This is a genomic window from Leptospira venezuelensis (assembly GCF_002150035.1).
GTDB classification, from domain to species: domain Bacteria; phylum Spirochaetota; class Leptospiria; order Leptospirales; family Leptospiraceae; genus Leptospira_B; species Leptospira_B venezuelensis.
Window position 1 is genome coordinate 230,521 of sequence record NZ_NETS01000006.1, and the last position, 57,671, is coordinate 288,191.

The following is a 57,671-nucleotide window of genomic DNA, read 5'->3' on the forward strand; positions in this document are numbered from 1 at the left end:
TCCAAGGCCAAAAATAATATTAAAGATCCTTTAACTTAGGATTGTTCTTATGACGATCCTTGTCTCTGGTGTTGTTTTTTTCTAAGGTTGCCTGGAAAGCATCTTCCATGGAAATTCCCATTTGATTTGCTAAACAGGTTAGAACAAAAAGTATATCCCCTAACTCTTTTGATAGGCCGTCTGGATCTTCTCCCTTTTTGAAAGATTGGTCTCCATACTTTCTTGCTACAAGTCGGGAGAATTCTCCTACTTCTTCCATTAAGATGGCTAGGTTTGTAAGTTCTGAAAAATATTTAACCCCGATGGTTTTGATCCAATCATCTACCGTCTTTTGGGCTTCGTCGAAGTTCATTTTACTTTAGGAAGATTTCCGTTCTCTTGCAAGAATTCCACCAGGAATCTAGTAGGTTCTGCATAACATCCACCGCTGAGATGGTGTGGATCTATAAATTTTTGGCATTTCATTCTGGTACGGTATTCTTCCATATCTAATACCAAAGTTTCCGGATATTCTTGGATAAGTTTATTACGCAGATCTATCCATTCCTGAAAAAATGGAGCGGATCTAACTTTGTCGGAGAACGTAGAATATAATAAAGGTGTCCATAAGACTACTCTAATATGATTCTCTCTCGCGGTTTTTAGGAAATTTCTAAGGAAGTATTCTTGTACTTTCGAACTTCTGAAATTCTTATAGGATTCGTTAAAAATTCTCTCAGACTCAGAACCTAATTTATCTTCCGGAGTATTCGCCAGAAGTCCATTAGGGATGCCGCCTTTAAACTTGTCTGATTCGTTGATCAGAATGTCCCTAACATATGTAAGTTGTAGGACTTCCAACGGATTTCTGATCCTAGAATATGCTTCTTTAAATCTTGGGGGGAATACGGAAGTTCGGAATACTCTCGCTTTTAAAAAACTATCCCATTCATTTGTGGAGAATATATTCCAGTATTTTAAGAAGAAAGGGAAATCATAAGAATAACGTAATGGATATCTGTTTGCGAAATCCGTTCCTGAATCAGGATAATATTCTAAGATCGCATAGTCCAAAGGAATGTTTTTAGAAAGAAGTTTTTCCAATGTAAAATTATGGAAAGAATAAGGGGCAGAAGGACCGGAAAGATTGTATACGATCAAACCTGGACTTTCCTTTTCAAATTCTACTAAAGAGAATTCTCCCATATGAGAGGTTCCAAAAAAAGTCAGGACTTTTTGGTCTTCTTTTTTGGAATCGGTTTCTTTCTTCATGGTAGAAAGAACCTGATCCTTCATATTATAAAAATAATATTCTGCACCTGTTTCTGTATAAGGTCTGATCTTCTCAGAAGAAAGTATCCTGTCCCATACAAGGAGTAGCAGAGCTATTCCGAGAGGGATCCAAAGAATTTTGCGATGTAACAAAGGAATTCTTTTCATAATCTAAAATGCAAAGTAAATAAAGTCTTGTCCCTTGCCCGCGTAATTCCCAAAAATTAAGGCTCCGATCAAAAGGAAGGCAAGTAAAAGTTTGGTCCTATTTCTTTGGAACCAAAGCGGATAATGTTTAGGCGCCTCTGCCGCGTGGAAAATAATCCCACCGATAATATATGGAATTACTAAATTGAAAGAAAGAGTAGTAACTTGTTCCGGGCGAATATGAAAAAACCAACTTTCGAAGAAGTAAAAAGAATCCCCTATGCTGAATGAACGGAAGAACACTGCAGCGAGTGTGAATAGAATATAGGTCCAAAGGATACGAATTCCTGTGAAAAACTTTCCGACTTCAGGTAATATCTTGATTCCCTTTCTTTCAAAAGTTCTTTCTACGAATAAGAATAGTCCATGGGAAAGTCCCCAGGCTAGAAAAGTCCAGTTTGCTCCATGCCATAAACCACCGAGAGCGAATGTGATCGTTTGGTTGATATTCGTTCTTGCTTCTGAACCTCTACTTCCACCTAAAGGAATATAGATATAATCTTTGAGCCATGTACCCAAAGTGATATGCCATTTTCTCCATAGTTCGTGGATATTCTTACTAAAGAAAGGAGCGTTGAAGTTTCTTGGAATATTAAAACCGAATAATAAAGCACAACCTTTAGCGACATCCGTATATCCTGAAAAGTCAGAATACACCTGCCAAGTGAATCCAATTGTGGCTAAAAGTAAAGATCCGCTTCCATATTCTTTTGGTCGTAAGAATACAGGATCAATCAAACTACCTAAGTTGTCGGCGATCAGTATTTTCTTACATGCTCCGAGTCCGATCAAAAACAGTCCTGTAAAGATCGCAGTTTTATGAATTCTTAAATGTTCCAGCCTCGGGAAAAAATCTTTTGCCCTCATAATCGGTCCTGCAACCAACTGAGGAAAGAATAATAAGAATAAAGTAAAATGGAAGAAGTTCGGAAGTTCCTCTACTTTTCCACGATACACATCTATCACGAATGCCATTACTTGGAATGTATAAAAACTGATCGCTAATGGAAGAATGATCCTAAAAGAGAACGTGCTGGTATTGAATAGGGACAAGTTTGTTACATAGAAAAGATTGTCCGATACGAAATAAAAATATTTGAATATTCCTAAATTGATAAGGTCGATCAGAACAATGATTGTAAGAAGTTTTTTACTTTTTGTTTTGGCGATCGGCTTTAGAAAAAGATAATTTAAGAATACGATCCCCAACAGATGCAAAAGAAAAGGTGGATTCCAAGAAGCGTAGAATACTAAAGACGCGATTAAGAGAATCCATTCTCTATACTTACGGCTATCCCAAGACCAGTAGAGAACATAAACGATCAGGAAAAATACGAAAAATAAAGTGGAGGTAAAGATCATCTTTAATTTTTCCGAGTCAATCCTAGGATAGAAGGCAAGTCGGCGGAGAATATAGCTGAAAATTTTTCCATTCCGGCTTTATTCAAGTGGATCAGGTCGTAATAGTAATCCCCATTATTTTGCCCATCTAAACTCGCTTGGTAATCGAGTAGGCGAGTCGTTCGATCAATTTTTTGGATCTCTTCTTCCCAGATCTTGTTCCTTTCAGGGCTCCGCCAATTTTTAATGATCTCACTATATGGTGCGATTACTGCAATGATCTTGATCTTCTGTCCGTTCTCCAGACCTACTTGGCGAATATCATTATGCAGGATTTTTAATCTATGGAAGTAGTTGTTTACCTGTTTGGTTCTTTCGATTTTAACAGGAATTCTTTCTCCTAAGCCGCAGGTATCCCAAATCGCTTTTTTATGGAATTGATCAGAACCTTCAGGAGCGGGATTACCATTTCCGGGATTAGTGATCTTCAAGCAGGATTTGATATCTTTCACATCCGGGAACATGCTGATACTTGGAAGATTTGTATTCTCATGAGGCCAAGGAGTGAGTTTGGCTTCTTTTTTTCTTCTGCTAATATCTTTTAGGCGTTTGGAAGGATCCAAGATGAAATCGCGGATATCTCTTCTATAAGCGATACTCTTAAACGCTAAAAATCCTAGATCATCATAACGCACATTATAATTGAATTCGTAAATTAAAGGAAATGCCAGACTTCTATCCAACTCTCCAAGCATTGCAAGAGTGTGGATTTGTAGGTCTTCTTGGTCGACCCATGGGGTAGAGATCTCTAATATATGTAAGACTGTATGAACCTTAGGAAATTTAGGAAGAATATTACGTACAAGTGCGTCCTGCACTACTAACTCGGTTCCTTCCATCGCGATGGACTGGATTTTTTCTCCATAAGGTTCCAGAGTTTCATTCAAAGTTTTAAGAGAAAGTCCTTGGTGGGCGACTGAGGTCCCAAGTAGAAGTATTGTAGGTTCGAATTCCGCTTTTTTCTCTAAAACATAGTCAGTGTTTCGGATAACGTTTGCGGCAAAAGATCCTTTCTTAAGATAAGGCCTATAAACTCCTGTTTGCAGACATAGATCAAATAGAGCCAATACTAAGATTGGTATCCAAAAACTTCTCTGACGTATCAAACTGATATACGGATTCACTTTCACCTCAGAAATCGAAATACAGGAAGTTTTGGCCTCCTGCTCCGAAGAACAGAATGATAAATAGATTAGCAGTAACGAATACCCCGAATTTTTTCTTATTTTCCACGATTGTTTCGATCGAGTTCCGGGAGAAATAATAAGAAAGAACAAAACAGATCACAAGTAGTATTCCATAATCGTAATTTACGAATGTTTTAACGGAATAAATCCCGTCTGGCACCGCAAATACAAGCGACTTCATCATTGCCCAAGCTGCTTTCATAGTTTTTGCACGAAACATGATGAATCCAAAGGAAAGGCAGAACATTGTGAATACTCGAGCGCCTATATCGTAACTCAAGCCGCCTTTTTCATTCAGCCAAATAGCAACCTTGGTTTTAGAATATTCTCTATGGATACCGAGCATAATCCCTTGCCAAAGTCCCCAGCTTACAAAGTGATACGCGGCTCCGTGCCAGATACCTGCAAATAACCAGGTGATAAAAAGGTTTCTGTATCCTTTTAAAACTCCAACTCTGGAACCGCCGAGTGGAATATAAATATAATCTCTGATCCAAGTGGAGAATGAAATATGCCAACGAGACCAATGGTCGGCGATGTTCCGAGCAACCATCGGGAAATTGAAGTTTGGATCGAATTTATAGCCGAAAAGCCTTGCAGTTCCGATGGCAATATCTGTATAACCTGCGAAATCGAAATAGATCTGCCAGCCGAAAGCCAACGCACCGACCCAGATTTCGGCAGGATTTAGAATTTTATAATTACTGAATGTAAAGTCTACTACCTTTGCTAAGTTATCCGCAAATACAATCTTTCTAGTGAATCCCATTAGGATCTGTGCAAATGCAATTTGCACATCTTCCGCAGTAACCTTAGGGGTATCATCTAAGTCCCTAAAGAAAGTGTGAGCACGAACAATAGGTCCAGCAACTAATTGAGGGAAGAAGGAAACGTATAATGCAAAGTCTAAGAAGGACTTACGAGCTTCCAAGTTCCTGCGGAATACATCTATTGTATAACTCATAGACTGGAATGTATAAAAGGAAATACCAACAGGCAAAATGATCTTTAGATGTTCAATTTTAAGAGGTTCGCCTGTGGAGATTTGATTAAATAGATCTGCAAAAACTTCTAAAAGGAAGTTTGTATATTTGAAATAAGCTAAAATCCCAAGATTCGTAACAAGAGATGCAACTAAACAGAGCTTTCTGAACTTTTCAGAAACTCCTTCTCCGCTCATCAATCTTCCTGCAACGTAGTCCACGATCATGGAAACGATCAAGATGATGATGTATAAGTTAATATTAAAATTACAGAAGGATAGATCGATCCAATTCTCGTACCAAGTAGAAGTCCTGATATCGTTGCAAGCTATGGAAGCAGGGTGCCAAGCGTTATAAAAGTAGAGGCTGGCAAGAAGAAGGAAAGCCCTTTGGTATGTACCTTTTAGGATTTTCGCTAGGATCAAAACGATCGGCAAAAATACGAGAAAATGGGCTGAATTGAACAGCATTCGTTCGTTTGTCCTCGACTCCTGTGCAGTTTTTTGGACTAAGAGAAACTCACAAGCACTTATTTATTCGTTTCTGTACACCGGTTCAGGAGTGATATACTCATATTTATCTTCAATTCCTTCTATAAAACTTTTATGGGATCTTTCAGATCTAGGAAGTGTAGAATAAGTAAAATTGACTAGAAAAAGTAAACTAACATACGAGAAAAAAATAATATGAGAGATGGATCTTATTCCAAATCTGAAGTTCTCGAATTCTAAAGAACGAAATACTAAGGCCGCAAAGATCAAAAGTCCTATCACAGAAGATACCCAGAACTCAAAAAAATACCCTTCCCACCAAGTATAGAATACAAAAGAAGGAATGAGCCAGAAGAATAAAAGAATGAGTTCTGTTTTGTAGGACTTCCAAAGGCGGATCCAATTTAAGAAAGCTAAAAATAAGATCCCGATCCAAAACCCTAGATTCAAATTATAGGGAAAACTTTTGAGAGATGTAAGATCATTTGCATTAATCCTGAGTCCATTCTTTACACCTTCAAAATTTAAGAACGCGTCCCCAATCCCTCTGTAAAAATTCATGATATAATTTTTAGGTCCCGGAGCGGCCCCCCATTTTTCCTGAGAAGCATATAAGAATAACCAATTCGCAAAATTCTTTTCACTTTCGACGGGAGCAGTTAAATTTCTTTCTAAAAGAATAAATCCTACATAAAGATAAGAAAGTGTGAGAATGAGTATTACTGAGAATAAATATATGAAGATGAATTTTAGTTTATAAGAATATTCGAAACTTCTTCCTCTCCATTTATTCGCGAGAAGAACTGAAACCGGCACGAATGTTAAGAAAATTGTGTCTGATTGGTGATAATAAACATTCCAAACTTGCAAAAATCCTGCAATGTACAACTTTCCGGGAGACCAACCGTTCTTAGAATTCCAAACGCACAGTAAAAATAGCGCGGCAGTAAAACAAGAATGGATGAGTGGAGTGTCATTATGCTGAGCATAAAACCAAAATCCTTGGGAACAATGAACAGCGAGTCCCAAAAGAACAGCTCCTACTAAATCTTTATACAATCTCCAATAGGATAACATAAGAATAAAAATGAAGAAGGATGCAACTATTAGGACTCTAAGTCTTAACCCAAACATAGCAGAGTCAGGTCCATGAAACCAATACCAAAACTTTAAGTATAATAGTCCTGTACTTTCGAAACCGATATGGTGAGGATTAAAGAATACTTTCCAATATTTATTGGTAACTATATTGTGAGTGTATACGATAGAATCCCAATCGTAATGTCTTGATAAAAATCTAAGATCGAATAAGAATAAGATCACCGTGAAACAAACTAAAAAAAGAAAGCCTGCCCAGATCGAAGGGGATCGAAATATATTATCTACTTTTTTTAAGAACTCCAGGCTTTCTATAGAACGTTTGAACATTAAACGGATCTAAAAACGGAAGACAAAAATTCAGAATTATTTTTTGAGAAGAAGTAAGGAGATTCCGCGAGAACTGAATTTTCCGCTTCGTTGATATGAATTCTAAAAGAAAGTTTTTCGAAACCTAAAAGTGAACGGAACCATCCAGATTTATGATGGATCTGTAAACCTGTTTGGTCCGGATTCCAACGAATTGTTTCTTTTCCTAAAAATCCCCATTTGGTAACTGCGAGTCTATTTTCTTCCGTAATAAAAGTTTGGAATAGATTCTTTCTTAAGAATCGGACTAGATCCAAAAAGAACGCGAATGCGATATAAGAGATCACAAAAAGAGCAGTGTAATCGTAGAGTCTTTTATCAAGTAAAAGAGAAAGTTTTAGTACTTTGGTGATTTGCAGTAATTCTACAAATTTGAAAATCCAAGTAGAGACTAAGGTTCTTAAAGGGAATAAATAGAATAAAAATACTCCGTAAACCAAGATGGCAAAGGAAGGAGGTATATAATTGATCTTTAATTTACTTTTTTTGATCTTTGCAGATCTAATTTCCGTATCGGAATTCTCCCAATTCCACCATACGGATTTGGATATATCGGATTTCTTCATACTTGAGGGCCTAGGAGTTTTTCTTTCTTGATTTCCAAAGTTCTACGAGAGAGTTTTCGACCTGCTTTGCGGTGGAATCCCAGGACCAATCGTTTCTACTCGGCTTTCTGCCATAGATCCCTTTTTTAGCGGTCAGGGAAAGTGCGTTTTTCCAAGCCTCTAGATTCTTAGGAGAAACGAATGAATCGGTAAATTCATCCAAAACCTCGTGGAAAACAGGAATATCGGAAACAATGCATGGTTTGTTTTCTCGGATTGCCTCTAATAAAGGCAAACCAAAACCTTCATGCAAAGAAGGGAAGATAAAATAAGAACAATTTTTGTAGAGCCAACCTAGCTTAGAATCATCCGGATTTTCTATAAAATAGATCCCGTCCTTCTCCAAGCCACCTTCTTTCAAAATGGAGGTCAGCCCTTCTGATTTCCAGCCAAGTCTTCCCGCAAGGACAAGAGGGTAGGGAAAGTTCGGTTCTTCTTTTTTTAAAGAAAGATACGCTTCTACAAGAGTATTTAAATTTTTCCTAGGTTCTAATGTCCCAACCGAGAATAGAAAATTTTTAGGAAGAGTTTTTTCAGGAGAAGATACTGATTCGAAACCTTGGACTCCTGGATACACAACTTCTAATTTAGATTCTAATTCAGGTAAAAAATCCAAAATATCATTCTTAGTATTTTGAGAAAGACAAAGAACCTTATCTGCTTTTTTCAAAGTGATAGGGGACATGATCTTGTGTTGCCAATAATTTGCAGTGGTCATTGTCTCGGGAGCAGATCTAAAATTTAGATCATGATAATTTACTAATGTAGGGACCTTTAAGCCGAATGCGGGAAGTAACTGCAATGTTCCCCAAAAAAGATCGATCCTATGTTTTTTTATCAAAGAAGGTATGGTAAAGTTCAACCATAGAACACCTGGAAGTTTACTTGGAATAAAAGTAGGAGTCAGCCCTATTAAATGGTTGAAAACAGGATGAATGGGTTTATTCGAATAAAGATAATATTCTAAAGGAGAATCTGGACGTAAAAGTCTTTGCAAAACTTCAGCAAGATATCTGGAATTGCCGGTGATCCCATAAGACAAGGGCCTTGCATCCACTGCGACCCTTGGTTTATATTTTAAATTTTCCTTTTTTAGCATAGTATTCTAAAACAACTAAGCAGTTTTGTCCGAATAGAAAATACACACATATTGTACTAAAGATGTATATAATAAGAAGGAGAACATCAATATCGCTTCTTCTGCAATATTTCCTATAAAACTCCTATTTAAGAGTAGGACCAAAATAGAAATAGAGACAAATATCGTAGCAGATTTATATTCTATTAGTTTAACTTTCCACTTCTCCCATACCAAAAGTGGTTCCCCTTGCTCCGGCCAAAGTTTAGAAAGAATGAATGCTGTTGGGAATAATAAAAATACAAATGCGTGTATCCAAGAGATCCCGCTGAAAATTACGGAAAAGAAAAATAATCCGGATAAAATAAATCCTTCCGAAGCACCCTTGAATGCTTTATACAAATAAGGACCTGCAATTCCTAAACTTAAAATACCAGAAATAATCTTTACTTGATTTACAGTTAGAGTTGTAAACGGCATTCCGAATCTTCCCTGGTTTAGCAAATCGGAATATGCTAAGAAGTATTTTGCCAGAGTAGAATTTAAACTCTGGTTATTCTTCCAAGCACGTAAAGCGGGAGATTTTAGATATTTTTCTAAAACCAAATCGTACCATGTTTGGTTCATCTTCCAAGTAAACTCTGGATTGTACAATGCCGGTAAAACAATCCAACCTAATGCAAAGATAACTGTGTAAACGATCACCATTGGTCTTTTTTTGTATATGAAATAGAATAAAAAAGCGGCAGGTGTGATCTTGATTACGATTGCTAGAGCCAAAACAAGTCCAGACAACCAATCTTTTTGAACTGAAACCGAAACTAAGATCAGTAGTAATAACAAGAAGCCAACTTGGTTATTGTTTTGGTGATTTTCTACAAATCGCAAAGATAAAAGTAAAACGGCAGATAAGAATAGAAAGGACTTCTCTCTTCCTAATAGTTTCCCGATCAGTAGAAGACTAAAAATCAGTGCAATAAAATTGATCGTAAAGAATATACCAGAGGCAACTTCAAATGGAAGACCTGAAATCGGTATGAGCAGGAACGCGAAAGTGGGAGGATAAATGTAAGAACCTACATTCTCCACTTTTGATTTGATCCTAAAAAACACTTCCGGATCGAATATCTGATCTATTTTTAATTTGCCACTTTCGAATTCCTGGACCACTTCAGACAACGCATCCAGGCTATACAGATCCTTGCCTTGTTTGAAATTACGGGAGGCTTCGTAATAGTCTGAAAAATCGGATGATTGTCCTGTGCGACTAAACCCGTTTGCGTAAAGAAAAGCTAAGAATAGAAAGAATACTAAAACAGGGCCGGATTTTTTGAGGTCGATCCGCATTCAGGTACTCTTTTCTGTCCGCCTGAAAAAGCCAAGAAATTAAAAATCGGTTCCCGAATTCTTCGGATCGAATTCATTGGAAGAATGGAATTCCAAGATCTGTCCGAATTTGATTTCGAACTTCCCGAAGATCAGATCGCAAAATTCCCCGCTGCCAAAAGAGATAAGAGTAGGCTGCTTGTTTTAGGAAGGACCCAAGACTTCTTAAAAGAAGAAACCGAATTTTCCAAAATATTAAACTATCTCCGAGAAGGAGATGTACTAGTAGCAAATGCAACCAGAGTTTCTAAGCGACGAGTATTCTTAGTTACTAAAACGGGCAGAAGACATGAGGCAATGTTCCTTGCTGAAACGGAACTCGGGATTTGGAAAACGCTCACTAGAAATTCTAAGAAGCTAAAGATCGGAGATCAGCTCTACGACGAAGAAACTGGGAAATTCCTTTTTTCAGTTATAAGAAAAGAAGAAGAATTTACGATCTTTCAATCTGAAACCTCCCTTGATGAAAATTCATTTGAACTTATTGGTCGCACTCCAATCCCTCCATACTTTAAAAGAGAAAGCACTTCAGAAGATGATATTCGTTATCAAACTGTGTATTCTAAAAACCTAGGTTCTGTTGCAGCTCCTACCGCAGGTTTACATTTTACTCCGGAGTTATTAGAGGAGCTGAGAAAAGGAAAAATAGAATTTCTGACACTAGAGCTGAAAGTTGGATATGGCACATTCCAATCTTTGAACGAAGATCACTTTGCGAATAAAACTTTACATGAAGAAGAATTCGATCTTCCTATCGAAACCAAAAGTATTTTGGATTCTGCCAAGAAAAATAGTAAAAGGATTATCTCTGTAGGCACTACTACATTGAGAGCCTTGGAGTCCGCTTACGACCCAAACACCAAAACGTTCAGACCAGGCAAAGGAAAAACAAGACTGTTTTTACAACCTGAGGATTCTATCCTGAGCTGCGAAGGTTTGATCACTAATTTCCATCTTCCCCAGAGTAGTTTACTTTTATTAGTAAGTGCCTTTGCTGAAAAAGAAAAAATACTGAAAGCTTATAAATTCGCTATAGAACAAAATTTTCGTTTCTTTTCCTACGGAGATTCCATGTTGATTTTAGATCCTGAAAAAGTCTGATCCTAACTTATTTAATTGAGGAATTCTAAGCCGAAAAGGAAAATGGGAAAGGTGTTAAAAAAGATTCTTCCTGGGCAAACTGAGATCAGATTTAAAGCGGCAAAGCCGGCCAAACTTAACGGACTGCCTGACTTTTTAGTATTTCATAAGGAAGAGGTGAGAACATTTCGCCAGGCCCTGGAAAACCCTGGGCTCTTCCGACATATCCTGATCACCGGTCCAGAGATTGAAGCAAACCTTCTACAATTCGGACAGTACCTCGAAGAGATTGTAAAAGACCAGCCAGTAGTAGCAGAACCAAATCCAACCTTATTATCCCTGGCAGGTTTTCCTTTTGAGAATAAATATAGACCAGGAAAAATTTCAGAAGCAAACGGTGGACTTTTACTTCTTCCTATCAAACCATTTGTAGAAGATCCGGACCTTTATTATTTTCTGAAAGGTGTACTGCTTACCGGTAAAATAGATTTTCTTTCTCTTCCGGAAGGATCGGACTCTACAAATATCAATCGATTTCATCCAAGTATAGATTCCAGATTTAGACTCATCTTAGTGGGAGAAGAAACAGAAGTGGATTCTATCTCTCAGATCGACGCTGACTTTTACGGAAGTTTTGATTTTAAGATACATATGCCTTACGAGATCAGTCTTGAAAAATCCTGGCTTCCTGTTTTTTCAGGGCTGCTCAAATCTTGGGAGAAGCCTGGCTATCCTCCTTTGGACCAAGCGGCCCTTGACTCTCTTCTGGAACTTGCACTTAGATGGAATGATAGCCAAACTAGACTCTCTCTTCATCTTTCGGAACTTCGCTCCTTTGTAAGAGAAGTATTAGCTTTTAATAATAAAGGAAAGAAGTCTGTAGGAAGAGCAGAGATAGAAGCTGGTCCTTCTCTCATCCAAAAAAGAACTGCAATCCACAAAAGAAAATATATAGAAAATATCAAAGAGGGCCTGATCTCAGTTCCTCTCAAAGGAAAAAAGACGGGGCGGATTAACGGGCTCTCGGTAATTTTATTACAATCTTCTCTTTTAGATTTTGGGCAAGTGAACCAAGTATCCGCCAGGGTTTCCTTGGGCTCGGGAAATCTGATCAATATAGAAAGGGAAGTTAATCTTTCAGGAAGCCTACACGACAAGGGAGTGTTTATCCTACAATCATATATAAAAGGAATGTTTTCTCATACTCAGTCCTTTGGTTTGGATGCTTCTATTCTATTTGAGCAAAATAGTTCCCCGATTGACGGGGATTCTGCCAGTTGTGCCGAACTTCTCGCTCTTCTTTCCGCGCTCTCTGGTTTAGAGATCCCCTGTAATATTGCGGTGACTGGTGCTCTTTCCCAGTATGGGGATATCCTACCTGTGGGTTCTGTGAATACTAAGATCCAGGCCTGGTTCGATGTGATCCGTTTGACAGGCTCTCCCAGAGAGAAATATAAAATTTACATTCCTAAAGATAATATGAGAGATCTGAACCTTCCGAGAGAAATCCGAGAAAGTATGAAAAAGGGAAATTTCCAGATATTCTACTGTTCCCATGTAGAGGACCTGATTCCTGATATTTTTGGGGTCGCAGCAGGTAGGATCTCCAAATCAGGAAAATACCCAAATGGTTCCCTTTTTAGGATTATCGAAGAGCGGATAGATCGCAAGAGGGACGGCGAAGAGGCCTAAGTGCAAAAATTGCTGGTCGACCCTGATTTTTTCTCAGAAATCCTCTAATCAGTCTCCCCCGGAACGACCGATACTTTATGTACAGTCATGAAACCTGGGGCAAACATCAATATTGAGTCCTCTCTTCTCGTAACCTTGGTTGCGGGTATGGGATTCTTAGTAAGTTTGGGAATCGCACCAGTCAGGACCGGAGGCTTTCTAAGCGACGAACCGGTCTTAAGAGAACTTATCCCCAATCAATTTACCTGGGAACCAAGCTCGGAACAAATCCGGGATCTGCCAGAGAGATTAGGAGAAACCGGACCTAGCCTGGTTTAATTTCTTGCTCCGCTTCCCGGTCTGAAAATCCTATCAAGAAAGACCGGGAGTGTTCGATGTTCGGCAAAAGTTTAGATAATCTAAAACAAATGAACCAGATGCGGGTTCGTATGAAAAAATTGGAGAAGGAGCTCGAAGCTCTAAGTTTCGAGGGCAAATCCAAGAACGAATTAGTAGTTTGCATTACTGATGGTAAACAAACCGTGCAAGAGATCCGTATCGAAGATTCTTTACTTGCTAAAAATGATAAAAAACTACTTCAAAAAAGTATAAAGCAGGCTGTGAACCAATCCATGGAAGCTGCCCAAAAAGTTGCGGAAGAAAGAATGGGAGAATTTAAATCTCTTCTTTCTGGAATGCCTTAATCTATAGGCCTTTATATTCGCTAAAAATTTTCTGTTTCGTCCGATTCCGAGAGAGTTTAAAAAACTCGTGAGGGCAGATCGGACGAGAATCACTAGACTCTGGAAGGACAATTGCTTCCTCTCCTTCGTCGTCGCTTTCAGTAATTCCTAAAGATACCGAAATATCTCCAGTCCTTTTCATTTCTGTATTGATCTGCAGAGAATATAAGGCCCCATCTAGATTCTTTTTTAATAATACTAATCTTTCTATGGCGTTTGAATTAGAACGATCTGTTTTTACAAATTGGATCTGACCAGGAGTTAATGTGCCTATTGGCGTAATCTCAGGAATCCTAAGTGGATCGTATAATTTTCTGAGAATATCTCCATCTGTGCCCGCTGCAGGGAATGGGAAAGATTGAATTATTTTAGTGATATCTTGTAAAAACCCTGAAGCTCCGTTTGTATCTGTTCCGGATTGTGCAAACTCTGGAGAAACATCTCCTAACGATTGCCATAAGAATGCTGGATAAATTTTCATAAATATAGCAGAGCCATCTGTTCCGAGAGCATTTTTTACTTCTTGGGAAGAATTTAGATAACTATCTGCATTTGTTTTGAATAGATGGAATAATCCAGTTGCATCTGAGGCTCTATAACCTTTAGGTCCCTGGACTCCAGTCCTAAAGAATGAATTTCTGGAGTCGGCATCGTTTCCAGAAATCATATATAAGTATTTCATAAAGGAGTAGGCGAATGCATAGTCCACTAGAGAGTTAAACTTAGCACTTCCAAATACACTATTCCCGTTCACGCCTCTAGAACAGGCGTTTGAATTCCTACCCCTATAACAATTGATCCTGCTGATCTGCGGAGAATAACCTGCGATATCCGCTGCAACTTCGCTAGTCCCCTCATTGATCCAAGCTTCGTCTCTTCCTCCGCCTTGGCTCATTATCCTGGCTTCATACTGGAATCGGATTAAATGTTGGTATTCGTGTGCGAGGGTAGCTAAGAATGTGTCTGGCTTTCCTTGGGCAAGGTCGGAGTTACGAACTGCAACCAGCTCAACCCCATCCATATAGACAATATTTGAATAATTAGAACGGACCGAATAGTTAGAACTATCCGGGAAATAATCCACAGGATCAAAAAAGCCTGCTACAAAAGAAGAGCCAGTAGTGCTCCCATCATGGATATCTGAAACAATAACTGCAACTTTTCCATCTCCATCTAAATCGTCGGAAAAGCCGAATGCTTCACCTAACTTAGGATAAATTTTAGTATCGAATTCCTGAGAAATATTTTGGTAATCTAAAGCGGATTCTAAACCGCTAGTTGCGTAGATGTTTACATGAGATCCAGATGCTACCCTCGTTGTTCTCACACAGCTAGAACTGTTTTTTATAAGATTTCGAATCCAGAATGTATTATTGCCGCCGCAAGAACTAGATACTTTGGCTAATGAAAGTAGATCGTCTATACTAGGTTCTGTTTTGTCTTGCGTGCCTAGTGCATCGTTGCTGACCACGCAGTGAGAAAGAAAGAATATCAAAGAAACTGAAAATACACAGGTATATAAAGATCTGCCAATTGGCATATAAGGGAACTTCCAAAAACCGTCTCCGGTCGAAACCTTCATGATCTTTCCTGCCAAAAAAGGAAACTAGCTTTACGCCTTGGTCCTTTTTGTTAAGGTCAATAATTATTCAGGGTCGAATGGGAGCAAGGATCATTGGCTAAAGCGGTTCCGAAGATTTGGAAATTTTTTTCCAAAAAATTTCAATATATCGTAATTTTTTCGTTAGGATATAATTGCGGATTTCGTCCTTCTCCCTTACAAAAAGATCTGATCCCAGGTCCACAGATCCCCGCATTTGATTCCATTCCAGAAAGCGGAGAATATTTTTCTGAGATCAAAAAAATCCCAACCGGGTTTTATATCCGACAAGTTTATCTCAATCATTCTAACAAAAAAGAAATGTTGATTAGTCAACTAACAGTGAGTGAATCTAAAAACTGGGAAGAGACAAGGTTCGAAGGAAAACTAAATTTAGATGAGTCTGGAAAATTTTTCAGATTTCGTCCCAAACTTTGTAGGATGTTCACGAGTAAAAATCCAGGAGATCGTTGGACTTTAACTAGAGCATACGAATGTGATCATTTCGAATTTCTAATATGGAAATCGGGTCCGGAAGATATTCGTTTAACCCCTGGTCCGGAAGGAGAAGAAGAGGGAGTCCTTCTTAAAAAATCTAAATCTTCCAATATTTCTCAAATTTCTGCGATTATACTAAAGACAGATACTTCGATCACAAGTATTTGGGGGATACGTCTTTCGAGAGTTAGAAAGGGTGCTAAGGCCATATTAGAGAAACAAGATGGAAAAAAGACGGAATTGAATTCTTTAAAAACAGTGGAAACGACAGGGGAGATTAAAACCGAAAAGTCAAATTATGCGCAACCTGGAGATATGATCTTATACACAAACCCTGGAGAAGCAAGACCTCTTGCATTATAGTCTTAGTCTAGTCCATTCTCTGAGCTTAAGATCTTACGTAAACCGGGCATAATCTTTACATAGGGTTGGATCTTTCTAAAATCTGAAATTTCCTTTGCAGAAACGTCGGAACCATCCAGTTGTAAATGGATCAGGTTCGTAAGACCATATAAAGGACTTAAATCCTTTACTTGGGTCCCACCTAGATACAATTCCATTAGTTTTGTACAATTTTCCAATGGCCTTAGATCTGTGATCTTAGTATGTTTAAGTTGTAAATGCCTAACACTACAACCTGGTCCTAAGAATCCAAGGCTAGAAATTTTGGAATCAGTTAATTCTATTCTTGTGAGCCTGTTCCAATACAGATAACTTTTCAGATCTTTGTCTGATATTTCTTCATGGTTTAAAACTAAACTGTCCAATCTTGCAAAACGATTTAATGGTGAAAGGTCTTTTACGAAAGATCCAGATAAATGAATGTATCTGAGTTTAGGAAAGTCGGGTAAACCTTCCAATGATTTTATGTCTTTGGAATTTAGTTCAAGGACCTCTAATCCGGAGAATGGGATCAAGTCACTCCAAGCAAGATTGTCTTCGAATCCCAGCCATCGAATTTCTTTAGGGTATTTGCCCAAGATCTCACCTTCAGAATTTCGTACTGAAATAAGATGATTCGATTGGGAACAAGTGAGTAAGAAGCAGAGGACTAGGAAAATTTTCCTCATAAGATCGAACCTATTTGGATTCAATAAAGAAGAAAACTAAAAATTTGAATTTTGAAATTCAAAAACACAATTCTTTAACCCGAATGTTTGAGTTCCGACAGCAGCTTCAAAAGTGGATTTATCGGGTTGACATATGCCTCCTTTTTGGAGCAAGATAAGATTCGAAGCCGATCCGAATGGAAGAAGATAAAAAATCTGCCTCTCGAAACACCAAACAAAAGGGCGAGATCCTGAGAGTCATCCGTGACGCAAAAGGTCCTCTTTCGGTAAAGGAAATCCATGATATCTCTAAAAAGTCCATACAGAATATAGGAATCGCTACCGTTTACAGGTCCGTGAGTCATCTGTTGGAATCGGGTTCGATCCATGAGATCCAGTTGCCTGGAGAATCTTCTCGTTTCGAGATCAGTCATCTAGACCACCATCACCATTTTCATTGTAAAGTTTGTGATCGGGTTTTCGATGTGGAGATCTGTCCCTTTCCTATGGAGAATTTGCCTAAGGGATTTACATTAGATTCTCATGAAATTATTTTATACGGCGTTTGTTCCGAATGTAATACCTCTTCCAAATGAACCAAAAAAAAATAAAATTTAAAATACTCTACCTAAGCATTCTATTTATCGCATTATTCTCCTTTATCGATCGGATCGTATTGGATAATTTGCTTTTCGGATTTCCAAACGAACTAGAATGGGATACCTCCCCTTGGTTTAACTTCCTTGAAAAAAGGAGAAGGATCGAATTCTCAGAAAACGAAAAAGGTGCACTGATTGTTGGCAGCAGCGTAGCTCTTTATTCTTCCTTACCGGAAAGAATGAATGAAAAACTAAAGAAAGAGTCGATCCGTACGGAATTTTATTCTCATCCTGCTTTCACACCTTCCGATTTTTATTTTTATAAGGAAGATATTGCCTCTAAAAAGCCTAAAGTTGTATTTTTTGTTTTAAATCCTGCGGATCTTCAATTGGATTTTTTAATCACTGAAAAGGAAAGCGAAGCAAGATTAGCTCAATATAAACAAAATCTTCTCTACCAAGAAAAATCCATTATTGATTTTCAGAATTTAGAATATTCTGAAAAAGCATTGGATGATGTTTCCGTAAAAACAAGGCACCAAAACAGGATGATCTATCCTGCCCAATATCTAAGAGAGAAATATAAGGATATTCTGAAAGCGGGTAAATCCGCGATTTTATCTCTTCTCTCCAGATCTTTGTTCTTAGTTGTCAGATATCGTAGTTTCTTGTATGATCCAATAGACGCTTGGGTCGAAAATCATCTCAGAAGCGGGAGATCCTACCATTATTATACAGGAATTATCCCGGAAGAAGGTATTTATCTACGAGGTTGGGCCAAACCTGAATTTTCAATCGATTGTGAATTAAAGAACGGAGTTTTTGAAGAGAGTGTATTTTTCCAAGAGAAGGGAACTACATTAAGAATTTGGGGAGAAGGTAAACCGATCCTATTCGATAAAACTTTTACTAAATCTGGTTGGCATACGATTAAATTTAATGTTCCGGAAAAGTCAGCTATAACTAAACTCAGAATTGCCTCTGACAAAAAGATTTCTTCTTTGCAAGTAGACTCCAGGATTTTCGGAACAGAAGAAATTTATGGGATCAGACTTTCTCAGAACTTCTGTAGAAATGAAATCAGAAAACATATCTCTTATATTCGGATTCCAGGAATAGACGATTCTAGACTTTCTAAAATGGATGAGGCTACTTATTCCAAAGATTATACGGAAAGAATTTACGGATATAAAGGAGAAACTTCCAAAATGTCCAGGCTTGTCACTCTCAGAATGGCAAAGATCAAATTAGCATCTTCTCCTAAATTCTTTATATGGTCAGAATTGGAATATCTGAAAAAAGGAATTGAGTATTTAGAGTCACAAGGCATCCAAGTGGTTCTAGTAAATTCTCCTGAAAACCCGATAGAAAGAGAAGTTTACGAATCCAGTCCTTGGTACAAAGGATATATTTCTTATTTAGAAAACTTAGGAAAAGTTAAGTATACATTCAAAAACGCAGTCTCTGTTTTTTCAGATAAAAGATCTTTTTTAGATCCCCACCATTTGACCTACCAAGCTTCCGAAAAATCCTCAGATCTGTATGCAGATTGGATTTTAGAAACATTAACAGAAAAGTAAAATGTCCGGATTTTTATCTAAATTTTTACCAAATGAGAAACTTAAAGAGGAATGGATTGGTATTTTACGAAATCCTAAACTAGTTACTTTAGTTTTTGTCATTCTGTATTCCTTCTCCTCTTTTTGTGTTTGGAAAAAATACTCTTGGAGCCCTAGTTCTCAGGTAAATTTTGGAAAAGAATTTGCGGACCAAAATAAAGAACAAACTCCTCCAGGTGCGATTGTATTTTTAGGAGAAGAGGGAAATCTGGGTGCTGGTTATGACGGACAGATCTTTTATTATTATTCTAGAATGTTGTCCGGTTTTACTTTAAATTGGCCTCAAGGTTTCGAAACCAGTTTCAGAGCTCCTAGAATAGGGTATCCACTTTTAGTTTCCCCATTCGGTTGGTTCGGGATGAATGCAACTATCTTGGGGATGTACATTCTAAATTTAGGGATCTTCTATCTTTCTTATCTTGCGATCCGAGATTTATTGCCTGATCCAAAAAAATACCTAAGCGCATTCTATCTAATTTCTCCATTTGCTTTGGGAAGTTATATCTTGCTTGTTTCTGACACAGTGATGATGGGGCTTAGCGTATTAGCATATTGGTCTTTTGCCAGAAATAGATTTATGACCTTCTCCTTGCTAGCCGGTCTTGCGATACTCACAAAAGAACAGGCGATCTTTTTGTTTTTCCCTTTGGGACTAACAGTGTTGCTCGAAAGAGACTTCAGAAAAAGCCTCTGGGTGGCTTCTTCCTTAATCCTGCCTGCAACCTGGAGTATCTATCTGCGGACCCAATTCCCAGAATGGACCCCAGGAAGCCTGGGCCATTTCTTTGATCCATTCGGAGGACTTTTAGGATATTTCGGGGAACTCCAACAGGCTCTAGTTTCAGAGGATCGAAATCTTATACTTTTGATCAAAAAATTCTCGAGATTCCCTTTGGTACTTCTTCTTTTATCGGGAACCTATCTACTATTCAGGGGAGATTGGAAAAAGGGTCTGGCATTTCGGCTAGGTTTTGGAATTCTTTTATTAACCGCCTATGCGGGAGGTTATGTTCTATATTGGGCGACCTACGAAAATGTTTCCAGAATGTTTACATTCAGCCTTCCTTTATTAGTTTTTTGGGAAAATGAAGACGATACCCTTCCGAGCGGAACTTACTGGGCCCTAACAGGCATCATTCTAGTTTCATTTTTAATAAAATTGGCATTCATTTCCAAGCCCTTACGTCACTTGGTCTGGTGAGAAGGCTCCTTTCTGTTTTCCTGTTTTTTTGCAAACAAGTTCATCAAAAATTTTCTTAGACTTGATTCTTCTTATAAAAGAATTAGAATGGTCTTATTGTAGGTCCGCTGTTCAGAAATCCGCACGTGTCATTGTAATCAGATCGGTCAAATCCGAGCTTTGCTTCTCTTAGGAAACCCTGCTATCCGCGATTTTACCATCATTCAAATCAATCCGCAGTTCTTAAAGAGTGTTATAGTCTATGGGAAAGGCGAATTGGGTCCCGGTTCGCGAGTTGGAAGCTACCTAAATTTTTTGTTCGAGGAAAGCATGCAAAATCGCAAACTCTTTGTAGGAAATCTTAATTACTCCGTTCGCCAACAGGAAATCAGTGACCTGTTTGCAAACTACGGCGAAGTAGCTTATGCAAAAGTAATTGAAGGTAAAGGATTCGGATTCGTGGAAATGGCTAGCGAGGAGCAAGCTGAAAACGCGAAAAACAGTCTAAACGGAACCGAATTCAAAGGTAGAACTTTGAATATCGATATCGCAAAACCTCAGACTTTCAACAAACCAAGAAGACATTAAGATTCTTTCTCGGGGAAGGTGACTTCCCCGAGATTTCTATTCTATTTCCTTTCCCCATATTCCAAAAGTGAAGAATATGGATCTCCCTTCAGACCCAAAAGTTCCGCAAACGCCGATTCGGTGTTTTTCCCTTCTTTCTTTTTCTCCAAAACAGACAGCTTAAAAGTTTCTCCTTTTTCTTTCAGGATCTTCTCCTCTATAATCATATGCAGATAAGAGATTTGTTTTTTAGGGAGAAGATTCTGGGCCACAATCTCTACTTTTTCAGATCCTATTCGAAATCTACAAAGGAGAGAAGGTATATTCCCCAAAAGCTTTTCAGTAATTTGATAATTTGGATAAGAAGAAAATAACTCTAAAACTTTTAGGAGAGAAGGTTTTAACTCGCAGATAATGTCGATATCGGAGTGGGGAAGGTCCACTCCGATCGGAATGGAACCTACGAATTCAGGAGAGAATTCGGAAAGGATTTCTAGAACTTTATGATCTTTTAAAAGTGAAGTACAATCCGAAAATCGGTTTGTCATTCAGCTGAAGTAGGCGATTAAACGCCCACTTCTTCCTCTTCGTCCTCGTTTTCTTCTTCTACGTTCAGAAGTTCTGTAAGTTCTTTATAGGCTCTGTCTTTTTCTAGAACACCAGTTTTCTTAATCGCTTTTTTGAGAACATCGTCCCATTTTTTCTGGGGAAGGATCATTTGCATTTCTTCCAAAACTTCCAGAATATTGATATCGTCTCTTGTATTAAAGATCTCTGTAGCGTCGTAACGGAATAATCCGGAAAGTTGATCGATAAAATCGCCGACTCCGTTTCCGCCTCCGCGTTTATCTAGGGCCTCTTGTTTTTTTTGCGCTTTGCGGAGATCTCTTTCTCGTCTCTCCAATTCGGTCCGTTTCATAAGAACCCTCTCTTATCGGCTATACCTGCCATATTTTCTAAACCAGCTCTCGGGCAAAGAAAAAACCCCTTAAAAACTGAGCAGAAAAATCTATATAAGCTGCCGATCTGGCGTAAGTTTAGGTTTGGTTTGCAAGAACTCTCTTTCGAAAACAAGAGAATTCGGTAGAACCACTCCAAACTTTCATTCCTATAGAATTAGACCGGGACTAAATTAAAATTCTTTCCGTTAAGGACCTGGTTTTGGGCCTTTTTTCGTACAACTTATTAATAAAAAAGAAGAGAGGACTCGCTTTTAACGAGAACCCATAGAAGACTTAGGAATTCTATACTCTTTTTGGATCCTTTGATTGGCGGAAGTCAAACTTTCCTTATCTAAAACAACATTCGTTCCATCATCTAATAAAATCGTAATATACCTAGACTTCGAAGATTTTACTTCGTTAGAGATATCTTGAACCGATTGGATAGGTTTACCATTTACTTGGTCTACTAATCTACCTGAAACGTCATGATAACCTTGATTAGATTCATCCGGAATAACCTGAGAAAGTAATACAAATTTACCTTCTTTTTTATCACCCGTGCTAAACTTATGATAATCGAAAGTGTATAAGAGTTTGCGATCTACTTTAGATCTCCAATCTTTTCCCCATTCTAACAAATAACCTTCCGAAAGTTCTACAAATAAGAAGCCACCATCAAAATAGTATTCTGATTTAGATCCTAAGTTTCTGTGAGGGATCCGGATAGAAGAATAAGGAAATGTTTTTAAGGTAAGTTGTACTTCTTCTTCTTTGCCGGATCTGATGATCTTTATTGGAATTTGTTTTCCGATTTGATAACCGAATTCATCTCCTAAATGAGCGATATAGGAGAGAACTTGTTTGCCGTATTTAGGGTGATGAAAATATCCTTTTGAGTCTATCTTTTTGCCGCCAAACTCTAAGATCACATCACCTATCTTTAATATTCCATCTGCGGAACTATCGGGTAAAATCTCCGCTACCAAGATGCCTTGATCTTTCGTTTTGAGAGAATAAAAATCCTTGGTGGCCTTGTCCATGATTGGCCTATAACGAAAACCTTTAAAAGGGATTTCAGTTTTACCGAAGTTGCCCAGAAATTTACTGATTAAAAAAGAAGGGATTGCTCTGCCTGAATTTTTATCTCCGGAGAAGTCGAAAAGTATCCCGCTTACTTTTCCCTTTTCTAATAGAACTTCTCCGTTTCCATTTAATGTTTCAGTGGAGTTTACATCTAATACAGGAAGTTCTACCATTCCTTGAGGATATTGGTCCAGATCCATACTGATCAAAGCACCGGAAGCGGATTGAATAGAACCGGAATTGTCCAATTGGTAGATGGAAACCTGTCTAGGATAATCAATCTCTTTTTGGAATTCAAAAGGGATCAGATCTTTGAAGAAGTTTTCTTCTTCTATTTTTAATAATGCCAGATCAGATTCTGAATCTTGTCTTGAGACTATTGCCTTTGTCTCCGCGTAAGAAGAATGTTTTTTGACTTCTATCAATGTGGAGTGGGTGAGTAGATGTGCTGGGAGTAGGATCTTTTCTCCCGGAACTACAATCCCTACACCTCTTCTGACCTTAGGATTTTTCTTTTTCCAAGGATTGAAATAATCAGGTTCTTGGTAGGAGATCTTTACTTGGACTATACTTTTTTTGTATTCTTCTTCTGCTTTTGCCTGGGACGCGACACCGTTCGAGGCAGCTTTAGTATTAGTAGAAGTTCTTGGCTTTTTAGCAGATAGTCCGGAGCTGAAAACACAAATGCTTATAATGACTAGAAGAATCTTGGATCTCACGTATTACTCCAAACCGTAGGTGCTTCTGATCTGGGAATCTGCTTTTAGAGCCTCGTCCCTATCTAAGATCAATGGAAGATCTATATTCAGAAATTTTAATTTTAAAAATTTGGAATTGGTTCCTGAGATAATCCTTTTCAGATCCGAAAGGCTATTGATCTCTTCTCCATTTACCGATTCCAAGACCAGATTCAGGAAATAATCGGAGGAAGAATTAACTGGATGAGCCAATTTTCTGTAAAGTACCACATCCGCTTTTTTGGTCCGACCAATTCCATCTTCTATAAAATAATCGTATCTATATAAAAACTGGCTCCCGCCCGAAGTGTTTCCACTTCTACTCCAAGCTCCTAAAAGATCTCTGGTCATCTCTTGGAATAATAATCCGCCTATCATGGAATAATCAAAAGGTGTATCATATCTGTTTCTCATAAAATCGAAATCAGGCATTCTTTTAGCTTTAAATTCCACATCGATCAGTTTGCCATTACGGAATACTTTGAATCGAATCGGTTCACCTGAATATTTATCGTCTACAGTTTCTGTGAAATCTACACGAGCATCCTTGTCTAATGTGATGGTCCCATTTCTTCCTATGCTGAGGCCATCAATCTCTGTAAGATAATCTCCTTCTTTCAGATATCCGTCGGCAGAACCATTGGGAAGAATTCTAGTTACGAATACTCCTTCTAAACCTTCAGGAATACCTTTTGCTTTCCTAAGAGAAGTATTAAAAGAATTGAATGTTCCGATCCCAAGCTCAACGTAACCGTCGTATTTTCCATCTTCTATATCTTTTAGAAAATGGCGGATTACTTTGGTAGGGATAAGATAACCTATATTCTCCCCTTTGGTGGCGACTTGGAATGCCACTCCTACTACCTTATTATTTTGGATGGCGGGTCCACCTGAGTTTCCTGGATTGATCGCAGCATCTACTTGTAATACCAAGTGACTGTCTACGGAAGAATGTTCGTATTTGGATTGTTCTTTTCTGGAAACGATCCCTCTTGTTACGGAGACCTTATTCCCGCCGATTGGATATCCTACAACGATGAGGGAAGAATTTAGTTCGGGAATTTCTCCTAAACTGAGTTCGGTGGAATCTTTATAAAATTCTGGATCTTCTGCTTCTAAAACTGCTAGATCGCAATCATGTGCTACGTGGAGTATTTTGACTCTATACCATTCTGTTTGGTTGTATCTCTGTACCTGAACGTACTTTGCATTTGAGATTACATGAGCATTTGTTAATATTCTTTTGTTCCCGATCAGAAATCCGGTGCCTGAACTTGCACGGACTCCTTCCGTAGCCCAAGGGGTGAATGTACTGAAAGCTTGGGAATATACTTTGATCTGTACGACTGCTTTTCGCACATGATCGAAATCACTTTTTTCTTCCGAGAAAAGAGGGAATTGAAGAGAGAATACTAGTACAATCAGACCAAATTTCAGGATCCGCATTAGATTCTTAATGTCCTTCGAATTCACAAATAGAGAATACGTTTACACCTAAATCTTTACTTAATTTTGTAGCTCCGCCCAGATCAGGAAGATCAATGATGACTCCTACTTCTGGAACTTCTGCGCCTAACTTTTGTAATAATTGAACTGCAGCGATCATTGTCCCACCTGTTGCAATCAAATCGTCCATAAGAAGAATCCTGTCTCCAGGAACCACGGAATCCTTATGAATTTCGATGACATCTTTTCCATATTCTAAATCGTATTCTTGGGAAACCGTTTCAGAAGGAAGTTTTCCTTTTTTTCGGATCGGAATAAATCCGACTCCTAATTGGAATGCAAGAGGTGCACCGATGATAAAACCTCTGGCTTCGATTCCAGCTACTTTAGTGATTCCCTTACTTGTGTAACGGTCAACGAAAGTGCCTATGGTAAGAGCTAAACCTTCCGGATCTAATAATAGGGAAGTGATGTCTCTGAATAGGATTCCCTTGCGGGGATAATCCGGGATCGTGCGAATTTTGCTTTTAACTATGGACATGGGCTCGAAGTCCAATTCCATTTTCCGGAAAGGAACTAACAATTCTTTTTTCAAGGGATAATAAGAGCGGCCTCCCGAAAAGAGAGGCCGACATTTAGGTTAGTATGCTTTTGCTCTTAGAGCAGCAATTCTTTCTTCTAGAGGAGGGTGGGTTGCAAATAAAGAAGCAAGTCCCCCGGCTCTGTTGGAAATTTTCAAAGCGGCGATTGTTTCTCCTCTTTGGTCGATTGGATCTCTAGAGAAAGCTACTTTTAATCTTTCTAAAGCGGAGATCATGCTGGATCTGCCGGCTAATTTTGCTCCACCAGCATCTGCACGATACTCTCTTGCTCTGGAAACATAAGCTACCACTATTGATCCTAAAAGTCCGAAGGCTACCATCAGAAGTTGTCTGATCATGAACTCCATGAAGAATCCACCGCTGGATCCTCTTTCGTCGTTACGATTCAATTGAGAAACGATAACTTTACTTACGATCCAAGAGAAGAAGATCACAAATGAGTTGATCACTCCTTGAACCAATGTCATAGTCACCATGTCTCCATTGGCAACGTGAGAAAGTTCGTGTCCTAAAACCCCATCCAATTCTTCACTATCCATTCCGTTCAAAAGTCCAGTAGATACAGCTACTAATGCACTATTTCTACTCGGACCTGTAGCGAATGCATTGATCTCAGGTGATTCGTAATATCCAACTTCTGGCATAGGGAGGCCTGCAGCTGAGGCCAATCTTTGCACCCTAGTTAAAAGATCTCTTTGCCATCCGGATGCGTTTCTAGGATCGATAACTTGGACTCCCATGGAGGACTTTACCATAAACTTGGAAAGCAGCAAAGAAATGAATGCGCCTCCCATACCCCAGATAGCAGCAAATAGAAGGGTAGTAGCGTAAGGTACTCCGGATTTAGCTAGATATACATCTAGTCCAGTAAGTCTGAGTATCAATCCGATCGTGAAAATTACCGCGATATTAGTTAACGCGAATAATCCAAATCTGCGAAAAAGCGCCATAGGCGAACAGTTCTCCTTTTTAGAAGTTTTTTAGGCCTCGGTAACTCCGTGCCCGCCGGTCTTCTAAATTCCGGTATTGATTAGACCGCTCTAGGTTCCTTCTTTAAGAAAGAAGCGATAAGAAAAAGTCCCGCAAGTGATAAATATGACCAAACAAATGGACTCAGGTTTAGCTGAAAAGAGTTCAAAATTGCATTTCCCGCCAAAGAATATGAATGTATAAATCCTGTTCCAGCTAGGAATGCGCCTATCAAACTGGCGATTATAGCCTTCTTAAAATCTCTATCAATTACGAAAGTTGCGATTGCAGCCCAAACCATAGAAGAAAGTAAAAACCCCTGAGACAAACTCAAAAGTCCACCTAGAGAATACGGGAAGATAGGTTGGTCTAGAGGGACTGTCGAAAGCCAGATATTCTGAGTTTTAGAGGCCGCCTCTGTTCCTTCTATCGCTTTTGCAAGAATTGGTGCAGCATAATTAAATGCACTTTGGATCATCAAAACTCCCCAACCTGCAAGCGCAGGAAGAAGTCCAAGTACAACCGCAGGTGCATGTCTAGTAGGAGTTGCTTCGAATGCTTGTGCTCCGATCACGATACCTATCCAGAGTACAATCGCCATTCCTGCTTCCACTGGGATGAGAGCACATACAAAACTTACTAAACCAAAGAACGCAATCAGGGTCATGAAAATTCCGTTCAAACTGGAATAACCGGATCTAGCACCTAGAGCCTTCCAACCTGGATGACCAATATAAATTGTAGTTGGGAAAGGAGATCCGAATAAAGAACCAACGATTGTTCCTACACCATTCATCATGAGAGAATTTCTGGTATTATATTTATCTCCAGCGGCTTCTGCAGATTCAATATTCTGTAAGGAACCGATTACATTAAAAATTCCCATTGGTAGGATCACAGATAAATATTCTCGGATACCGATTTGGCTCCAAGCTTCGAATAGATCGCCACCACTCCATATAGGTAGGTTAAATCCGAAATCGATAGAGGAGTGTAAAGCAGCTCCATCCATCATTTGTTTCCCGGTTAAATGAGGAAGATACCATGCGAGTAAGGTTCCTACGATTACAGAGATAAGCCCGCCTGGGATCTTAAATGGAAATACCACTCTTCCGAAATATTGCAGAAGTATAATCCCGAATGGAACGAATGCAACGAGTGGATTCAAGAATGTACGGACTAAAAAGTCCATGGAGATAAATGTAAGAGCGATTCCTGCGAGCGCAGAAAGAAGTGCGGCTCTTGGGGTTGCCTTCCGGATCTTCTCTGCGACAAATGCTCCAAAAAATTCGATCAAACCGGATACAAAACTTGCTAGGAGTCCAATAGACCAAGCTGCTTTATAACTGTTTGTCTTTTGGTAAACTGGGAACATTACGAAAAAGACGAATGCAAATAAGGAAACAGTATTGATCCCGTAAGGTAATGCAGTTACATCACTTCTGTTTTCAGAAATCGCGAGTTGTCTTGCTTGCCAAGCATAGAAAAGATTTCCGACTAGAAGAGAGATTGCGGCTCCGGGAATCACAACTCTGAACACGAAATCTTGAGGCATTCCGCAAAAACCGATACACAAAGCAACCAAAACCAAAATTTGGATCAGGTTATCGATCATTAAGCCGAAAAATCCATCTAGGTCCCCGGCAACAAACCACTTGTATTTGCTCATTTCTTTGTTTTACTCCCGAAGTCTACTTGGATTACATTATCTTTTCGTTTTGAAGATTTTGATTCTGGATCGGAAACTTCTTCTTTGGTCTCTACCGAAGAAATTTCCTCTTTTTTAGGAGGAAGTTCCGGTTTACCTAAATAAATTCTCATTTGAGTGACTGTTTGTTGGGACTTGTCGAAATATCTGAAAATTCCATCCCAGGGGAGAAAGACTTCTTCCCAAGTGTAGCCGAACTGTAGTTCTGCGTAGACCCATTCTTCTTCTATTTTGATATCTCTTGCGGCGCGGGGTCCTATGACTAGGATGATACCTGATTCGGGCTCTTCTCCCACTAAACCTCTTTTTCCAATTTTCAGATCTGGATGAGGCATTACGTGTACATAAAAGGTTCCGAACCTTTCCCAGTACACCGAAAAGAGTTGTTTTTTGAATTCTCGAAGTGCCTGTATGTCTTCTAAATTCGGACTATCCATCATTTTTCAACTTACGCGAGGTTTCCTCGCTGATATATTCTTTATGTATTTTATATTCAGGCACTAGTGCTTTGAAAGAAGAGAAGATCTCTTCTTCTCGATCCGATTTTGCCGCCTCTAATAACGCGTTAAATCTGGCCTGGAAGCTGCTAGGATCTCCTTCCTCCAAGGGGGCTGCAATCCTGATTTTAGGGTGATGTGTTTTTTTGATCCCTTCTAGATCTAACAGCAGTTCTTCGAATAGTTTTTCTCCAGGTCTTAAACCTGTGAATACGATTGGAATATCAGTGTAAGGGCGAAATCCTGAAAGTCGGATCATATCTTCTGCAAGATTTAGGATCCGAATAGGTTCTCCCATTTCTAAGAGAAAAATTTCTTCCTTCTCCCCCATAGCTGCTGCTTGCAAAACCAATTGTGTAGCTTCCGGGATTGTCATAAAATAACGAATAATATCAGGATGGGTCACGGTCACAGGGCCACCATTGCTGATCTGTTCTCTAAATCTAGGAATAACTGAACCGCTGGAACCTAATACGTTACCGAATCTTACAGTAATAAATTTTGTTTTCGTGCCCTGGGAGATTGCTTGCAGATATAACTCTGCAACTCTCTTGGAAGCACCCATTATGTTTACTGGATTGACTGCCTTGTCTGTGGAAATTAAAACAAAACGTTCGGCCCCATAAATTCGAGAGATATCTGCTAAGTTCTTAGTTCCGAGTACATTATTTAATACTGCTTCGGATGGATTGATCTCCATCATAGGTACATGTTTGTAGGCTGCAGAATGAAATACTACTTGGGGACGATCCGTTTCGAAAACAGAACCTATCCTCAACGGATTTTTGATATCTGCGATCACCGCTTTAAATTGAATACCGCTGTCTTTAAAAACTTTTCTGAGTTCGTAATCTATCTCATACAGAGGAGTTTCCGCAGAATCGAGCAGGATCATTTTTGCCGGATGGAATACTGCAACTTGTCTGCATAATTCGCTCCCGATGGATCCACCGGCACCTGTGATGAGAACGGTTTTACCAGCAATATAAGAACGGATAGATTCTATTTCCAGATCTACAACTGGACGTCCGAGCACATCTTCTACCCGGATCTCTCTTAATTGTTGTACTTTAGGTGGGTCAAAAAATAGAGAACCCAAAGAGGGGAGGATCTTAAAATCTACATTTTCGGATTCGAAACTTTTGATGAGTTTACCGATTTGTTTTCCGTCGGGATTACTAAATGCAATCAGTACCTTTTTGATTTCCAAGGACCGGATCAATGATTCTGCCTGGTCCATTTTTCCAAGGACCGGCACTCCCTGGATATGTGCTCCAATCTTGGATTCGTCATCGTCCAGGAGACCTAAAGGTAAAAGATTCAGGTCATTATGCCTTCTTAATTCAGTGAGAAGTGTTGCCCCAGTCTTTCCAGCGCCCAAAATCAGTGTAGGAATTCCTTCTCCCTGTTTTTTGCGTAGAATATACTGATCTCTGACTAGTCTCCAGGAAAGGCTGCGAATACACAAAAATCCTAAGAGGAGAAGAGTATCTATAACAGGGATCATTCTGGAAAGATGTTCGAATCCGTTGTAAAATAAGAGCGCTGTATTAGAGATCAGTGAGGAAAGGATGGTGGTCTTGATGATCTCCACCAGATCGTGAATGGATGCGTAAGCCCAGATTGATCTGTAAATATTCGAAAATAAAAATACTAAAGAACGACAAACTACTACGATGAGTAGAGGAATAAAAAAGTCGTTAGGTTCCTGTAAAAACGCAGTGGATTCGAAACGGATCAGGTGGGCTAGAAAATAGGAGAGGATCATGAAGCTTAAATCCAAAGGGAAGAGAAGGCTTCGACGATTCCATTGACTCATTAAGTAAAAAAAATGTCGCTTGTGAGGAAAAGTCCAATCTTTTTGAGTTTTTTAGGTTGCTTAAAAACCCGATCTGATTCGAAACTTTAAAGGGCTTTTATTCTAGTGAAAGAATTGATCGTCAATTTACAAGGCAAACTGGATTCCCTACTCGGGAACTCTTTCCGAGAAAAAACGGATCCATTACTTCGAAGTGAGCCTCATAAAATTCTGCTCGATGCCAGAGACCTGCAAGTCTGGGATGAGAACGGTTTACTCTCTCTAAAAAATTCTTCTCTTACACATTTGAATTCACAATACGCTGCTTGCGGATTGTCGGAAAGTCTAATCGGAGATTGGAATCGCCTGGGGCTACGAGAAAAAATCCCGTATTTCAAAACTAGAGAAGAAGCTAAATATTATTTGGTTTCCGGCCAAAATTTAGATCCGAGTTTTGAACCTAACGAAAGTACTACGGCCTGTCCAGCTTGCCTCCAAATCTTGAGAGTGCAGGGAAAAGGAAACTACCGTTGTCCATCCTGTGACCATACCTTTTACCTGACCGCAGACTATAGAACGGCTAGTTACGAAAAATTATTGTAATCCATTCGGAAATAAATTTCCAAATTTTATAGGCTTGCCAGAAAAAATTCGGACTGGCCCTGTTACTATTATATGGGTACACAGACTTCTCACAAGCCAAGTTTCGGGCAAAAATTCCTAGATCTTACTCTAGTTCTTCCGAGACTATTTTATTCAGGGATACGAGCAAAACTCGCCTGGTTTACCGGAAGTCTGATCGTTCTTACCATTCTAATACTTTCTATTATTTACGTGAGGCAACAAACCGAAATCCTCACTGACAGTTATGATAGAGAGGCGGCTATTTCCAGAAAATACATCTCTTCTCTCGTTCTGGAATTAGATAATATTTCTCAAAGTTTGATCCGAATCGAAGAATTTCGCGACCGGGTTAGTAAACAAACAGAGGCATTAAAAAAATATAAAACAACCAAGACTGTAGTTCAGGAAAAGAAGGTCTCCTTTTTCGGGATTAAGACAAGTTTATTCGGAGCCTTGGGAAAGAATACGGTCCGAAAAACTTTGGATACTTATTATTCTGCCTATCTTTCCAAGGACGATATACAGGTCCTAGAAAAAAACATTCGTACCCAGCTCCAGCATGGGGGAGATGGAGAAGTTTCCGATAAGGAGTTTGCCCGCCTGCAAGGTATGGCCAAAAAATTCGTATTTGCAGATAGAGAAGTAGGCCTAATCAGAAAACGGTTAGGCGAATTAAAAGAAAATCAGGAAAAACCGGATAATACAGAGATCTCTGCTGCAGAAGAAGAACTCCGCAAAAAATCACTAGTAACTCGAAAGCTTAGATCCGACTTAGATGAAAATATAGTTTCTATACTTGCAGATTCTAAAAAGAGAAAGATTAAAGAATTAGGATTGGATACAGGCAGATTCAGGATCCAAACATTTCCTGTCTCTGGCATCATTCAAGGAGAAGCTTCCGAGCCTACATTAGATACTAAAATTTTTGATTCAGAATCTTCTTTGAACCAAGCACCTATGGAAGAGAATTTGGAAGAAGGATTAAAATCTGCATTAAATTCACTTTTAGAAGGTGCAGGCGTTTTAGGTGAGATCCCTCCTACTTCTTTCCAACAAAACGGTTTGGAATTACAGGCATTATATTCTCCTCATTTTAGAAATCCTGCATCTACTGAAAGAGCCAAACTTTTGGAATCCAGAAGAATTACACTTGGTCCTTGGACAAATTATCTAAGAGAAGAACAGGAAATTCTAACAGAACTTTCTAAGATTCCACCTATTTTAGAAGCTAGGCTTAAAGCTCTAAAAGAGAAAAAGCCTCCAATTCCTCCTTTCAAGGACAAAGACTTTAAAAGCCAATACACTCAATACGCGGCTTTAATTCGTAAAAGAAATTTATTATATGCTACCTATCTTCGAAACAATCCTCCTAAAGAAGAGGAAGAATTGGAAGTGGAATCTTTTGGATCTATCCGAGATTCTGCATTAGAAGACCAGATCCTACTCAGATTCAGACCAGATGGTTCCGACTATGGTAGATCAGTTCAATCGGCAGAAGGAAAAGAAATTTTCCAAAAACGTTGGAATTCCGTCAGAGAATGGATTTATTCGGGAGAAAGTGAAACTCCTACTGCGAAATTAAAGGCTCTATTTCCGGATGGGATCATCGGAAACAGTAGAACAGAAGCAGAGCAGATTCTTTGGAAATTGGACTCTACTCCTTTAATCTCTGAAGTTTCGGAAGATCTTCCTACAGTTGTATTGGCCTCCAATTTTTCAGGAGTGATCCGAACTGTAGTGGATAGAACGGAAGGTTTGCGATCTATTCGGCAAAATAGAGACAGAGCAGTACTTTCTGCATTAGGGATCTGCGGGTTTTCCATCTTCTTGGCAGTCTTTATCTCTGGTTTTGTAGTGCAAAAGATCAAACGTCTTATTCGCAACGCGGAACAAGTAGGTAGGGGAGATCTAAACGTAGAATTTGAGCAGGGTGGAAGCGATGAATTCGGTAATCTTTCCGTTGCCCTCAACCAAATGGTGACCGGTCTTCGAGAAAGAGAGAAGATTAAAGGTATTCTTGGAAATATGATCGACCCTGTGGTAGTCGGAGAAGCTATGAAAGACCTTGCGGCTCTCAAAAGGGGTACCGAAAAAAGAGTAACCGCATTCTTCTCAGACGTAGCAGGATTTTCTAATATTAGCGAAAAGTTAAGTTCTGTAGAATTGTCTGAACTTCTAAATGAATATCTTTCCGCGATGACCTTGATCTTAAAGGATCATGATGGTGTTTTGGATAAGTACATCGGGGATGCGATCGTAGGTATTTTTAATGCTCCGGTAGAGGTAGAAGGCCATTGTTTAAAAGCAACCCGAGCTTCTATCAAGATGTTAGATAAACTAGAAGAACTAAGATCTGGTTGGAAGAAGGCACAAAAATATATTCCGGACGCAAGAGATATGCATATTCGTATCGGTTTGAATACGGGACTCGCCAAAGTCGGATTCATGGGAACGGATGCTCTAGCATCTTATACAATGATGGGAGATACAGTAAATCTTGCGGCTCGTTTGGAAGCTGCAGGTAAAGACTATGGGGTTTCCATTTTAGTTTCGGATGCAGTCCATTCCGAGATTAAGGATTCTATCTTTACTAGAAAATTGGATTTGGTCCGAGTAAAAGGTAAAAATGAACCTGTGATCTTGTACGAAGCAATCTCTGAATTGAAGGGTGTTGCCTCCGCCAAAAAAGAGATTATCGGCTTATATGAAGAAGGTTTGGCATTGTATCTAGATCGTAAATGGGAACCTGCCATTAAGAAGTTCAAAGAATCTGAAAAAGCAAAGGGTAAAGAGGATAAAGCAGTCCAATTACTCGTAGAAAGATGTAATGAATATAAAAAAACTCCGCCTCCGGTCTCTTGGGACGGAGTATATACTAGAGATCATAAGTAGTTTTAACCGAGTTTAAAACCGGTTAATCTTTCAAAACGGTTTCGGAGAGAATACTCCAAAAGTTTTTCTTCCGAAACCAAAAATGCGGATCGTTTTGCCCTAGTGATCGCAGTATATAAGATCTCCTTTTTGAAAAGTTCCAAGGAAACTTCTTCCTGGCTTATATCCGCCGGGTCCGGAGGATATATTATAAAAACAGAATCATATTCCGAACCTTGGGATTTGTGAACTGTAATTGCAAATGCCGGTTCGTGAGGAGGAAGAGTATCTAATGCAAAGTCTCGGATCTCTCCTTCAATAAAAAATAATGCTCTAAGTTCAATTCCTCCATTCGGAGTTTTGACTTCCAAAACGAGACCAGTATCTCCATTATAAACTCCTCTTACCCGATCGTTTTTTGTGATAAGTATTGGGAGTCCTGAAAAATAAGTTTTGGTACCAATCTGAACTAGATTTCCTTTTTTATGATGCAGAATAAGTTCAGTTAATTCCTTATTAATGAACTCACTTCCGAAGATCCCATTTCTTAGAATTGTAAGTATCTTAAATCGGTTTAAGTCTTTATTTAAATATTCCTTTAATTCCTGAGGAGAATTCGGATTAGGGAGTTTGGAGAATATCGGGCGGATCTTTTCTTCAGCTGTTTTTTTTAAAAATTCCTTCCATTCTTTTTTGTAATCCAAACGGATCTGATAAAAACCTTTTAGGTCGTCATTTGAATTACCGGAGAAAATCGAATCCAATTGCAAAGTTTTAGGAAAATTCTCTTGGAATTCAGACAAAGAAATATTCTCTTTCACACAAAGTTCTGCGGCCTTTGAGATAGAAGAAAATTCATCTTCTTGTCTATGACTTGTTTGTAATTCTATTAAGTTTTCAGAATTTAGTTTCTTTAAATATTTGACTAAGTCTGATAAAACGGCTCCAGCTTCCACGCTAGGTAATTGATTTGGGTCTCCTAGTAATATAAGTCTAAAATTTTTGGACTCGAAAGGTAAGGCTTCCATTAATCTGTACATCATATGCAGATCCACCATGGATACCTCATCCAATATAATGACTCGATAGGGGAGAGGGAAATTTTTACCGTATTTATAATTCCTTTTTCTAGGATTATATTCTAAAAGCCTATGTAATGTAGAAGTGGGAATTTCAGAAATAGAATCATCTAATTTATTTTTGGTACGTAAGTATGAGATTGTATTCTCTAAGGATTCTTTTAGTCTTTGAGCTGCTCTACCTGTAGGTGCAGCAAGTCCTATCTGTTTTCGATCATAACCTAAACGTAAAAGACCTCGGATCACATTCGCTACCACAGTCGTTTTCCCTGTACCCGGTCCGCCTGTGAGAACAAAAAATGGGTATTGAAGAGCTTTCTCCAGTGCTTCCTTTTGTTTTTCTTCTCCGCAGAGAATATATTCTTTAGCTCCTCTTTTGATCGCAAGAGGATTGGAAGAAATTAGTTCCTTTAAAACTTCTTGTATTTCTTTTGATTTGGTAGTGTTGCTGGTCTTAAGTAAATTTGCAAAACCATCTTCTACTGCGGTTAGTTGTTTAAATACTTTAGGAAAATATAATAAATTATCTCGTGTTTTGAATAATAGGTCTGAAATTTTAACTTTTTCAAGGAACGGAACTGCCAGATTTCCCGATTTAGAAGCTTGAATTAGAGAAAGATTCCAAGAAAATAAAACATCGTATGGGACCTCTTTTGCATAAGGAGCAAATTCTTTTGTAAGGAATCCCGCATACTCTCGGTCTAAAATTATTTCGAGGGATTCTTCTTTCATTCTTTTTCCGCCGAAATTTTATTCTTTAAGTCTAAGGTTTCCTTTATTTTCTCTTTCGAGACTTTTACAAATTCAGGATCTATATCCTGGTAAAAAATCCCTCGTCCAGGTTTGTTCGGATCGGTTCCTCGAAGGAATACAAAATACATTCCTCCTAAAAGTTTTGGATCGTAATTTTTTCCATATTTAAATTGTAACCAATCATCTAAAACTACTGAATAGATTGCTAACTGCAAAGAATAAGACTCTTGGATTTTTTCTTTCAGATGAATTTCTGAGTAAGGATCTTCTCCGAAATCGGCAGAAAGTAGGTTGGACTTCCAATCTAAGATCCAGTATTTACCTTCAGATTGAAAGATAAGATCTAAGGTCCCTTTTAGTAAGTCGGAAGTTCCTGTTTGCTCGGGAATCTTTAGGAAGAAATCCACTTCATGTTTTCGCTCCGAAGGTGAAATTTCTGAAAGTGAGACTTTCTTTTCAGAATGAGACAATGGAGTTTTGAGAGTATTCCAAAAAAGCTCGGAAACTCTGTTAGCAAAGGATTCTAATTGTTCTGAGTTATTTCCGTATCCATAAGATTTTAGAATATTCTTATATGTTCTCAAAATATTATCAGGAATTTGTTTTGCGGATTTTGCCTTTTTATAAATATCAAAATTTTCTGTTTCCAAAAGTTGGTGAAGCAAATTTCCCATTTTATTGGAAGAGGGGAGTTCTTCTTCTTTTGATTCCTCGTAAATCTCGTCTGCTTTGAATGATTTTGTTTCGGAGGCCTGAAATCTATTCCCTTCCGAAGTAAAAAACGAATCCAGAGATGAATAACTTTCAAGTATGATCTTTCGTTCTTCCGCTTTTTCCGGCCATATTTCGATGGGGCGCAAAATTTCTAGACCTTCTTCCTTTTTTGGGTCAATAGTTAAACCAAAAATGGTTCTATGATCTCTAATCCATTCCTGCTCGTATTTTCCATCTTCATTCTCCCAAAATTTTGCAACAGAGGAATCTTGAGGAAATTCAGACAATGAAGCTTGAAACGATTTTCTAAATAACTCTAGTGGGCGTTTTGGATCAGGCTCAGCAAGTAATGGAAAATAAAATTTGTACATTGCCCTTGTTAAAGCCACATAGTATAATCTTTTATCTTCGTTGATCGTATTGAAGACCGATATCTCTTCTTTATTATTTTCCAGATCTATAATACGATTTTCGCCTTCTCTATATTCCGAAAATTTTTTTCTTTGTGTACCCCAGCCTGAAAATCCACCGAACAAAAATACGATCGGAAATTCTAAACCTTTACAGGAGTGAATAGTAAAAATTTTAACTCGATCTTCCTCTGAATCTTTTTCTAAATAATCTTTTTCATCCTCTTTGGAAATCATCTTGGATTCCAAATAAGAGATAAGTTCTCCTAAAGTTTGATCTGACTTGGATGCTTTTTCGGTTAAGAAGAAAAATATCTGTTTGAAGTTTGTGATTTTCCTTTCCCAATCTTGTTTGGATTCTTCAGGAAGCGGAGAAGCTAATCTACTTTCTGACAAAATGGAGCCGAATAAGCCTGGAAAATCTTTTTTGCGAGAGAATTTTCTCCAAGTTTCCAAAAGTCTTTTTTCTTTAGACTCGATTGGATATTCTTCGTAGTTTTGGAGATTATCAGGACGAACGTAAAATAGATCGGATATTAATAATTTATAAAATGAATCCCTACTTCCTTCTTCATCTAAACAACGCAAGATCTCTCGGACGCGGATCGCTTCAGAAGAACCGAATAGCCCGGCTTGTTTTGGATAAGTATATGGGATCCCTCTCGCTTTGAATTGTCTTTTCAGAAATTCAGAATCGTTTTCTCCTCGGACCAAAACCGAAATATCGGCCCAACTCAATTTTTCTGGAGACGAAGATCCTTCTTTTTTAATATAGACCTTCGATTCTTCGGAAACCAGATGGATTATTTCTTCTGCTAAAAATTTGGAATATTGGTCCTTCAATCGATCGGCGTTATTTTCTTTTGGAAGGGAAAATGCGTTTAAAGCGGCACGATTACTTTTATCTGAATATAAAATCGCCTTTCCTGGAATTTCAGGAGATTTCACATTTATGTATTCTATTGGTAAAAAGCCGGTTTCACCAATAGGAAACCATTCTCCTTTTGCATTTCCAAAAATTGAATTATAGGAAGAGATTAATTCTGGTAAAGATCTACGATTCGTATCCAGCTCCGGATAAACGATAGAAGAATCTGCAAATTTTCCGCCAGTATCAAATTCTCTCTTTGCGGCCAAATAAGTTCCTAAGTCCGCTCCTCTAAAACCATAAATAGACTGTTTTGCATCTCCAATTAAGAAAAGTTTTCCTTCTATTTCAGCAGTGGCTGGTTTTTCTAAAAACAATATTCTAAAAATATTATATTGATCTGGATCTGTATCCTGAAATTCGTCTATGATCCCGAAGCGAAAACGTTTTTTCAATTCAGAGACTAATTCGGGGTTTCTCTCTAACGAATTAGAAAGTCCTAGGATCATATCCCCGTAAGTAATCGAATTTTCTTCTTCTTTGATTTTGATTGAGTCTTCTGCGATATCTTCCGCGAGAGAAACTATAAAAGAAGATAGAGATGATTCTAGGGAATTTAAGTTAGTCGCAAGTTTTCGGATTTTCTCTCTTTCGAGCGTGTATGAGAGATAACCAGATTCGGAGGAGGCGGTTTTTAATTCTTCGTCCGAAAGAAGAATAGATTCTATGCCAGAAAAATCTCCTCTTTTCAAATCCAAGATCTTTTTAAGCGCAAGTGTAAATGGGAAAGGCAAAAAGGGCAGAGAAGAATCGATTAACTTCTTTAGAGAATCTTGAAATTCAATCTGTCTCGATGAAAGTGCCTTGTATTTATTTGCATTGATCTTCCTTTTAAAAGAATCCTGGAATTCTAAAAATTTAGGAAGAATGGATTGTATTTCCAAAAATACATTTCTAATGGAATCGATCTCAGGAAATTCTTGAGGGCGGGGAAGAAGTTGAATTGAATCAGGAGACGATACTTTTTTTACAGCAAGACCGGATACAAAATTTTCCCAAGTAGTTCCTTGGAATCCGTCATTATAAAACCGATTCGCCTGAGAAAGGATAAAAGGTAAAAGTTCTTTAGGATATACTCCACCGAACTCATTACGCATTCTTCTATATAAAGCTTTAGAAACTGCGGAAAACTCATCTACAAGTTTTGAATTTTCGGCACTTCCTGATTCTAAAGAGTATTCTTTTAAGGTCTTATGAGCAAATCCATGAATCGTAGAAATATAAGCCTGGTCTAAGCGAGATGCCTGACTTAGAAAAAAGTCTAACTCTTTAGATTCTTCCTCACTCGGAGATTCAATTTTTTCTAATTTGAGAATCGTATTCTTTAACTCAGCTCGAATCCTACCTTTCAGTTCGGATGCAGCCTTATCTGTATAAGTAAGTACTAATATAGATTCTATACCTAAAGGAATTTTATCCGATTCCAGAGAAGTTTTAAATGAATCCTTTAATATTTTCAGAACTAAAAATACGATTGTATGTGTTTTTCCAGTTCCGGCAGAAGCTCCGATAAAACCATTTTTAGTAATATCAATCTGATCCGCGAAAGAAGTTGTCGCAGTCGTTAATTTACTTTTCTGCATAAAAAACCTTTTCTAATGGATGATAAAGTCTTAAGCAGAGGTAAAAATCCTTTTCGCTTATATAGTTTTGAGAATAAGGCAGAAGTCGAATGATCTCATCCAAATAAATTTCCGGGTCATATTGAACTGATTCCTCTGCCCAGGTTTTATATTCTTTTGAAAGCAAATCCAATTCTTTCGAATTATCTAGGTCGATTTTCGCTCTGTCTGGAAAATCTTCCCAGATTGCGGGAGAAACTAATGAGATAGATTGGTTATAGAACTCCTGCACAAGATCAGAAAGGAATTTCTTACGGAATATTTCTCCACCTTCTCGATTCATGCCTATTACAGTTGGTTTGTCACCATATCCGAATATTGCAGTCACTGATCTTGGGGTATCTTTAGAAGGAATGAGATCCAGCAAAGATTGGATCAAAAATGGTTCGATTAAATTCTTAAATTTTTTCTTAGAGTTTGGATATACAAGCACAAGTATAGAAGAGCCATCTACTTCCCTTTTTAGGAAAACATCTTCTTTTAAACCGGTTATGTTTGTCTCAGGTCCATTCGGAATTTTTAATGGAAGGGTGGGCAAAGAAAGTAACTTTCCTTTTTTCGGGGATTCTCCAAAAGTAAATCCCGATAAAATTTCCGCATTTGAAAGTATTTCGGAAACTACTTCTGAAATTTTACCTACTTTTTCTGATTTCGTTAGAAATTCAGTGTCGCCATAAATTCCTCTCGGAACATTTCCTCTTTTTTCCCAAATAGAAAAAAGTCCGTCCAAAGAATTTTGGAGTTCTTTTTCGGTCTTTTTCATAGAATAAGACCATAACTCTTTCATAAATTTGAAATTATCCGAAATCCGAAATGGTTCTTCGGTAGCATTTTCAGATTCTGAAATTTCTTCCGAGTACAATCCAAATCTTCTCTGCAAATGATAAGACAGAGGAGATTTTGCAAATCTAACCAAATCATTCCAATCTATAGTTTCTAGATTTGGTGTTTCATTTTTTACGGAAAGGTTTGTTTGGAAGTTTCCAAGCACCGTTTTACGATAATGTTCTTTATCTTCTTCTTTTCCGTATAATAGAGAAGAAGAAAGATCAAAACTTTTACGGAACCTCTCCGCAAACTTTGCAGAATGAGATTCTTTTTGAATGAAGTATTCTTTGCTGTGTTTGTTTAATGGGATCTTTATCCTAACCGAAGTTTCGGGAACTAATATATTTTCCTTCAAGGCCTGCTCAAGCAAAAGTAAGGAAGAAGAAGGAGCAATACTTTCGTCTTTTGTAATATCTTCCGCGACAAATGATAAAACTAAACTTTGTCTTGCAGAGAGAATTGTTTCATATAAAAGAGATTGGTTTAAGCCTCTTACATTTATATCTCCTTCACGAGGGGCAAAATGCCTTAGATTGAATGCAGAGGTGTCGTCCGTTCCTGGAAATAAACCTTCTCCCAACCCCAAAATGTATACATGTTTGAATGGGATGGGGCGCATCGGCTGTAGAGAAGATACCGTAATACCTCCGGTTAGGTATTGTCCCTTTCTAACTTGGATCTCTCCACCGGTTTGTACGAAAAATGCCTCTAAAAATTTAAGTCTGTCCTTGAAGTTTTTTGGATCCCAATCCACAGACCTCAGCTCATATAATGAATCTATAATGTTTTGTTCCAATTCAACATCAATCGGATTAGAAGAAGTGGAAGAAAATAATTCTCGGAGCAAATTTGATAGTGAATCTAGAATTTTTTCTCCCGAGGTTTCGTGATCTGAGATCAAAGAAGAAAATTCATCCAATAATAAAGATACACGTTTCCAAATTCCTATCCAAATAGACACGAAAGAACCTGATCCAGAATCGAAAGGGGAGACGGGAAGATCTTCCTCTTCTTCTGAAGATAATATGTTTCCTGCAGTTAATCGTAAAAAACCTTTGCGAAATGAAAATGATAGAGGTTGGTCTTCGGACAATGAATCGTCTTGGTATAATTCTAAGTCTTCGGCAAGTTTTGCCCATTCTTCTACCCAAGAGGTTTCCAGTTCCCATTTGGACTGAAAGCAAGGGTTTCTAAGTAATTTGAAAATATCTGCTCTGGATCTTTCTTTGGAGAGCAGAGTGAGTAAGGAAAGAATCCCACTTATGTATGCACTTGTTTCTGAAGCGACAACATCTCTTATACTATAAGGAAGTGTTTTTAAACGACTGCCGGACTTCTCCGCAAGTTTCGCCTGAATCCCGCCTTCGAATATGAATTCCAATGCTGCTCTGTATTCTGAGAGGTCGGAGCAGAATATCCCAAAATCGGTTAATTTGGTTTCTTTAGATTCGGATAAGATGGAAAGAATATGATGAAATACTGCTTCTACTTCTCGGACTTTTCCAGGCGCTTCTAAAATTTGTAAACTTTCGTCTGGAACAAGTCTGGATGAGGCTTTATATTCTGATCGTCCAAGATATTCTTTGAATTCTGATAGAACTGTTCTTTCCTGTTTTTCATTTTTAACAGAATGTGAAAATTCAGCTCCTGAGATTTCCCAGGATTTTTTTAGCGAACGAAATGAGTTTGCCCAGTTTCTACAAATTTGATTTCTTTCTGTTCCGGAAACTAATTCTCCATCTGGAACTCCAAATTGAAAAACTTCTAAATGAATTTCAGGAAGAAGATTTTGAAAAATAGAAATATACGTACTCGAAAGTTGAGACAACGCGAATAAATACACGTTCTTAGGAGAATGTTTTTTAGCCTTCGATTCAGAACCAAGATTTCGCATGGAATATTGGATCAAAGTTTCTTTAGAAAGATCAGAATTTGTTAGATAAGAATATAGTTCTTTCTGAAAGAAAAAAATTTCTGATTGAGTGGCGACTTCTTCCCAGATATCTTCCCCCGGTAATCTTAGAAGTGAATATTTTTCTCCCAACCAGTTTCGGATCCAGTCTTGTCTATGAAGCTCATAGTCCTTGAAATATTTGGCCAAACGTCCAGAAAGATCCAGGAGCCTGACCGGGTCTGGGGTCAATCTTGCGGAAGGCAGAAGATAATTTTTGAGAATCGGATACTTCTGTAAAAATTCCTGATTTCGGAGCAAGGTCTCGTAGATCTGGAATTTTCTAGACTCTCCCTGTAGGAACGGTCTGGATTTTGGATCTATCTCAGGAGAAAATTTTTCAAGAAGCAGTTCTTCTAAAAACTTTTCCAAGAAGAGAAATCTGAGATTGAATACCACACCGAATCTTTGGACCAGATCCAGGTTCAACCAGGTCTCCATACTCTTGTTCGGAATGATTACTGTCGGAGAATACAAGCCATCCTGCCTGGAGATTTCTTCTCTCAAGGATTCAGATAATGCTTCGGACAAATCCGCAAGATTGTCGGAACTATGTACTCGTATACTCATCTTCGATCGGTTCTACCAGAAATTCTGAAATTACGGACCGGTAAAACAAAGTTTTGGTTCGAGAGGGGAGCTCTTAGAGGCTTATAATTTGGCAATCGGAAGGATTTTATCTAATGCGACATAATGCTGATTATCGGAAGTTGGGGGATAGGATCGGTTTCCAACCGCGCTTGCCTTAGAAAAGAATAAATCCAAAGTAACAATGTAACAATCGTATCAATTTTTTTAAGAAGAATTACCTGGATTTTGTAGTAACTTCGACGCGCCTTTCAATTTTCTTTGTATACAAAGTCTTGTAACAATTGCAGAAGATCAGATTCGATTGTATACAATAGAGTGTGCAGTATACCAAAATGACTTCTTCCTACAACTTGTAGAATAATGCAGACTTACATTTTTCTCCCAATAGACTTTTGTTCTCTTGGAGGCAGCGAATAACAGCTGTTCCTCGATTGGAGCAATACTTTTCCTTGTCTTCTTTGCATGCTTCCATTCTAAGCCTTGCTTTTTCTCTGACCTCATGCAGCAATTCCTTGCAATCTTCAGAAAGGATTTCCTCATTCTTCTTCAAGCAAGAAAGGACATCTCCTTTGGGACTTTCCTTACAGTATTTCTCTTTATCAGCGCGACATTGGTCTGCGTGTGAGTGATTCGGTCCTTCTTCATGAGAACTAACGGAAAAATTGAATAAGAAAAAAAGGCACAAATAAGCCGTAACTACTCTAATTCTGCCTTTATTTGAAGTTCTGGATAACATGACGACTAACCTTAGTATGGGACCTAAGTCAATTTTGCTGGTTTCTTTTTTTTCGAAAAGATACAATTACATCGGAAGCGAAAAACCGAAGTCTAATGAATGTTAGTTAGAAGAAGGAGGTAAACATTACTATTCGTCGGAACTGAGACAGAAAAACGTAAATGTTTCAGACTTCGATTAATAATAATGAATCGTACACAAACTTTCTATCATGTGATATTTCTGTATGAGGACGAGGTCATGCTAACGGCTTCCTGTAGTCCTTCGAGGGACAAAGTTTGGAAGAGCATTTGAGTCTTTAAGTTGCTTAGTATACTTTAAAGGAGGTGTTGTGATTCTATTCTGCATAGCCCGGACCCAAAGAAGAAGCTTTTTGTTTTTTCCTCCAGCTATTTGAAAAAGAGTTTCGGTATTGGTCCAGGTAAGGAACACTATCCACCGACTAAAAAATAAAATAACACCTGACGGTGCATTATAGAAATCGCAAGGCAAGGATATGGATTACGAAAAGGAAAAAAAGAAACTCCTCTCTGCGAAAACGCCAGAGCAGTACATTGAATTTTCCATCAAATCAAAACTAGAAGGACCCAAGAAGTCCAGTATTACCACAGAATGGTTAAATAAATCCGGTTATACAATAGATGACATAAAATATGCAAGGAATAGGCATCCTTTTTGGAGAGAGAAAAGAAACAAAGGCTCTTACGAAAGAAACAGTCGTCGTCTAGAATACCATAACTACTATAAGACGGATGAGAAGATCGTTTGGGACGATGCCAAACTTTCCAAGTTTTACGACCTGAATCAGGAAGGAAATGCGGATCATGAATTGGCTAGACTTTTCAAAACTTCTATTCCCGCTGTGAATCATATTCGCAGAAAGTTCCGTTTTTCCACCATTCTACTAGAACTGGAAAAAAAGAAACCTAACAAGGCTGCGGTTATAAAGCTAAGCGGTCATTCAGAGTCTGTTCTGAAACGTTTGATTAAGGAAAAGGGAAAAAAATAAACTTCCTGCCCGTCGATCTTTCCGAAAGGCGGGCCTTGTCAATAAATTTCAGGAGAGAGTCTCCTAAAAGTCCTACCTCAAGTCAAATTTCTCCTCTATTTTATAAACTTTTACAGTACTTCATATTTTAGTAAAAAGTTGCGCGTCATCTGCCAGAGAGAATCTTGGAAATGATCGTCCATGTATAAACAAATCAGCCGCTTTTCCATTCTAGTCATTATCGCTATCTTCGCTTCTTCCGTACTTTATGCGGGACCCGTACGTGAATTTTTAAGTTCTGACGGTAAATCCAAAACAAACCAAGAGGAAGAAGAAGGTCCTAAACCTTCAGCTCCAAAAAGAGAAATTCCTAGATCAGAAGAAACTTCTTCTCCTTCCCCTAAGATAGAAGCAAAGGTTAAAAAAGAAAACGAAGAATCTGTAGCTTCTAATCAGCCTTCTTCTCATAAATCTAAACGTCTAGAGCGTCGGAAAAAAGGAAAAACCAAGGTTTCTAAAAAGGAAAAGTTGGAGATTAAAGAGAAGGAAAAAGAAACTGCTTCGAAGAAGTATGAAAATTCTCTTCCTGGAGTTTCAGGACTTCCTCCTAAGACTGAATACGACACTAAAAACCAAGGTGCAAATGCTGAATTAGGCCATGGAAAAGGGATCCCAGTTTTATGCTACCATCACCTTGTTGGGAACCAAGACCCAATGGGCGGATATAATTTAGATCCAAGCCTTTTAGAAGAACAATTCAAATACCTCAAGTCTCTAGGCTACCAAACCATTAGTTTGGACCAATTCTATCAATACCAACAAGGAAAGGCTGGTTCTGATTTTCCTAGTCGCCCTGTTCTTTTAACTTTTGATGATGGATCTTTAACTCATAGAGATGTGCTTGTTCCATTATTGAAAAAATATGGAATGAGAGCTAGTGTTTTTATTTATCCAACCGTGATCTCTAATCCTAGATATAAATTTTATTTAAGCTGGGCTCAGTTGAAAGAGGCTTTGGATAGCGGAGTTTTGGATATAGGCTCTCATACAGTATACCATCCTAAATTGCCTGCAATGTCTCGAGCTGAAATCAGAAGCCAGCTTAAAGATTCCAAAGCAACTTTAGAAGCAAAGACAGGCAGAAAGATCCAAGACCTCGCTTATCCATTCGGATTATTCGACGTACGAGTGATAGAAGAAGCTAAGGCAGCAGGTTATAGAATGGCTTTCACTGTAAATCCAGGAAAGAATGTTCCTGGAACTTACGCCTATACAATCCATAGATCCTTGGTGACTTGGGGAATGTCCCAATCTAGATTCAATTCTATTTTGAGCGCTTCTCCACCCGTTAAGATCCAACTAGGAGTCCTGGACGGTTCTTGGGTTAAACCTGGAGATACTTTCCCTGTAATAGTAGAAGGTCTAGACCCTAAGTCGGTGGCGATCAAGATCAGCGGAAAAGAAGGTATCGTTCAAAGAAAGTCGAATACAGAATATATCATTAGAATTCCTGAATTCAAAAAGACTACTTATCCGGCTATGACGGTGATTGGCAAAACTCCTTCTGGCAAGAGAAGTGAAACTCAATTTTTATTTGTAAATAGAAAAGAGTTTAAAAAAGATCCGGACTAAAAGTCTATTTCCCATAAATTTTATGGTTTCCTGAAGTTCTAAAGTTATATTTTATCTAGAAGAACCGTCAAAATCGTATCGTTTCTACGAAAGTTTTTTGACATCTCTAGGTAGGTAAGAATATTTTCGGTATGCCAAAAGATTCCGAGACATTCGAAAAAATCGAAACATCCAAGACTCGGAATTACCTTCCTCTTGTTTTATGGACGGTGTTGCTTTCTCTCGCCCTCCCCTATTCTTACTTTGCAGATCCTGTTCCAGAACCGGGTCCGGTACTTCGTTTAGATTCTCATTCTGCCGGTAAAATTCCTCTTAGGGAAGAGATCTCCTATTTTAAAGATACAGAAGGAACTCTTACTTGGGAAGATCTCTCTGCTCCAGATTCCGAAGTTGAGTTCAAAAAGAATACGGATAGAATGCCAAACTTCGGCTACGATTCTTCTCCTTATTGGCTTAAGTTCTCGGTCGAAGCCGAAGAATCTCTTTCAGAAGAACGTTTTCTTACCTTAGAATATCCTCATATTGATTATGTAGATGTATATTGGAAAGATTCTAAAGGGAGAGAAGGTGAATTTCACACAGGAGACATGCTTCCCTTTAAGGAAAGACCTATTGCTGAGAGATACTTTGTATTTCCTTTAACCCTAGAGGATAAGGGAAAGATAGAAGTGTTTATCCGGGTCAAGTCGGAAGGATCTCTCACTCTCCCACTTCACTTGGTTACTAAATCCAATTTAGATCATTCTTCCAAGATCTCATTGCTTATCGACGGAATCTATTTCGGTGCCCTGGGAGTGATGGTATTCTATAACTTCTTTCTGTTCTTAGGTATTAGAGAAAGAACATATATATATTACGTAATTTTAATTTTTGCGGCGACTTACTTTTTGATCATGAGTTCAGGGTACGGTTTCTGGTTTTTAGTCCCGAATTCTCCTAAATTTGTGAACTCTTCCTTTATCATGTCCACTTGTATCGCAATGATATTTTTGGGTCTATTTGCGGAAGAGTATCTGCAGACCAGAGAAACTTATCCGATCCTGCATATATTTATCCGAGCGCTAACAATTGTTTGGTCTATTCTAACTATATTGCCATTATTTTTACCTTTAAAATACCTGCTTCCTTTTACGGCCATTCTGCCAATTTTGGAAATCTTGGTGCTGATGTTCATTTCTTTGGTTCAAAGTTTAAGAAAGGACAGAAAGGCGAGAATTTTTCTAAGTGCATGGATCTTTAGTTTGATAGGTGTATTCATATTTTCTTTGAATAGACTTGGTCTTCTTGATTCTGAAGAAATTGCTTCCGGAACATTGAAAATCGGAGTTTTGAGTAACGTTATTCTGCTTTCATTGGGACTGGTAGATAGGATCAATACTTTCCAGAAAGAAAAAGAAGAGTATAAAGAAAAAGCAGATAAACTATTTGAACTTTCTTTAATGGACCCTTTAACCGGGGTAGCCAATCGAAGATTTTTCGATCAGGAATTGGAGAGAGAATGGAACCGATCTGTTCGGACGGAACGACCACTTTCCCTCTTAATGATAGATGTGGACTTCTTCAAAGCGTATAACGATACCTACGGGCATTTAAAAGGGGACCAAGTTCTTTTCCAGGTGGCCCAGGCGTTAAAAGAATGCCTAAATCGCTCTTCCGATATGATTGCTAGATACGGAGGAGAAGAATTCTCTGTCATTCTTCCTGATACTCCTGTAGAAGGTGCGATCGTTGTAGCCTTGAACATGTTACAGACAGTCGAAGATATGGGGATACCTCATTCGGAGAGTACTTTCACGAGAGTAACCGTTTCTATAGGTGTTTCCAGTAATACGGATCGTGATATCCATTCTTACCAAGAATTATTGGGATTAGCGGATAAAAACCTATATGATTCCAAAGCATTTGGTCGAAATCATATACGTCATTGATCCTTTCTGAAACAATTGTTCGAGAAAGACATTCGGGAAAATCATGAAAATTTAATTTTTCCTGGACCCTAGGCCTAGTCGGGATTAAAATCGGTCCCCCATGGAACCTCTTAAACTCCCTTTTCTAAATTCTCAAACATTATATTGGACTTTAAAGTCTTCTACAGATAGTTTTAAGGAACATCCTGCTCAATTCTTTAAGCCGGATGGTAAAACTTATAAATCCTTAAACTTTAAAGAGCTAGGTGATGTAGTTACCAGGATCGGTTTGGGTCTTGTGTCTATTGGAGTTAAAAAAGGAGAGAATGTAGGTTTGATCGCCGATTCCGGGCATCGTTGGATTTGGGCGAGTATGGGGATTACGAATATTGGGAGTGTGGATGTACCTAGAGGAACCGACTCGACTCTTGAAGACCTAATCTATATCTTAAACCATTCAAAGGCAGAAGTTTGTTTTGCAGGAAATTCAGAAGTGGTACGCAAAATCAGTTCTGCTTCTGCGTCTTTTCCGCACTTAAAAACAGTTATTTTATTCGAATCTTCTCATCATTCCGAGCCAAGACATCCATTCAAACTTTTGCATCTAGATGATTTAATCTCATTAGGAGACAGATGGATCCAAGAAAAAGGAGAATTAGAATTTCATTCTAGGGGCGAATCTATCCAAGAGTCCGATCTTGCCACTATAGTTTATACTTCCGGAACTACTGGTCGCCCTAAGGGAGTAATGCTCACTCATAGAAACATAGTATTTAACGTGAATATGTCTTTGGCCTTGGACGACGTTCGTATTACTCCGGAAGATAGAACGATGGCTTATCTCCCTCCTTGGCATATTGCAGAAAGGTTGATTGAAACAGCATGCGTTAGAGCTGGTGCGTCGGAGGCATTTACTTCCATTTCTAGCTTAGGCCAAGATTTGCAGGATATTAAACCTACATTCCTTCTTTCCGTTCCTAGAGTTTGGGAAAGTTTTTACAATAAAGTCCAAGATAAATTGAAGGATGCTTCCCCTGTTGCTAAATCTATTTTCAAAACTTTTCAATCAGTCGCAAATTCTTATTATAAATATAAGAGCAGACTATTAGGTTTGGAATTTGCTTTAAAACCAAGATCTTTCTTTGGCGAGTTTTTCCATAGATTGAGCGGACTGTTCGGCACATTCTTCTGGTTCGTTCCAAATATTCTTGCTCAATTAGTATTTTCTAAAATACGAAAAAGCCTGGGTGGGAAGTTAAAATTTGCGATCTCAGGAGCTGGGGCGCTTCCGGAGTATATAGACAGATTTTTTAATTCTATTGGAATTCCTATCTTAGAAGGTTATGGAATGACCGAAACTAGCGGAGCTTCTACCAGAAGAAGGTTAGATAGGATCACGGTTGGGACATTAGGAAAATGTATTCCTGGTGTGGAGATCAAGATCTTAGATGAGAAGGGAGAAGAAATCCACGAACCTGGGGTAAAAGGGATCGCTTGGCATAAAGGCGGTCATATCATGCAGGGGTATTATTTAGATCCTGAGAAAACTGCGGAGACCATGAAAGACGGATGGTTAAATTCTGGGGACCTTCTCCTTTGGACCTCTCAAGGAGAATTAAAGTACGCGGGAAGAGCCAAGGATACAATCGTACTTTTGGGCGGAGAAAATTTAGAACCGGAACCTATCGAGTTTGCTCTTACCCAAAGTGAACTGATCCTACAGGCAATGATAGTAGGTCACGACCAAAAAACGTTAAGTGCTTTATTAGTGCCAGATTGGGAGGTTTTAGACAAGCAGTTGCGTGACTGGAAATCCAGATTATTACAAGAAATTGCTGACCCAAACTCTGATCCAGATGTCAGAGAACTATTCAAAAAAGAAATTAAAGAGAGAGTTTCTTCTAAAAACGGTTTTAAAAATTTCGAAAAAGTATCTAATTTTTACCTTCTTCCGAAAAAATTCGAACCTGGAGACGAGTTAACCATGACTATGAAGGTGAAGAGGAGCGTTGTCTCGGATAAATATAAGAATCAAATCAATGAATTATTCAGATAAAACTCCATTCAGCGTAACGAATCTGAGAAAAGATCGAATCCAAGATAAAGGAGATTTTATGCCGGTTTTGACTCAAACAGTAAAGAATCGATTGTCCACGATACTTTCCGTTTTTTCGGCCCTTGTATTTTTGCAGACCTTATTTTTTAAATTCACCGGACAAGATGAATCCGTTCATATTTTTTCCACTTTGGGTATAGAACCTTGGGGAAGGATTGGAACAGGCTCGGTAGAATTTTTTGTAGCAGCACTTTTGATTTTCCCACCATCCAGATTCGTAGGAGCCTTGGTAGGTTTTGGATTGATGATTGGAGCAGTACTGTCCCACCTTTTATTTTTAGGGATAGTGATCGATGATGATGGGGGATTATTGTTTGCGATGGCAGTGAGTGTACTTATCTCCTGCACTGTTATATTAAATCTAGAGTGGGACCATAGACCTCCTACCTAGTTCCAAAATTTTTAGAAATTCTCTCAGTTTCTTATCTTTAAAAAAGGAACGGTACTCTAAACCTAGGTTCCAATTTTGAAGATAAGAAAAATATGAAAGCCCGCTATTCAATTTTCACACTTCTATTCTTTCTATTTTCCCAATCGATCCATGCGGAGTCGGTCAAGTCGGTTAAAAAGAAGAAAGTAAGGCAACGCCAAACAGAAAACTCCGAAAAAAATCTGAATCCACAACAAGAATTTCAAGAACAGATTTTAACCAGTATGGGATTCGGAAAAGGACTCTCTTTCGAAACCTCAGACAAACAAAACTTTCTGAACATGAGAGTTCGTTTCCAGGAAAGAGCTACAGAAACGATTCGACAAGAAGAAGGAGAAAAACAAACGGAAGGAATAGAATTCCAGGCCAGAAGAGCAAGACTTGTTTTCTCCGGGAATTTTTTAGGCAAAAATTGGCAATATTACGTTCAATTATCTTTTTCTAATTTAGATATGGAAGAAGACAGACCTGTTCCTTTAAGAGATGCTTCTTTGTCTTACACAAAATTTAATAACGCGAACATAAAAGTTGGGCAAATGAAAGTGCCCTATAATCGCCAAAGATTTATTTCTGATGGTTTACAAGAATTTGTGGATCGGACTGTTTCGAATGAAGAATTGAATTTGGACAGAGATGTTGGTATTCTAGTCTCTTCTTCAAATCTATTTGGATGGAATTGTTTAGGATACTCCGCAGGCGTCTTTGGAGGAGAAGGAAGAAATAGGAGTTCCAACTCGAGCGGAGTCCTGACCAGCGGAAAACTTACCTATTATCCTTTGGGAGTTTTTTCTGATAATGGAGAACCAGATCTGGAACATTCTACAAAGCCAAAACTTGCAATTTCAGTAGCAGGCGCAAATAACCAAAATACAAATCGTGATCTTTCTACTCATGGGAACACTTATCAATTTGCAAGATTCGATTATACGAATACAGGAGCGGAGTTCTTATTCCAATGGAAAGGTTTCTCCGCTTCTGGAGAATATCTGACTAGAAAAGCAAACTCCCCTTTTATGGAAAAAGAGATTGGGAACAGAACTTTAACCGAATATTCCAGATCAGTAAAAGGAGGATTTTTCCAACTAGGTTATCTTTTTAAGAATAATCTAGGAGTAGCTCTTAGATATTCTGAATACAGACCTTGGGGAAAAACGGATCCAAAACTTACGTATTCTAGAGAAAGAGGCCTTGCAGTTTCTTATTATCTCAAGGATCACAATTTGAAAATACAGGCGGACTATGCTTATTTAGAAGGAGGATATTTGGATAGTATGGGTTCTCATAGGATCCGAGCACAGATACAAGTATTCTTATAAAAAAATGAGGTAGAAACTCTCGGGAAAATGTAATCGTTTTTTTATCTCGGAAAGTTTCTTCGGAGTCGATCTGAGCCTCGAATCCGTTGACAATCTTACAGGATTTCGTCTTATGGAAGTAAGGTATTATTCTAATAGATGAAATTTCGAAGAGGAAGACTTTACGACGCGTTTTTCATTTCGGACATCCATTATCTTCTGAACAAGAAGATAAAATCACATAAACACAAAGAGTTATTCCAACTACTGGACCACCTGAACAAAAAAGAGGTTAGATTTAATAATCTGTACCTTGTCGGGGATATTATTGAGAACTGGTTTTTTAGCGCGGATAGAAGGTTACAAAGAGTCAAAGGCAAAAAAAGATTTAATAAACTTTTTGAACGTTTGGACAGACTCGCTTCGGGAGATGGGAAAAAATATTATATCGTTGGGAACCACGATACTACCTCTTACCTGATGAGGCTGACTCCAAAGGTAGAACATTATTTGATCGAAAGAGGTTGGATTATCTGCGAGAAGGCGGAGAATGAAACTTTGATCGCCATTCATGGACACCAGGGACAATACAATAAATTTACCTGGATGGGCTCCATTCTTGTCTTACGAATTCTTCATGTGTTTGCATCCGCTCTCCCTGCATTATTTAAATTTTCCGAGAACTTCTACCATAAACATCTAAATAGACAAGACCCAAGTACCGTAGAAGAGACATTACATTATTATCAAAAACTTTCCAAACTTACTCATCAAGATAAGAAGGTTTTGATCTCGGGTCATACACATGACTTTTTATGTATCCCTAAAATGAATATAATAAATACAGGGGATTGGGTAAAGAGTAATAGTTTTGTAATCCAGGATGGCAAAAAATTTTCCGGAATTCGGATGACTGCCAGAAAAGAATTCAAAAAAGAATTCGTCTTAAATGTCTGAATGTTTTCTCAAATTCTCCCCTCCCTCAGAGCTTAGAATCCAAATTCTTAAAAACTAATTTGCAATTTCTTGCCTGTGAGCTATACTTCGGCGCATGTCCGAAGAACTACTGATAGAATATCTAAACTTGATAGATGAACACGCTTGGCTTTTCTGGTCTGGAGTCGTTTTTCTTTTTTTACTTTGCGTTTTTATCCACGATATATTCCAGAAAAAGCATACGATCAAACACAACTTTCCGATCGTTGGCCATATTAGATATCTATTCGAAAAAATAGGACCTGAACTTAGACAATACTGGGTGGCAAACGATAAGGAAGAAATGCCTTTTAACAGGGCAGAAAGATCTTGGGTTTATGCCACATCTAAGATGCAAAATAATAATTTCGGCTTTGGAACTACGGAATTATTATACGATGCAGGCTACCCTATCATCAAACATTCTGCCTTCCCCTTCTCAGACAGCAAAGCAAAGTTTATTGAAGGTGATAGCTCTATGATCCCTTCTCTCAAAGTTATGGGGGAATTCAGGAATAGAAAAAAATTATATAGACCCGCATCGGTAGTAAATATCTCCGCAATGTCTTATGGATCCTTGGGAGAAAGAGCGGTATCCTCCTTAGATATAGGAGCAAAGATAGCACGTTGTTATCATAATACCGGAGAAGGTGGACTTTCCCCATATCATAATTTCGGTGCTGATGTTGTTTGGCAATTAGGAACCGGATATTTTGGTGCGAGGGATGAAAAAGGTAAATTTTCAATAGATCATTTCCTAAAACGTTTAGATGCTAATCCAAATGTTAGAGCAATAGAGATCAAACTTTCTCAAGGTGCAAAACCTGGAAAAGGAGGGATCTTACCTGGAGCAAAAGTCACCAAAGAAATTGCAGAGATCAGAGGGATTAAACCTGGACAGGATTGTATATCGCCTAACGCACATTCCGAATTCGACGACGTGAAAAGTCTTATAGACTTTATAGAAAAATTAGCATCCGCTTCGGGGCTTCCGATAGGGATCAAAAGTGCGGTTGGGGAATCTAAGTTTTGGGAGGAACTTGCAAGTCGGATGAAGGAAACAGGACATGGTCCTGATTTCATCACAATAGACGGAGGAGAAGGAGGCACAGGAGCGGCTCCATTAACGTTTACCGATCATGTCTCCCTTCCTTTTAAGGTGGGATTTGCTAGAGTATATAAGATTTTTCAAAAGTACGAGATTGCGGAAAGAGTGGTTTGGATAGGAAGCGGAAAATTAGGTTTTCCCGACAGAGCCATAGTCGCATTCGCAATGGGTTGTGATCTAATCCATGTGGCAAGAGAAGCTATGATGTCTATAGGTTGTATCCAAGCTCAGAAATGTCATACTGGCCATTGTCCTGCCGGAGTGGCTACGCAAAGTAAATGGTTACAAGCAGGTTTAGATGTGGATTTAAAAGCGAAACGTGCTGCGAACTATATCAAAGGGTTTAGAAAAGAATTATTATCTGTGGCTCATGCATGCGGATATGAACATCCTCTTCAATTCACAGGGAACGATATAGAGATCGGAGCGGGTCAAAATAGATTCAGGACCCTGACAGAAGTTTTGGAATACGAAAGAGCTCCTGTAAAATTCACGACTATGATGGATTATACGAGCAATATCACTGCACTCGGATAGTTTTTAAATCGCTTGCATTAGGTCGGGTCTCTGTAAAAATTTGCGGGACCCGAATGAAACTGATCTTATCTTTTTTTCAAAATTTCTGGAATTTTCTTCGTTCTCCTAAGGAAGAACTTCAAAAAAAAAGCCCCTTCCCTGGATATTCAATCTTATTTGTTAGAACCTCTATCCCGATCTTAATCGGATATTTTTTCGCTCATCTTTCTTTTAAAGCTTTAGGATTGCAATATGTGTTTTTAGGCGGGTCTATTTCGAATATGCTGACCCGGGTCATTCTACCCGACTTATTTTTGGGGACTTTGTATGCACTACTATTTACTGCAGTCTTTCTTTGTATAGGCACAGGGATACTTTTTGGGATCTCTAAAATTTTTTCCTACCGATTTGAGATAGATAAAGGTTTAGAATTAAGTTCTAAACTTTCTAATTCATTTTTGATCTTGGGACTTCTGATCTTCTTTGAATTTACCGGAATTTTTGGATCTATTGTATATTTGATATTCTTTATATACTTTTCTTTCTTAGTGATTTTGGTCCTCTTTTACGGGGTAGAAGCAGGACAACGGGTCAGTATTGTTTCCGGACTGCTTATAGGTCTTTTCTCTTATGGCATCTTTTTTTTAAAAGATGGGACACAGATGGATAATCTTACTATTCCTTCTCAACCGGAAACAATGACACCGGAAGAGGAACGGGAGAAAATACAGGATGCAGAAGATATAATTCGAAAATTAGAAGAGGCCCGAAAAGAAAAGGGCTATAAAGACTGAAATATATTCAAAAAGGATAAATAATGGCACGAGTTCAACTGGACCTACCTGAAAAATTGGCTTGGTCCACTAGCTTAAATATCAGGATTTATGATACAAATTTCGCAGCGCATTTAGCTCATGATAAAGTAGTTTCTCTTTTACATGAATCCAGAGCGAGATTATTCAAAGAAAAAGGATTCTCTGAACTAGATGTAAATGGATATGGGATTATTCTTACGGATCTGGTTGTAGAATATAAGGCAGAGGCGTTTTTCGGAGATCAGGTCCGAGTAGAGATCGGAGCAGGAGATTTCAGCGCTAAAGGTTGTGATCTGTATTATAGAATGACCCACACAGATGGGCCTATTAACGGCAAGATCGTATGTAACGCAAAAACAGGTCTCGTGTTTATGGATTATGCTACTAGGACAGTTAGTAATATTCCGGATGTATTTAAATCCTGGTTTTGAAGCGTAGATTAAAACAAAGTATAATTTTTTTCTTAAATAATCTACTCGATGTATGATTGGTGTATTAATTATTTTGATTTTTTCTTCTTATCGGAATGGTAAGTCAGGGCCAAAGATATACATTGTTTTAGTTCTTTTATCGGGAGTTTGGAACTTTCTGAAAATATAATACTTCTATTTCCTTCGAATTTAAATGTTTTAGGATATAATTTTCTGAATCTGGAGATCAGATCCGTTTGGCAGTGAAAGAACATTGCATACTCTTTCGAGTCACCTTTTAGAGCGTCTATACGGATCGTAGTTCCACTTTTTGATTCAGGAGTAAGATAACTAGGTTGTCCCCATTTTAATACTTCCTCTAGCTTGCCTACCCCTTGTGTCTCTTTCGCAGTTTTGAAGATCAAATCTCTTAAGTGAAATAATTTCTCTCGAACTGAAGGGGAATACTCCGAGAAAGTTTCTGCAACATCTGAATTAGTGAATTTTTGGAGTTGATTCTTTTTTTGAGCCATGAGTCCTTCTTAGTCCTCCAATATAGGAGCTTCTACAATATTTTAGATACTAACTGCGCAAGCCTGAGCGCATCTGATCCCGTCCATGGCGGCGGATACGATCCCACCTGCATATCCGGCTCCTTCTCCGCAAGGATACAATCCTTTGATACGAATATGTTCCAAAGTTTCGGGATTCCTAGGAATACTAACAGGAGAAGAGGTCCTAGTTTCAGGAGCATGAACCACTGCTTCGTTGGTAAGATATCCCTTCATAGATTTATTAAATTCTTTAAATCCGTTTTGCAAAGCGTTCATTACGAATTTAGGAAGAACAGAAGAAAGATCCGCGGATATAATTCCTGGAGGATAAGAAGTTTTGGGAAGATCGGTAGAAATTTTACCTTCGACAAAATCTTCAAGTCTAGTCGCTGGAGCAGTTTGGGTTTTTCCTCCAGCAATCCAAGCCTTTTGTTCGATCTCTTTTTGGAACTCCATCGCTGCCAATGGTCCGAACTTTTTGAAAGGAGAAAAGTCTTCTTGTCTAAGTTCCACCACTATTCCTGAGTTTGCTGTAGGCCTAGCTCTCTTAGAAGAAGACCAACCATTTGTTACAACTTCTCCTGGTTTAGTGGCGCAAGCCGCGATCACTCCTCCTGGGCACATACAAAAAGAATACACTCCCCTTCCATCGATCTGTTTTACGATACTATATGGAGAAGGAGGAAGAAAAGGTCCTCTATCCGCACAACTATACTGGATAGAGTCTATTAAGGATTGTTTATGCTCTACTCTGACACCTACAGCAAGTGGTTTTAAATGGATCTCGATTCCTTTATGATGTAATAATTCGAATATATCTCTGGCGGAATGTCCAGTGGCCAAAATCACTTTGTCGGAAAGAAAACGATCTCCATTCTTTGTAACGACACCTTTGATAGAATTACCTTCTAAGATCAGATCGGTTACTCTTTGGCTAAAATGGACTTCTCCGCCTCTTTCTTGGATTGTTTCTCTCATTCTGCGAACAATACTAGGAAGTTTGTTGGTGCCTATATGAGGGTGAGCCTCTATTAGAATATTAGGATTTGCTCCAAAACCAACAAGTAATTCCAGAACACGACGGACATTCCCTCTTTTTTTGGACCTTGTATAAAGTTTACCATCAGAATAAGTGCCCGCCCCACCTTCTCCGAAACAATAATTGGAATCTTCATCTACAATATGATGGGCATTGATATTCTGAAGATCTTTAGGTCTTGATTTAACGTCCTTTCCTCTTTCTAAAACAATAGGCTTTAAGCCCGATTGAATGAGTTCTAATGCGGAAAATAAACCGGCAGGTCCAGCTCCAATCACAATCACTTCTTTAGAATTTTTTACATCGGGATAATCAGGGAGATGAATCTCTTCT

48 protein-coding genes (2 of these 48 only partly in view) are annotated in these 57,671 nt (G+C 38.4%); 22 read left to right on the forward strand and 26 right to left on the reverse strand.

Going from position 1 to position 57,671, the window contains the following annotated elements:
• Positions 1-17, forward strand: the final stretch of a protein-coding gene (locus B1C82_RS01475; protein ID WP_086445839.1) for an ExbD/TolR family protein. Its footprint begins 382 nt before the window's first position; 17 of the gene's 399 nt are visible here — the last part of the coding sequence; its start codon lies off the left edge, out of view; its stop codon occupies positions 15-17.
• A gap of 2 nt (positions 18-19) precedes the next feature.
• Here the strand turns inward: B1C82_RS01475 and B1C82_RS01480 are convergent, their stop codons facing one another.
• The 9 genes from B1C82_RS01480 to B1C82_RS01520 all read right to left on the reverse strand — a co-directional run bounded on the left by B1C82_RS01480 (position 20) and on the right by B1C82_RS01520 (position 10,017).
• Positions 20-352, reverse strand: coding sequence for a nucleotide pyrophosphohydrolase (locus tag B1C82_RS01480; protein ID WP_086445840.1), 333 nt, complete (start codon positions 350-352; stop codon positions 20-22).
• On the reverse strand, positions 349-1,419 hold the full coding sequence (locus B1C82_RS01485) for a DUF1574 family protein (RefSeq protein WP_086445841.1): 1,071 nt from the start codon (positions 1,417-1,419) through the stop codon (positions 349-351). Before B1C82_RS01485 ends, B1C82_RS01480 begins: the two co-directional genes overlap by 4 nt.
• Positions 1,420-1,422: 3 nt before the next feature.
• Positions 1,423-2,820: an MBOAT family O-acyltransferase gene (locus B1C82_RS01490; protein WP_086445842.1), complete on the reverse strand. Its 1,398-nt coding sequence runs from the start codon at positions 2,818-2,820 to the stop codon at positions 1,423-1,425.
• A gap of 2 nt (positions 2,821-2,822) precedes the next feature.
• Positions 2,823-3,983: a hypothetical protein gene (locus B1C82_RS01495; protein ID WP_086445954.1), complete on the reverse strand. Its 1,161-nt coding sequence runs from the start codon at positions 3,981-3,983 to the stop codon at positions 2,823-2,825.
• Positions 3,984-3,990: 7 nt separating this feature from the next.
• The gene (locus B1C82_RS01500) at positions 3,991-5,499 is read right to left on the reverse strand and encodes an MBOAT family O-acyltransferase (protein WP_086445843.1); all 1,509 of its coding nucleotides are present in this window, start codon (positions 5,497-5,499) and stop codon (positions 3,991-3,993) included.
• Positions 5,500-5,562: 63 nt separating this feature from the next.
• Positions 5,563-6,948 carry a hypothetical protein gene (locus B1C82_RS01505; protein WP_086445844.1) on the reverse strand — a complete coding sequence of 462 codons (1,386 nt, stop codon included), beginning with the start codon at positions 6,946-6,948 and terminating at the stop codon, positions 5,563-5,565.
• A complete protein-coding gene (locus tag B1C82_RS01510) occupies positions 6,948-7,553 on the reverse strand; it encodes an LIC20162 family protein (protein WP_086445845.1) in 606 nt (201 codons plus the stop codon). The genes B1C82_RS01505 and B1C82_RS01510 overlap by 1 nt, the downstream gene beginning before the upstream one ends.
• 10 nt (positions 7,554-7,563) lie before the next feature.
• Positions 7,564-8,691 (reverse strand): glycosyltransferase family 4 protein, encoded by a 1,128-nt coding sequence (locus B1C82_RS01515; protein ID WP_086445846.1) that lies wholly within the window; start codon positions 8,689-8,691, stop codon positions 7,564-7,566.
• Between the two features lie 15 nt (positions 8,692-8,706).
• Positions 8,707-10,017 (reverse strand): glycosyltransferase family 87 protein, encoded by a 1,311-nt coding sequence (locus B1C82_RS01520; RefSeq protein ID WP_086445847.1) that lies wholly within the window; start codon positions 10,015-10,017, stop codon positions 8,707-8,709.
• Positions 10,018-10,101: 84 nt separating this feature from the next.
• On the opposite strand from B1C82_RS01520, the gene queA reads away from it, so the two are divergent.
• The 4 genes from queA to B1C82_RS01540 all read left to right on the forward strand — a co-directional run bounded on the left by queA (position 10,102) and on the right by B1C82_RS01540 (position 13,511).
• Positions 10,102-11,157 (forward strand): tRNA preQ1(34) S-adenosylmethionine ribosyltransferase-isomerase QueA, encoded by a 1,056-nt coding sequence (gene queA / locus B1C82_RS01525; RefSeq protein ID WP_086445848.1) that lies wholly within the window; start codon positions 10,102-10,104, stop codon positions 11,155-11,157.
• Positions 11,158-11,208: 51 nt separating this feature from the next.
• The gene (locus B1C82_RS01530) at positions 11,209-12,828 is read left to right on the forward strand and encodes an AAA family ATPase (RefSeq protein ID WP_086445955.1); all 1,620 of its coding nucleotides are present in this window, start codon (positions 11,209-11,211) and stop codon (positions 12,826-12,828) included.
• Between the two features lie 87 nt (positions 12,829-12,915).
• Positions 12,916-13,146, forward strand: coding sequence for a hypothetical protein (locus B1C82_RS01535; protein ID WP_086445849.1), 231 nt, complete (start codon positions 12,916-12,918; stop codon positions 13,144-13,146).
• Positions 13,147-13,202: 56 nt separating this feature from the next.
• Positions 13,203-13,511, forward strand: coding sequence for a YbaB/EbfC family nucleoid-associated protein (locus B1C82_RS01540; protein ID WP_020770064.1), 309 nt, complete (start codon positions 13,203-13,205; stop codon positions 13,509-13,511).
• 1 nt (position 13,512) lies between these two features.
• Here B1C82_RS01540 and B1C82_RS01545 read toward each other — a convergent pair whose 3' ends face one another.
• Positions 13,513-15,132 carry a peptidase M30 gene (locus B1C82_RS01545; RefSeq protein WP_086445850.1) on the reverse strand — a complete coding sequence of 540 codons (1,620 nt, stop codon included), beginning with the start codon at positions 15,130-15,132 and terminating at the stop codon, positions 13,513-13,515.
• 93 nt (positions 15,133-15,225) lie between these two features.
• Here B1C82_RS01545 and B1C82_RS01550 point away from each other — a divergent pair, with 93 nt between their 5' ends.
• Entirely contained in the window at positions 15,226-16,011 is a 786-nt protein-coding gene (locus B1C82_RS01550; protein WP_086445851.1) for a hypothetical protein, read from the forward strand.
• Positions 16,012-16,013: 2 nt separating this feature from the next.
• On the opposite strand, the gene B1C82_RS01555 is transcribed toward B1C82_RS01550, so the two are convergent.
• Positions 16,014-16,718: a leucine-rich repeat domain-containing protein gene (locus B1C82_RS01555; RefSeq protein WP_086445852.1), complete on the reverse strand. Its 705-nt coding sequence runs from the start codon at positions 16,716-16,718 to the stop codon at positions 16,014-16,016.
• A gap of 176 nt (positions 16,719-16,894) precedes the next feature.
• On the opposite strand from B1C82_RS01555, the gene B1C82_RS01560 reads away from it, so the two are divergent.
• The 4 genes from B1C82_RS01560 (at position 16,895) to B1C82_RS01575 (ending at position 20,683) form a co-directional block, all read left to right on the forward strand.
• Complete coding sequence (locus tag B1C82_RS01560) at positions 16,895-17,293, forward strand: Fur family transcriptional regulator (RefSeq protein ID WP_086445853.1); 399 nt, start codon at positions 16,895-16,897, stop codon at positions 17,291-17,293.
• The gene (locus tag B1C82_RS01565; protein WP_086445854.1) at positions 17,290-18,876 is read left to right on the forward strand and encodes a hypothetical protein; all 1,587 of its coding nucleotides are present in this window, start codon (positions 17,290-17,292) and stop codon (positions 18,874-18,876) included. The genes B1C82_RS01560 and B1C82_RS01565 overlap by 4 nt, the downstream gene beginning before the upstream one ends.
• Position 18,877: 1 nt before the next feature.
• Positions 18,878-20,116, forward strand: coding sequence for an AZOBR_p60025 family cell surface glycopolymer formation protein (locus tag B1C82_RS01570; protein WP_086445855.1), 1,239 nt, complete (start codon positions 18,878-18,880; stop codon positions 20,114-20,116).
• Positions 20,117-20,425: 309 nt separating this feature from the next.
• Entirely contained in the window at positions 20,426-20,683 is a 258-nt protein-coding gene (locus tag B1C82_RS01575) for an RNA recognition motif domain-containing protein (RefSeq protein ID WP_086445856.1), read from the forward strand.
• A 41-nt stretch (positions 20,684-20,724) separates the two neighbouring features.
• Here the strand turns inward: B1C82_RS01575 and B1C82_RS01580 are convergent, their stop codons facing one another.
• The 9 genes from B1C82_RS01580 to B1C82_RS01620 all read right to left on the reverse strand — a co-directional run bounded on the left by B1C82_RS01580 (position 20,725) and on the right by B1C82_RS01620 (position 30,467).
• The gene (locus B1C82_RS01580) at positions 20,725-21,210 is read right to left on the reverse strand and encodes a DUF4269 domain-containing protein (RefSeq protein WP_086445857.1); all 486 of its coding nucleotides are present in this window, start codon (positions 21,208-21,210) and stop codon (positions 20,725-20,727) included.
• A 17-nt stretch (positions 21,211-21,227) separates the two neighbouring features.
• Positions 21,228-21,581 (reverse strand): LB_289 family protein, encoded by a 354-nt coding sequence (locus tag B1C82_RS01585; protein WP_086445858.1) that lies wholly within the window; start codon positions 21,579-21,581, stop codon positions 21,228-21,230.
• Positions 21,582-21,875: 294 nt separating this feature from the next.
• Positions 21,876-23,408 (reverse strand): S1C family serine protease, encoded by a 1,533-nt coding sequence (locus tag B1C82_RS01590; protein WP_086445859.1) that lies wholly within the window; start codon positions 23,406-23,408, stop codon positions 21,876-21,878.
• 3 nt (positions 23,409-23,411) lie between these two features.
• Positions 23,412-24,872, reverse strand: coding sequence for a S1C family serine protease (locus tag B1C82_RS01595; protein WP_086445860.1), 1,461 nt, complete (start codon positions 24,870-24,872; stop codon positions 23,412-23,414).
• A 7-nt stretch (positions 24,873-24,879) separates the two neighbouring features.
• On the reverse strand, positions 24,880-25,413 hold the full coding sequence (locus B1C82_RS01600) for an adenine phosphoribosyltransferase (protein ID WP_086445956.1): 534 nt from the start codon (positions 25,411-25,413) through the stop codon (positions 24,880-24,882).
• Between the two features lie 99 nt (positions 25,414-25,512).
• On the reverse strand, positions 25,513-26,424 hold the full coding sequence (htpX, locus tag B1C82_RS01605; protein ID WP_086445861.1) for a protease HtpX: 912 nt from the start codon (positions 26,422-26,424) through the stop codon (positions 25,513-25,515).
• An 80-nt stretch (positions 26,425-26,504) separates the two neighbouring features.
• Positions 26,505-28,112, reverse strand: coding sequence for a permease (locus B1C82_RS01610; protein WP_086445862.1), 1,608 nt, complete (start codon positions 28,110-28,112; stop codon positions 26,505-26,507).
• Complete coding sequence (locus B1C82_RS01615) at positions 28,109-28,588, reverse strand: ClpXP protease specificity-enhancing factor SspB (protein ID WP_086445957.1); 480 nt, start codon at positions 28,586-28,588, stop codon at positions 28,109-28,111. Before B1C82_RS01615 ends, B1C82_RS01610 begins: the two co-directional genes overlap by 4 nt.
• On the reverse strand, positions 28,581-30,467 hold the full coding sequence (locus B1C82_RS01620; RefSeq protein WP_086445863.1) for a polysaccharide biosynthesis protein: 1,887 nt from the start codon (positions 30,465-30,467) through the stop codon (positions 28,581-28,583). The genes B1C82_RS01615 and B1C82_RS01620 overlap by 8 nt, the downstream gene beginning before the upstream one ends.
• A gap of 105 nt (positions 30,468-30,572) precedes the next feature.
• Here B1C82_RS01620 and B1C82_RS01625 point away from each other — a divergent pair, with 105 nt between their 5' ends.
• Both B1C82_RS01625 and B1C82_RS01630 read left to right on the forward strand, forming a co-directional pair.
• The gene (locus tag B1C82_RS01625; protein WP_086445864.1) at positions 30,573-31,049 is read left to right on the forward strand and encodes an STAS domain-containing protein; all 477 of its coding nucleotides are present in this window, start codon (positions 30,573-30,575) and stop codon (positions 31,047-31,049) included.
• A 72-nt stretch (positions 31,050-31,121) separates the two neighbouring features.
• The gene (locus tag B1C82_RS01630; RefSeq protein ID WP_086445865.1) at positions 31,122-33,962 is read left to right on the forward strand and encodes an adenylate/guanylate cyclase domain-containing protein; all 2,841 of its coding nucleotides are present in this window, start codon (positions 31,122-31,124) and stop codon (positions 33,960-33,962) included.
• Between the two features lie 2 nt (positions 33,963-33,964).
• Here B1C82_RS01630 and recD read toward each other — a convergent pair whose 3' ends face one another.
• From recD to B1C82_RS20780, 4 genes are all read right to left on the reverse strand, one after another.
• Positions 33,965-35,752, reverse strand: a complete 1,788-nt coding sequence (recD, locus tag B1C82_RS01635) for an exodeoxyribonuclease V subunit alpha (protein WP_086445866.1) — start codon at positions 35,750-35,752, stop codon at positions 33,965-33,967.
• Positions 35,749-39,408, reverse strand: a complete 3,660-nt coding sequence (locus B1C82_RS01640) for a UvrD-helicase domain-containing protein (RefSeq protein ID WP_086445867.1) — start codon at positions 39,406-39,408, stop codon at positions 35,749-35,751. The genes recD and B1C82_RS01640 overlap by 4 nt, the downstream gene beginning before the upstream one ends.
• Positions 39,395-42,796, reverse strand: a complete 3,402-nt coding sequence (locus B1C82_RS01645) for an exodeoxyribonuclease V subunit gamma (protein ID WP_086445868.1) — start codon at positions 42,794-42,796, stop codon at positions 39,395-39,397. Before B1C82_RS01645 ends, B1C82_RS01640 begins: the two co-directional genes overlap by 14 nt.
• A 364-nt stretch (positions 42,797-43,160) precedes the next feature.
• Entirely contained in the window at positions 43,161-43,367 is a 207-nt protein-coding gene (locus tag B1C82_RS20780) for a hypothetical protein (RefSeq protein WP_234008476.1), read from the reverse strand.
• A 682-nt stretch (positions 43,368-44,049) separates the two neighbouring features.
• Here B1C82_RS20780 and B1C82_RS01655 point away from each other — a divergent pair.
• The 10 genes from B1C82_RS01655 to B1C82_RS01700 all read left to right on the forward strand — a co-directional run bounded on the left by B1C82_RS01655 (position 44,050) and on the right by B1C82_RS01700 (position 55,766).
• Entirely contained in the window at positions 44,050-44,562 is a 513-nt protein-coding gene (locus B1C82_RS01655) for an LB099 family protein (protein WP_086445869.1), read from the forward strand.
• 180 nt (positions 44,563-44,742) lie between these two features.
• Positions 44,743-46,173: a polysaccharide deacetylase family protein gene (locus B1C82_RS01660; protein ID WP_086445870.1), complete on the forward strand. Its 1,431-nt coding sequence runs from the start codon at positions 44,743-44,745 to the stop codon at positions 46,171-46,173.
• 131 nt (positions 46,174-46,304) lie between these two features.
• A complete protein-coding gene (locus B1C82_RS01665; RefSeq protein ID WP_086445871.1) occupies positions 46,305-48,101 on the forward strand; it encodes a diguanylate cyclase in 1,797 nt (598 codons plus the stop codon).
• 100 nt (positions 48,102-48,201) lie between these two features.
• The gene (locus tag B1C82_RS01670; protein WP_086445872.1) at positions 48,202-50,136 is read left to right on the forward strand and encodes an AMP-dependent synthetase/ligase; all 1,935 of its coding nucleotides are present in this window, start codon (positions 48,202-48,204) and stop codon (positions 50,134-50,136) included.
• Positions 50,137-50,194: 58 nt separating this feature from the next.
• Positions 50,195-50,587 (forward strand): DoxX family protein, encoded by a 393-nt coding sequence (locus tag B1C82_RS01675; RefSeq protein WP_199775837.1) that lies wholly within the window; start codon positions 50,195-50,197, stop codon positions 50,585-50,587.
• A gap of 92 nt (positions 50,588-50,679) precedes the next feature.
• The gene (locus tag B1C82_RS01680) at positions 50,680-51,942 is read left to right on the forward strand and encodes a porin (RefSeq protein ID WP_086445874.1); all 1,263 of its coding nucleotides are present in this window, start codon (positions 50,680-50,682) and stop codon (positions 51,940-51,942) included.
• A gap of 138 nt (positions 51,943-52,080) precedes the next feature.
• Positions 52,081-52,878 (forward strand): UDP-2,3-diacylglucosamine diphosphatase, encoded by a 798-nt coding sequence (locus tag B1C82_RS01685; protein WP_086445875.1) that lies wholly within the window; start codon positions 52,081-52,083, stop codon positions 52,876-52,878.
• Between the two features lie 94 nt (positions 52,879-52,972).
• Entirely contained in the window at positions 52,973-54,541 is a 1,569-nt protein-coding gene (locus tag B1C82_RS01690) for an FMN-binding glutamate synthase family protein (protein ID WP_086445876.1), read from the forward strand.
• 53 nt (positions 54,542-54,594) lie between these two features.
• A complete protein-coding gene (locus B1C82_RS01695) occupies positions 54,595-55,314 on the forward strand; it encodes a hypothetical protein (protein WP_086445877.1) in 720 nt (239 codons plus the stop codon).
• 23 nt (positions 55,315-55,337) lie between these two features.
• Complete coding sequence (locus tag B1C82_RS01700) at positions 55,338-55,766, forward strand: acyl-CoA thioesterase (protein WP_086445878.1); 429 nt, start codon at positions 55,338-55,340, stop codon at positions 55,764-55,766.
• Positions 55,767-55,834: 68 nt separating this feature from the next.
• On the opposite strand, the gene B1C82_RS01705 is transcribed toward B1C82_RS01700, so the two are convergent.
• On the reverse strand, positions 55,835-56,278 hold the full coding sequence (locus B1C82_RS01705; protein WP_086445879.1) for a DUF1801 domain-containing protein: 444 nt from the start codon (positions 56,276-56,278) through the stop codon (positions 55,835-55,837).
• 42 nt (positions 56,279-56,320) lie between these two features.
• Positions 56,321-57,671, reverse strand: the 3' portion of a protein-coding gene (locus B1C82_RS01710) for an NAD(P)/FAD-dependent oxidoreductase (RefSeq protein ID WP_086445880.1). The gene runs 203 nt beyond the window's last position; only the last 1,351 of its 1,554 coding nucleotides appear in the window; its start codon lies beyond the right edge, outside the window — the gene reads right to left on this strand; it ends in the stop codon at positions 56,321-56,323.

Coding starts and splice junctions, on each gene's coding strand:
- B1C82_RS01480 (WP_086445840.1), bottom strand. CDS start 352: ATGAACTTCGACGAAGCCCAAAAGACGGTAGATGATTGGATCAAAACC.
- B1C82_RS01485 (WP_086445841.1), bottom strand. CDS start 1,419: ATGAAAAGAATTCCTTTGTTACATCGCAAAATTCTTTGGATCCCTCTC.
- B1C82_RS01490 (WP_086445842.1), bottom strand. CDS start 2,820: ATGATCTTTACCTCCACTTTATTTTTCGTATTTTTCCTGATCGTTTAT.
- B1C82_RS01500 (WP_086445843.1), bottom strand. CDS start 5,499: ATGCTGTTCAATTCAGCCCATTTTCTCGTATTTTTGCCGATCGTTTTG.
- B1C82_RS01505 (WP_086445844.1), bottom strand. CDS start 6,948: ATGTTCAAACGTTCTATAGAAAGCCTGGAGTTCTTAAAAAAAGTAGAT.
- B1C82_RS01510 (WP_086445845.1), bottom strand. CDS start 7,553: ATGAAGAAATCCGATATATCCAAATCCGTATGGTGGAATTGGGAGAAT.
- B1C82_RS01515 (WP_086445846.1), bottom strand. CDS start 8,691: ATGCTAAAAAAGGAAAATTTAAAATATAAACCAAGGGTCGCAGTGGAT.
- B1C82_RS01520 (WP_086445847.1), bottom strand. CDS start 10,017: ATGCGGATCGACCTCAAAAAATCCGGCCCTGTTTTAGTATTCTTTCTA.
- queA (WP_086445848.1), top strand. CDS start 10,102: ATGGAATTCCAAGATCTGTCCGAATTTGATTTCGAACTTCCCGAAGAT.
- B1C82_RS01535 (WP_086445849.1), top strand. CDS start 12,916: ATGAAACCTGGGGCAAACATCAATATTGAGTCCTCTCTTCTCGTAACC.
- B1C82_RS01540 (WP_020770064.1), top strand. CDS start 13,203: ATGTTCGGCAAAAGTTTAGATAATCTAAAACAAATGAACCAGATGCGG.
- B1C82_RS01545 (WP_086445850.1), bottom strand. CDS start 15,132: ATGAAGGTTTCGACCGGAGACGGTTTTTGGAAGTTCCCTTATATGCCA.
- B1C82_RS01555 (WP_086445852.1), bottom strand. CDS start 16,718: ATGAGGAAAATTTTCCTAGTCCTCTGCTTCTTACTCACTTGTTCCCAA.
- B1C82_RS01560 (WP_086445853.1), top strand. CDS start 16,895: ATGGAAGAAGATAAAAAATCTGCCTCTCGAAACACCAAACAAAAGGGC.
- B1C82_RS01565 (WP_086445854.1), top strand. CDS start 17,290: ATGAACCAAAAAAAAATAAAATTTAAAATACTCTACCTAAGCATTCTA.
- B1C82_RS01570 (WP_086445855.1), top strand. CDS start 18,878: ATGTCCGGATTTTTATCTAAATTTTTACCAAATGAGAAACTTAAAGAG.
- B1C82_RS01575 (WP_086445856.1), top strand. CDS start 20,426: ATGCAAAATCGCAAACTCTTTGTAGGAAATCTTAATTACTCCGTTCGC.
- B1C82_RS01580 (WP_086445857.1), bottom strand. CDS start 21,210: ATGACAAACCGATTTTCGGATTGTACTTCACTTTTAAAAGATCATAAA.
- B1C82_RS01585 (WP_086445858.1), bottom strand. CDS start 21,581: ATGAAACGGACCGAATTGGAGAGACGAGAAAGAGATCTCCGCAAAGCG.
- B1C82_RS01595 (WP_086445860.1), bottom strand. CDS start 24,872: ATGCGGATCCTGAAATTTGGTCTGATTGTACTAGTATTCTCTCTTCAA.
- B1C82_RS01600 (WP_086445956.1), bottom strand. CDS start 25,413: ATGTCCATAGTTAAAAGCAAAATTCGCACGATCCCGGATTATCCCCGC.
- htpX (WP_086445861.1), bottom strand. CDS start 26,424: ATGGCGCTTTTTCGCAGATTTGGATTATTCGCGTTAACTAATATCGCG.
- B1C82_RS01610 (WP_086445862.1), bottom strand. CDS start 28,112: ATGAGCAAATACAAGTGGTTTGTTGCCGGGGACCTAGATGGATTTTTC.
- B1C82_RS01615 (WP_086445957.1), bottom strand. CDS start 28,588: ATGGATAGTCCGAATTTAGAAGACATACAGGCACTTCGAGAATTCAAA.
- B1C82_RS01620 (WP_086445863.1), bottom strand. CDS start 30,467: ATGAGTCAATGGAATCGTCGAAGCCTTCTCTTCCCTTTGGATTTAAGC.
- B1C82_RS01630 (WP_086445865.1), top strand. CDS start 31,122: ATGGGTACACAGACTTCTCACAAGCCAAGTTTCGGGCAAAAATTCCTA.
- recD (WP_086445866.1), bottom strand. CDS start 35,752: ATGAAAGAAGAATCCCTCGAAATAATTTTAGACCGAGAGTATGCGGGA.
- B1C82_RS01640 (WP_086445867.1), bottom strand. CDS start 39,408: ATGCAGAAAAGTAAATTAACGACTGCGACAACTTCTTTCGCGGATCAG.
- B1C82_RS01645 (WP_086445868.1), bottom strand. CDS start 42,796: ATGAGTATACGAGTACATAGTTCCGACAATCTTGCGGATTTGTCCGAA.
- B1C82_RS01655 (WP_086445869.1), top strand. CDS start 44,050: ATGGATTACGAAAAGGAAAAAAAGAAACTCCTCTCTGCGAAAACGCCA.
- B1C82_RS01660 (WP_086445870.1), top strand. CDS start 44,743: ATGTATAAACAAATCAGCCGCTTTTCCATTCTAGTCATTATCGCTATC.
- B1C82_RS01665 (WP_086445871.1), top strand. CDS start 46,305: ATGCCAAAAGATTCCGAGACATTCGAAAAAATCGAAACATCCAAGACT.
- B1C82_RS01670 (WP_086445872.1), top strand. CDS start 48,202: ATGGAACCTCTTAAACTCCCTTTTCTAAATTCTCAAACATTATATTGG.
- B1C82_RS01675 (WP_199775837.1), top strand. CDS start 50,195: ATGCCGGTTTTGACTCAAACAGTAAAGAATCGATTGTCCACGATACTT.
- B1C82_RS01680 (WP_086445874.1), top strand. CDS start 50,680: ATGAAAGCCCGCTATTCAATTTTCACACTTCTATTCTTTCTATTTTCC.
- B1C82_RS01685 (WP_086445875.1), top strand. CDS start 52,081: ATGAAATTTCGAAGAGGAAGACTTTACGACGCGTTTTTCATTTCGGAC.
- B1C82_RS01690 (WP_086445876.1), top strand. CDS start 52,973: ATGTCCGAAGAACTACTGATAGAATATCTAAACTTGATAGATGAACAC.
- B1C82_RS01695 (WP_086445877.1), top strand. CDS start 54,595: ATGAAACTGATCTTATCTTTTTTTCAAAATTTCTGGAATTTTCTTCGT.
- B1C82_RS01700 (WP_086445878.1), top strand. CDS start 55,338: ATGGCACGAGTTCAACTGGACCTACCTGAAAAATTGGCTTGGTCCACT.
- B1C82_RS01705 (WP_086445879.1), bottom strand. CDS start 56,278: ATGGCTCAAAAAAAGAATCAACTCCAAAAATTCACTAATTCAGATGTT.